This window comes from Paracoccus sp. Ld10, assembly GCF_045064235.1.
Taxonomy (GTDB): domain Bacteria; phylum Pseudomonadota; class Alphaproteobacteria; order Rhodobacterales; family Rhodobacteraceae; genus Paracoccus.
Map to the genome: position 1 here is coordinate 115,343 of NZ_JBISHD010000004.1, position 57,671 is coordinate 173,013.

General features: G+C 63.9%; 47 protein-coding genes, 2 pseudogenes and 1 riboswitch (1 of these 50 cut by a window edge). Of the genes and pseudogenes, 11 read left to right on the top strand and 38 right to left on the bottom strand.

All coding sequences use genetic code 11. The annotated features are described in order from the left end of the window. Nucleotides 1-4 precede the first annotated feature (4 nt). Nucleotides 5-1,198 (top strand): glycine C-acetyltransferase, encoded by a 1,194-nt coding sequence (locus tag ACJJVR_RS01840; RefSeq protein WP_405401770.1) that lies wholly within the window; start codon nucleotides 5-7, stop codon nucleotides 1,196-1,198. Next, nucleotides 1,195-2,226 carry an L-threonine 3-dehydrogenase gene (gene tdh / locus ACJJVR_RS01845; protein WP_405401772.1) on the top strand — a complete coding sequence of 344 codons (1,032 nt, stop codon included), beginning with the start codon at nucleotides 1,195-1,197 and terminating at the stop codon, nucleotides 2,224-2,226. Before ACJJVR_RS01840 ends, tdh begins: the two co-directional genes overlap by 4 nt. Here the strand turns inward: tdh and ACJJVR_RS01850 are convergent. From ACJJVR_RS01850 to ACJJVR_RS01875, 6 genes are all read right to left on the bottom strand, one after another. Then, nucleotides 2,223-3,422 carry a DUF2254 domain-containing protein gene (locus tag ACJJVR_RS01850; protein WP_405401773.1) on the bottom strand — a complete coding sequence of 400 codons (1,200 nt, stop codon included), beginning with the start codon at nucleotides 3,420-3,422 and terminating at the stop codon, nucleotides 2,223-2,225. The genes tdh and ACJJVR_RS01850 overlap by 4 nt on opposite strands. 142 nt (nucleotides 3,423-3,564) lie before the next feature. After that, nucleotides 3,565-4,311, bottom strand: coding sequence for an ABC transporter ATP-binding protein (locus tag ACJJVR_RS01855; RefSeq protein WP_405401775.1), 747 nt, complete (start codon nucleotides 4,309-4,311; stop codon nucleotides 3,565-3,567). Further along, nucleotides 4,308-5,285 carry a FecCD family ABC transporter permease gene (locus tag ACJJVR_RS01860; protein WP_405401776.1) on the bottom strand — a complete coding sequence of 326 codons (978 nt, stop codon included), beginning with the start codon at nucleotides 5,283-5,285 and terminating at the stop codon, nucleotides 4,308-4,310. Before ACJJVR_RS01860 ends, ACJJVR_RS01855 begins: the two co-directional genes overlap by 4 nt. Then, nucleotides 5,282-6,085: an ABC transporter substrate-binding protein gene (locus ACJJVR_RS01865; RefSeq protein WP_405401777.1), complete on the bottom strand. Its 804-nt coding sequence runs from the start codon at nucleotides 6,083-6,085 to the stop codon at nucleotides 5,282-5,284. Before ACJJVR_RS01865 ends, ACJJVR_RS01860 begins: the two co-directional genes overlap by 4 nt. Next, nucleotides 6,082-7,959 carry a TonB-dependent receptor plug domain-containing protein gene (locus ACJJVR_RS01870; RefSeq protein WP_405401779.1) on the bottom strand — a complete coding sequence of 626 codons (1,878 nt, stop codon included), beginning with the start codon at nucleotides 7,957-7,959 and terminating at the stop codon, nucleotides 6,082-6,084. The genes ACJJVR_RS01865 and ACJJVR_RS01870 overlap by 4 nt, the downstream gene beginning before the upstream one ends. Before the next feature lie 132 nt (nucleotides 7,960-8,091). Next, nucleotides 8,092-8,292, bottom strand: a riboswitch (cobalamin riboswitch). Between the two features lie 299 nt (nucleotides 8,293-8,591). Next, on the bottom strand, nucleotides 8,592-9,020 hold the full coding sequence (locus tag ACJJVR_RS01875; RefSeq protein WP_405401780.1) for a heme-binding protein: 429 nt from the start codon (nucleotides 9,018-9,020) through the stop codon (nucleotides 8,592-8,594). A 218-nt stretch (nucleotides 9,021-9,238) separates the two neighbouring features. On the opposite strand from ACJJVR_RS01875, the gene ACJJVR_RS01880 reads away from it, so the two are divergent. Then, nucleotides 9,239-10,159 (top strand): LysR family transcriptional regulator, encoded by a 921-nt coding sequence (locus ACJJVR_RS01880; protein ID WP_405401781.1) that lies wholly within the window; start codon nucleotides 9,239-9,241, stop codon nucleotides 10,157-10,159. Between the two features lie 165 nt (nucleotides 10,160-10,324). Here the strand turns inward: ACJJVR_RS01880 and ACJJVR_RS01885 are convergent, their stop codons facing one another. The 6 genes from ACJJVR_RS01885 to ACJJVR_RS01910 all read right to left on the bottom strand — a co-directional run bounded on the left by ACJJVR_RS01885 (nucleotide 10,325) and on the right by ACJJVR_RS01910 (nucleotide 16,537). Next, nucleotides 10,325-11,311, bottom strand: coding sequence for a branched-chain amino acid ABC transporter permease (locus ACJJVR_RS01885; protein ID WP_405401783.1), 987 nt, complete (start codon nucleotides 11,309-11,311; stop codon nucleotides 10,325-10,327). A gap of 1 nt (nucleotide 11,312) precedes the next feature. Further along, nucleotides 11,313-12,200 (bottom strand): branched-chain amino acid ABC transporter permease, encoded by an 888-nt coding sequence (locus tag ACJJVR_RS01890; RefSeq protein WP_405401784.1) that lies wholly within the window; start codon nucleotides 12,198-12,200, stop codon nucleotides 11,313-11,315. A 1-nt stretch (nucleotide 12,201) separates the two neighbouring features. Continuing rightward, nucleotides 12,202-12,903, bottom strand: coding sequence for an ABC transporter ATP-binding protein (locus ACJJVR_RS01895; RefSeq protein ID WP_405401786.1), 702 nt, complete (start codon nucleotides 12,901-12,903; stop codon nucleotides 12,202-12,204). Further along, a complete protein-coding gene (locus tag ACJJVR_RS01900; protein WP_405401788.1) occupies nucleotides 12,900-13,676 on the bottom strand; it encodes an ABC transporter ATP-binding protein in 777 nt (258 codons plus the stop codon). Before ACJJVR_RS01900 ends, ACJJVR_RS01895 begins: the two co-directional genes overlap by 4 nt. Nucleotides 13,677-13,691: 15 nt before the next feature. After that, nucleotides 13,692-14,897 carry an ABC transporter substrate-binding protein gene (locus ACJJVR_RS01905; RefSeq protein WP_405401789.1) on the bottom strand — a complete coding sequence of 402 codons (1,206 nt, stop codon included), beginning with the start codon at nucleotides 14,895-14,897 and terminating at the stop codon, nucleotides 13,692-13,694. Between the two features lie 275 nt (nucleotides 14,898-15,172). Then, nucleotides 15,173-16,537 carry an amidase gene (locus tag ACJJVR_RS01910; RefSeq protein WP_405401790.1) on the bottom strand — a complete coding sequence of 455 codons (1,365 nt, stop codon included), beginning with the start codon at nucleotides 16,535-16,537 and terminating at the stop codon, nucleotides 15,173-15,175. Nucleotides 16,538-16,705: 168 nt separating this feature from the next. Between ACJJVR_RS01910 and ACJJVR_RS01915 the strand changes: the two genes are divergently transcribed. Further along, nucleotides 16,706-17,392 carry a superoxide dismutase gene (locus ACJJVR_RS01915; protein WP_405401792.1) on the top strand — a complete coding sequence of 229 codons (687 nt, stop codon included), beginning with the start codon at nucleotides 16,706-16,708 and terminating at the stop codon, nucleotides 17,390-17,392. A 219-nt stretch (nucleotides 17,393-17,611) separates the two neighbouring features. On the opposite strand, the gene ACJJVR_RS01920 is transcribed toward ACJJVR_RS01915, so the two are convergent. Continuing rightward, entirely contained in the window at nucleotides 17,612-18,994 is a 1,383-nt protein-coding gene (locus ACJJVR_RS01920) for an alpha/beta hydrolase family esterase (protein WP_405401794.1), read from the bottom strand. On the opposite strand from ACJJVR_RS01920, the gene ACJJVR_RS01925 reads away from it, so the two are divergent. Beyond that, nucleotides 18,927-20,615 (top strand): alpha/beta hydrolase, encoded by a 1,689-nt coding sequence (locus tag ACJJVR_RS01925; RefSeq protein ID WP_405401796.1) that lies wholly within the window; start codon nucleotides 18,927-18,929, stop codon nucleotides 20,613-20,615. The two genes, ACJJVR_RS01920 and ACJJVR_RS01925, sit on opposite strands and share 68 nt — an antisense overlap. A gap of 249 nt (nucleotides 20,616-20,864) precedes the next feature. Here the strand turns inward: ACJJVR_RS01925 and ACJJVR_RS01930 are convergent, their stop codons facing one another. From ACJJVR_RS01930 to ACJJVR_RS01955, 6 genes are all read right to left on the bottom strand, one after another. After that, the gene (locus ACJJVR_RS01930) at nucleotides 20,865-22,502 is read right to left on the bottom strand and encodes a hypothetical protein (protein ID WP_405401797.1); all 1,638 of its coding nucleotides are present in this window, start codon (nucleotides 22,500-22,502) and stop codon (nucleotides 20,865-20,867) included. An 850-nt stretch (nucleotides 22,503-23,352) separates the two neighbouring features. Continuing rightward, complete coding sequence (locus tag ACJJVR_RS01935) at nucleotides 23,353-24,060, bottom strand: fumarylacetoacetate hydrolase family protein (RefSeq protein ID WP_405401798.1); 708 nt, start codon at nucleotides 24,058-24,060, stop codon at nucleotides 23,353-23,355. Continuing rightward, nucleotides 24,060-24,812, bottom strand: coding sequence for an ABC transporter permease (locus ACJJVR_RS01940; protein ID WP_405401800.1), 753 nt, complete (start codon nucleotides 24,810-24,812; stop codon nucleotides 24,060-24,062). Before ACJJVR_RS01940 ends, ACJJVR_RS01935 begins: the two co-directional genes overlap by 1 nt. Before the next feature lie 4 nt (nucleotides 24,813-24,816). After that, a complete protein-coding gene (locus tag ACJJVR_RS01945; protein WP_405401801.1) occupies nucleotides 24,817-25,632 on the bottom strand; it encodes an ABC transporter ATP-binding protein in 816 nt (271 codons plus the stop codon). Next, a complete protein-coding gene (locus ACJJVR_RS01950) occupies nucleotides 25,629-26,441 on the bottom strand; it encodes an ABC transporter permease (protein WP_405401803.1) in 813 nt (270 codons plus the stop codon). The genes ACJJVR_RS01945 and ACJJVR_RS01950 overlap by 4 nt, the downstream gene beginning before the upstream one ends. Nucleotides 26,442-26,541: 100 nt before the next feature. Continuing rightward, nucleotides 26,542-27,528 carry an ABC transporter substrate-binding protein gene (locus ACJJVR_RS01955; RefSeq protein ID WP_405401805.1) on the bottom strand — a complete coding sequence of 329 codons (987 nt, stop codon included), beginning with the start codon at nucleotides 27,526-27,528 and terminating at the stop codon, nucleotides 26,542-26,544. Nucleotides 27,529-27,731: 203 nt separating this feature from the next. Here ACJJVR_RS01955 and ACJJVR_RS01960 point away from each other — a divergent pair, with 203 nt between their 5' ends. Together ACJJVR_RS01960 and ACJJVR_RS01965 are read left to right on the top strand one after the other, a co-directional pair. After that, nucleotides 27,732-28,469 (top strand): FadR/GntR family transcriptional regulator, encoded by a 738-nt coding sequence (locus ACJJVR_RS01960; protein ID WP_405401807.1) that lies wholly within the window; start codon nucleotides 27,732-27,734, stop codon nucleotides 28,467-28,469. A gap of 72 nt (nucleotides 28,470-28,541) precedes the next feature. Next, a complete protein-coding gene (locus ACJJVR_RS01965; RefSeq protein WP_405401809.1) occupies nucleotides 28,542-30,764 on the top strand; it encodes an NADP-dependent isocitrate dehydrogenase in 2,223 nt (740 codons plus the stop codon). On the opposite strand, the gene ACJJVR_RS01970 is transcribed toward ACJJVR_RS01965, so the two are convergent. Then, the gene (locus ACJJVR_RS01970) at nucleotides 30,761-30,925 is read right to left on the bottom strand and encodes a hypothetical protein (RefSeq protein ID WP_405401811.1); all 165 of its coding nucleotides are present in this window, start codon (nucleotides 30,923-30,925) and stop codon (nucleotides 30,761-30,763) included. The two genes, ACJJVR_RS01965 and ACJJVR_RS01970, sit on opposite strands and share 4 nt — an antisense overlap. 922 nt (nucleotides 30,926-31,847) lie before the next feature. After that, on the bottom strand, nucleotides 31,848-32,030 hold the full coding sequence (locus ACJJVR_RS01975; RefSeq protein WP_405401812.1) for a hypothetical protein: 183 nt from the start codon (nucleotides 32,028-32,030) through the stop codon (nucleotides 31,848-31,850). A 166-nt stretch (nucleotides 32,031-32,196) separates the two neighbouring features. On the opposite strand from ACJJVR_RS01975, the pseudogene ACJJVR_RS01980 reads away from it, so the two are divergent. After that, a pseudogene (locus tag ACJJVR_RS01980) lies at nucleotides 32,197-33,065 on the top strand (IS5/IS1182 family transposase). A 602-nt stretch (nucleotides 33,066-33,667) separates the two neighbouring features. Here the strand turns inward: ACJJVR_RS01980 and ACJJVR_RS01985 are convergent. From ACJJVR_RS01985 to ACJJVR_RS02035, 11 genes are all read right to left on the bottom strand, one after another. Further along, nucleotides 33,668-34,618, bottom strand: coding sequence for a 2-hydroxyacid dehydrogenase (locus ACJJVR_RS01985; protein WP_405401814.1), 951 nt, complete (start codon nucleotides 34,616-34,618; stop codon nucleotides 33,668-33,670). 1,185 nt (nucleotides 34,619-35,803) lie between these two features. Further along, complete coding sequence (gene manD, locus ACJJVR_RS01990; RefSeq protein WP_405401816.1) at nucleotides 35,804-37,030, bottom strand: D-mannonate dehydratase ManD; 1,227 nt, start codon at nucleotides 37,028-37,030, stop codon at nucleotides 35,804-35,806. 52 nt (nucleotides 37,031-37,082) lie between these two features. Beyond that, nucleotides 37,083-38,210 carry a Gfo/Idh/MocA family protein gene (locus ACJJVR_RS01995; protein WP_405401818.1) on the bottom strand — a complete coding sequence of 376 codons (1,128 nt, stop codon included), beginning with the start codon at nucleotides 38,208-38,210 and terminating at the stop codon, nucleotides 37,083-37,085. 159 nt (nucleotides 38,211-38,369) lie between these two features. Continuing rightward, the gene (locus ACJJVR_RS02000) at nucleotides 38,370-39,113 is read right to left on the bottom strand and encodes an SDR family NAD(P)-dependent oxidoreductase (RefSeq protein ID WP_405401820.1); all 744 of its coding nucleotides are present in this window, start codon (nucleotides 39,111-39,113) and stop codon (nucleotides 38,370-38,372) included. A gap of 67 nt (nucleotides 39,114-39,180) precedes the next feature. Then, a complete protein-coding gene (locus tag ACJJVR_RS02005) occupies nucleotides 39,181-40,062 on the bottom strand; it encodes an NAD(P)-dependent oxidoreductase (protein ID WP_405401822.1) in 882 nt (293 codons plus the stop codon). 39 nt (nucleotides 40,063-40,101) lie between these two features. After that, nucleotides 40,102-40,434, bottom strand: a complete 333-nt coding sequence (locus ACJJVR_RS02010) for a cupin domain-containing protein (RefSeq protein WP_405401824.1) — start codon at nucleotides 40,432-40,434, stop codon at nucleotides 40,102-40,104. Nucleotides 40,435-40,471: 37 nt separating this feature from the next. Then, nucleotides 40,472-42,772: a DUF4962 domain-containing protein gene (locus ACJJVR_RS02015; protein WP_405401826.1), complete on the bottom strand. Its 2,301-nt coding sequence runs from the start codon at nucleotides 42,770-42,772 to the stop codon at nucleotides 40,472-40,474. Nucleotides 42,773-42,866: 94 nt separating this feature from the next. Then, nucleotides 42,867-44,432, bottom strand: coding sequence for an extracellular solute-binding protein (locus ACJJVR_RS02020; RefSeq protein WP_405401827.1), 1,566 nt, complete (start codon nucleotides 44,430-44,432; stop codon nucleotides 42,867-42,869). Nucleotides 44,433-44,458: 26 nt separating this feature from the next. Beyond that, a complete protein-coding gene (locus tag ACJJVR_RS02025; RefSeq protein WP_405401829.1) occupies nucleotides 44,459-45,340 on the bottom strand; it encodes a carbohydrate ABC transporter permease in 882 nt (293 codons plus the stop codon). 13 nt (nucleotides 45,341-45,353) lie between these two features. Beyond that, the gene (locus ACJJVR_RS02030) at nucleotides 45,354-46,349 is read right to left on the bottom strand and encodes an ABC transporter permease (RefSeq protein WP_405401831.1); all 996 of its coding nucleotides are present in this window, start codon (nucleotides 46,347-46,349) and stop codon (nucleotides 45,354-45,356) included. After that, on the bottom strand, nucleotides 46,346-47,449 hold the full coding sequence (locus ACJJVR_RS02035) for an ABC transporter ATP-binding protein (RefSeq protein WP_405401833.1): 1,104 nt from the start codon (nucleotides 47,447-47,449) through the stop codon (nucleotides 46,346-46,348). The genes ACJJVR_RS02030 and ACJJVR_RS02035 overlap by 4 nt, the downstream gene beginning before the upstream one ends. A 264-nt stretch (nucleotides 47,450-47,713) precedes the next feature. Between ACJJVR_RS02035 and ACJJVR_RS02040 the strand changes: the two genes are divergently transcribed. The 3 genes and pseudogenes from ACJJVR_RS02040 to ACJJVR_RS02050 all read left to right on the top strand — a co-directional run. Next, nucleotides 47,714-48,406 (top strand): GntR family transcriptional regulator, encoded by a 693-nt coding sequence (locus tag ACJJVR_RS02040; protein ID WP_405401834.1) that lies wholly within the window; start codon nucleotides 47,714-47,716, stop codon nucleotides 48,404-48,406. A gap of 74 nt (nucleotides 48,407-48,480) precedes the next feature. Beyond that, nucleotides 48,481-49,860 carry an MATE family efflux transporter gene (locus ACJJVR_RS02045; protein WP_405401836.1) on the top strand — a complete coding sequence of 460 codons (1,380 nt, stop codon included), beginning with the start codon at nucleotides 48,481-48,483 and terminating at the stop codon, nucleotides 49,858-49,860. Between the two features lie 213 nt (nucleotides 49,861-50,073). Next, nucleotides 50,074-50,700, top strand: a pseudogene (locus tag ACJJVR_RS02050) (integrase core domain-containing protein); the annotation flags it as partial. Nucleotides 50,701-50,955: 255 nt separating this feature from the next. Here the strand turns inward: ACJJVR_RS02050 and ACJJVR_RS02055 are convergent. The 6 genes from ACJJVR_RS02055 to ACJJVR_RS02080 form a co-directional block, all read right to left on the bottom strand. Further along, a complete protein-coding gene (locus ACJJVR_RS02055; protein ID WP_405401838.1) occupies nucleotides 50,956-52,020 on the bottom strand; it encodes a heme-dependent oxidative N-demethylase family protein in 1,065 nt (354 codons plus the stop codon). A 10-nt stretch (nucleotides 52,021-52,030) separates the two neighbouring features. Then, nucleotides 52,031-52,978, bottom strand: coding sequence for a PDR/VanB family oxidoreductase (locus ACJJVR_RS02060; protein WP_405401840.1), 948 nt, complete (start codon nucleotides 52,976-52,978; stop codon nucleotides 52,031-52,033). Continuing rightward, complete coding sequence (locus tag ACJJVR_RS02065) at nucleotides 52,966-53,574, bottom strand: dimethylamine monooxygenase subunit DmmA family protein (protein WP_405401841.1); 609 nt, start codon at nucleotides 53,572-53,574, stop codon at nucleotides 52,966-52,968. The genes ACJJVR_RS02060 and ACJJVR_RS02065 overlap by 13 nt, the downstream gene beginning before the upstream one ends. 66 nt (nucleotides 53,575-53,640) lie before the next feature. Next, nucleotides 53,641-54,774: an aminomethyltransferase family protein gene (locus tag ACJJVR_RS02070; protein ID WP_405401843.1), complete on the bottom strand. Its 1,134-nt coding sequence runs from the start codon at nucleotides 54,772-54,774 to the stop codon at nucleotides 53,641-53,643. Between the two features lie 157 nt (nucleotides 54,775-54,931). Then, a complete protein-coding gene (locus ACJJVR_RS02075) occupies nucleotides 54,932-57,280 on the bottom strand; it encodes a DUF1989 domain-containing protein (protein ID WP_405401845.1) in 2,349 nt (782 codons plus the stop codon). An 8-nt stretch (nucleotides 57,281-57,288) separates the two neighbouring features. Beyond that, nucleotides 57,289-57,671 carry the end of an NAD(P)-binding domain-containing protein gene (locus tag ACJJVR_RS02080; RefSeq protein WP_405401846.1) on the bottom strand. 961 nt of this gene lie beyond the right edge of the window, so the window shows 383 of its 1,344 coding nt (coding positions 962-1,344); its start codon lies off the right edge, out of view; the stop codon is at nucleotides 57,289-57,291.

Below are 57,671 nucleotides of genomic sequence, written 5' to 3' on the forward strand. Positions count from 1 at the left end.
CCACATGACGGATGCACGCGCGTTTCTGGACAATGTCAGCCAGCAGCTGGAACAGATCGACCATGAGGGCCTGACCAAGCGGGAACGCCTGATCACCGGACCGCAGGGCAGCCGCATCGCGGTGGCAGGGGCCCCCACGATCAATCTGTGCGCCAACAACTATCTGGGGCTGGCCAACCACCCGGCCCTGCGCGCGGCGGCGGTTGCGGCGATGGACAGCCACGGCTTTGGCATGGCGTCCGTGCGGTTCATCTGCGGCACGCAGGACCTGCACCGACAGCTGGAACAGCGGCTGGCGGAATGGCTGGGCCATGACGACGCGATCCTGTTCGCGTCCTGCTTCGATGCGAACGGCGCGCTGTTTGAACCGCTGCTGGGCCCTGAGGACGCGGTGATCTCGGATGCGCTGAACCATGCCTCGATCATCGACGGCATCCGGCTGTGCAAGGCGCGCCGCTATCGCTATGCCAATGCCGACATGGACGAGCTGGAATCCCGCCTGCGCGAGGCACGCGACGGCGGGGCCCGGTTCATCATGATCGCCACCGACGGCGTGTTTTCCATGGACGGGCATCTGGCGCCCCTGCCCGCGATCCGCGATCTGGCCGACCGCTATGGCGCACTGGTGATGGTCGACGACTGTCACGCGGTGGGCATCATGGGGCCCCGGGGCGCGGGCACGCCGCAGCATCTGGGCGCGCGGGTCGACCTGTTGACCGGGACGCTTGGCAAGGCGCTTGGTGGTGCGCTTGGTGGCTATATCGCGGGGCCGCAGGCGGTGATCGACCTGCTGCGCCAGCGGGCGCGGCCCTATCTGTTCTCTAACGCGCTGCCTCCGTCGATCGTCGCCGCGGGCCTTGCCGCGATCGATCTGGTCGAGGGCGCGAACGACCTGCGCGCCGATCTGACGCGCAAGACCGCGCATTGGCGCAAGGGCCTGACCGATGCGGGATTCGACCTGCTGCCCGGTCAGCACCCCATCGTGCCCGTCATGCTGTCAGAGGCACCGCTGGCGCAGGCCATGGCCAGCGCGCTGGAACGGCGCGGCGTCTATGTGGCAGGGTTCTTTTTCCCCGTCGTGCCGCGCGGTCAGGCGCGCATCCGCACCCAGATGAACGCGGCCATCGACATGGCCGATCTGGACACCGCCCTGCAGGCGTTCGTGGATGCGGGCCATGAAACCGGCGCGATCCGATGAAGGCCCTGGTCAAGACCGGCCCCGGAGAGGGGTTGGAGTTGCAGGACCGGCCCGTCCCCGACATCGGCCCGACGGACGTTCTGATCCGGGTGCGCAAGACCGGCATCTGCGGGACCGACGTGCATATCTGGAACTGGGACGAATGGGCCGCGCGCACTGTCCCCGCGCCCATGATCATCGGCCATGAATTCGCCGGAGAGATCGTCGAACTGGGTCGCGACGTCACCGGCCTGACCCTGGGCCAGCGCTGTTCCGGCGAAGGCCACCTGATCGGCCATACCAGCCGCCAAAGCCGGTCGGGCCAGTTCCACCTGGACCCGGAAACCCGCGGCATCGGCGTCAACGTCCCCGGCGCGTTCGCCGAATACCTGTCGCTGCCCGCCTTCAACGTGGTGCCACTGCCCGACGGGGTGCCCGACCGGATCGGTGCGATCCTGGACCCGCTCGGCAATGCCGTGCACACCGCGCTCAGCTTTCCGTTGATCGGAGAGGACGTGCTGGTCACCGGCGCAGGGCCCATCGGCATCATGGCCGCCGCCGTTGCCCGCCATGTCGGCGCGCGCCACGTGGTCATCACCGACGTGAACCAGACACGGCTGGATCTGGCGTCGCGGGTGGCCGACGTGGTCCCGGTCAATGTCGCGTCCGAGAACCTGCATTCCGTCTGCGCCCGCCTTGGGATGCGCCAGGGCTTCGACGTGGGGTTGGAGATGTCGGGCAACGCCGCGGCGTTCGACCAGATGGTCGGCGCGATGGTGATGGGCGGGCGCATCGCGATGCTGGGCATTCCGGCCGCGCCCACGCTGGTCGACTGGAACCGTATCGTGTTCAGGTCGCTGGTCATCAAGGGCATCTATGGCCGCGAGATCTTCGAGACCTGGTACAAGATGCTGGCCATGCTGGAGAACGGTCTGGACGTCAGCGGGGTCATTACCCACGACCTGCCGATGGCCGATTTCGCCACAGGCTTCCGGACCATGAAGGCCGGCCACAGCGGCAAGATCGTGCTGGACTGGAACCGGGTCTAGCCCGTCGCGGCGATGGCCTGCACGATCTGGTCCAGGCGGTCGCGTTCGGACGACAGCATCTGGTCCCGGCATCGGGCCATCGCCTCGGCCGACTGGTGTCGGGCCGCTGCGGCAAAACGGTCGGGCGCGATCTGCGCCAGCGCCAGCAGCGATTTCTGCAGGCGCATCTGCACCGCAAAGATCGCCGCACCGTCGCGCGCGATGGGCGGGAACACGTCGTCCAGCAGATCGTCGACCGACAAGGCGGGCACCCAGATGCGTGCGTATTCCAGTTCCGCATCGCGCGGGTCCGCACAAGTGGCCAGCAGGCGGACCGACCGACCCAGGATGTCGATCGCCGTCCCCGGATCGTTGACGGCGGGGGACAGGGCGCGCTCGGCGATCTCGGTCAGGACGGTCAGGCCAAAGCGCGGGTCCTGGTCATAAGTGCGATTTTCGGTGATCGTCATCGCGTTGCACAGCGCCTCGTCCTCGGGGGCGGTGTCCGATGTGCCCTGATGCGTGATCCACATGGCAGGCAGGCCGGGATGCAAGAAGCTGCCGGGCAGGACTGCCAGATGGATGTCGACCCCGGCATCGTCGGCCAGCGCCTGCAGCGCGGGCATGTCGAGATGGACCAGATAGCCGATCTGGGCGTGATGGACGGCACGCGCGCCGGGCGGCGGCCCCGCCCCTTCGTGACCGCCCAGGAACGGGGTGTCCATGCGATGGTCCAGGGCGTCGCGGGCGGCATCCTCGACCTTGCGGATAGTATCGTCCATCAGGCCGAAGACGGTCAGGTGCGCGATCCAGCGCAGGATCGCGATGACGATGAGGATGACGACCAGAATGGTGGCCACGAACAGCACCAGCCGGTCGTTTTCGGAATAGAGGCCGGCATTCAGCGCGATGATGCCGATTAGACTGAATAGGAACGACCCCAGAAAGGCCGACAGCACCCGCTGTGTGGTCCGGTCTGATTTCAGCAGTTCCGTCGCCCGCGGCGTCACCGTTCCCGATGCCGCCGCAAAGGCCTGCACCATGATCCCGAGCGAAAAGGTGACGACCGTCAGCATCGAGCTGGCCAGCACCGACAGCACCGCCTCGACCGCGTCCGATCCCAGCTTGCCGCCAAGGCCCGGCGGGAGCATTGGCCCGATCAGCGGCGCGACGGCGGCGGTGCCGATGCCCAGCACCGTATAGAGCGCCGCGACCACCCAAATTTTCTGGGAAATCCTGGTGATGAACCACCTTACTCTGGACGACATTCGCACCCCTCCCCGCTGACCCCGTACCCTCAGTGCCGACCATGGCCCGGAACGGGGTGCCGGGTCCATATGCGCCCGGCTCCTTTCGCGCCTAACCGCGGGGGCTGACCCGCAGCGGCTGAAAGATCGGTCCGTCGGGACCGTCGGCCAGATGCGCGGTGATGCCAAAGACCCGCGCCATGAGGTCGGGGGTCAGGACCGATGCCGGGGGGCCGTCGGCGGCGACGCGGCCCCGGTCCAGAACCACCAGCCGGGTGCAATGCCGCGCGGCCAACCCCAGGTCGTGCAGGGACGCGATCACCCCCCGGCCCTGGCCTGCCAGATCCGCGAACAGGTCCATGACGCCGATGGCGGCTGCGGGGTCCAGACCGGCGATCGGCTCGTCCGCGATCAGCAGGGGCGTGTCCTGGGCCAGTGCGCGGGCGATCAGGACGCGGGCCTGTTCGCCGCCCGACAGAGTGGTCGCGTCGCGGTGACGCAGGGCCATCAGGCCCAGGGCCTGCAACGCGCCCCGGACCGCCGGGTGATCATCCGAGGCGGGATGGGCGATGCGCCCCAGGGCCACGACCGCGTCCACGGGCATCGGCCAGGCAATCTCGCGGCCCTGAGGCAGATAGGCCGCCTGTCGCGCCCGCGCATCGGGCACCAGTTCCGCCAACGACGACCGCCCCGTCGCCGGCAACAGCCCCAACGCCGCGCGCAGCAGCGTGGTCTTGCCCGCGCCGTTCGGGCCCAGCAGGCCCACGAATTCGCCGCCGTTCACGGTCAGGTCGATCCGGTCCAGAACCGGGACGGACCCGCGCGACAGGGACAGGGCGGACAGGTGCAACAGGGTCATGCGCGCGCCCTCAGCCGCAGGATCAGCTGTAGAAAGAACGGCGCGCCGATCAGGGCGGTCAGCACGCCCAGCTTGAGGTCGCGCCCCGGCAGGATCACCCGCACCGCGATGTCGGCCGCCAGCACCATCGCCGCCCCGCCAAGCGCCGATGCCCCCAACAGCCGCCCCGGATCGCCACCCACCGCGCGGCGCAGCAGATGCGGCACCACCAACCCGACGAACCCCACGGTTCCCGCGACCGCCGTGGCCCCGCCCACCAGCGCCGCCGTCCCCAGCACCAGCCGCAGCCGCAGTGCGCGCAGGCTGACACCCATGCTGGCGGCGGTGTCCTCTCCCAGGCTCAGGGCGCGCAGGGGGCGGGCCGCGGGCAACAGGATCACCGCCCCGGCGATCATCACCGGCACCGCGATGCGGACATGCAGCATGGATCGGTCGACCAGCGACCCCATCATCCAGAACACGATCTCATTGGCGGCAAAGGGGTTCGGCGACAGGTTCAGGACCAGCGATGTCGCAGCCCCCGCCAGGGCCGATATCGCGATGCCCGCCAAGATCAGCGCCAGCGCGCCGCCGCGCGGCCCCGCCAGACCCATGACAAGACCGACCGACAGCGCCGCCCCTGCCAGTGCGGCCAGCGGCAGGCCCAGGGGAAAGGCCGCGGCCAGCCCCGTCTGGATCGCCAGCACCGCCCCAAGCGCCGCGGTGCCCGACGTGCCGATCAGCCCCGGTTCGGCCAGCGGATTGCGCAGGAACCCCTGCATCGCCGCCCCCGCCAGACCAAGCGATGCCCCCACCGCCGCGCCCAAGATGGCGCGCGGCAGGCGCAGTTCCTGCATGATCAGCACCAACAGCGGATCGCCCCGCCCGAACAGCGCCGCCAGCGATGGGAGGGGCGGCTGCCAGCTGGACCCGATCAGCAGCGATGTCACGAACAGCGCCCCCACCAGCGCGCCAAGCGCCACCGTCAGCCTCATGGCGCGACCTGCCGCAGCTGCGCCACCGCGCGCAGGACATGGGGCGTGCCGCAGGCCCAGTCCCGGTCGGATGCCGTGACGACCTGTCGCCCCGGCGTGATGGCGCGCAGGACGGGATGGTCCATCACCTCCTCTGCCCGCGATGCGCGGGGCTGGCGGCGGCTGGTCACGATCAGGTCGGGGTCGGCCATCACCAGATCCTCCAGCGGGACGAAACCACCTTGCGGCAGGCCCAGATCAGCCGCCACGTTCGACAGGCCCGCCGCCGCCAAAATCGCCGCCGCAAGGCTGTCCTGGCCCGAACTATAGCCGTTCGCCCCGTACAGCGCCGCGCGGCGTTCAGGGCGCAGGTCCGCCTGCAGCGCCGCCAGATCGCGGTCGAACTGTGCCATGATCCGGTCGGCGCGGTCCCGTTGGCCCAGCACATCGCCCATCCGCTGCAGATTGGTGCGGATGCTGTCCAGATCCGTGCCCATGTCAAAGGTCGCAACCCGCAGGCCCAGCCTGTCCAGCATCGCAACCGTCGCAGGCGAGGAATAGGGTCCGGCCAGCACCAGATCGGGGCGCAGGGTCAATAGATCCTCGGCCTGGCCCCGGTTGGTGGGATAGGTCGCGGCCTCCTCGGCCATGGCCGAGGAATACGGGTCGCGTGCCAGATAGCTGACCGAAGCCAGTTGCCCCGGCGCGGCCACCAGCATCGCCAGCTGATCGGTGCACAGGTTGATCGACACCACCCGCGCGGGCGCGTCGGCCCATGCAGGCGACGCGATCAGCGCCAGCCCGATCAGCCAGCGGATCACCACCGCGCCTGCAGGCCGATGGTGCCGGTCCGCCCCAGGTTCGCATAGCCCCAGACATCGGAGTATTCGCGGTCGAACAGGTTCACCACCCGCGCCGTGGCCCGCACGTTCGGCGTCAGGTCATAGCCCGCGGCAAGGTTGACCACGGTATAGGACGGCAGTTCGCGCGTCTGGAAACTGCCCCAGAACTGGGTGTCGACCGTGCCGGCGACATGGCGCAGATCGCCGGTGACCGATCCGCGGCCGTCCAGCACAGCCATCGTTGCCGTCAGGGCGGCCTCGTGCCGGGGGCGGCGGGTCTTGACGCTGCCATCGGGGTTTTCGGCGTCGAGATAGGTATAGCTGGCGCCCAATGTCAGGTCATCGGTCGCAATGATGCGGGCCGCGACCTCGACCCCGTGGCGGGGGCTATTGCCGGACTGGTTGCGGAAGGAATAGAACGCAACGCCATCTTCGATGCCCACCAGATAATCGGTGATCTCGTCCTCCAGTGTCTCGTTGAAATAGGTCACATCCACGGACCCGCGACCGCCCGGCAGCGTCGCCTCGACCCCCAGATCGAAACCGCTGTTCTTTTCGGGGCGCAGATCGGGGTTGCCCTGATAGACCGTGCCAAAGAAATCCGCGTCTGCATACAGCTCGAAATAGGACGGGTTCACCAACCCGGTCCCCGCGGACGCGTGCAGGCGGAACGGGCGATCCGGCATCTGCCAGGACAGGCCTAGGTTCCAGCTGGTGAAATCGGCGAACACCTCGTTTGCGTCGTGGCGCAGCCCGGCCTGCACGTCCAGCCCGTTGGCCAGCATCGCGCGGTATTCCAGTGCCACGGACGACATCCGGCGTTCCTGTCCGGGCGCGGTCGAATTGCTGTCGCGCTGATGTTCCGCCAGCAGGTTCAGCAGCTGCGTGCCATCCGCCGCCGACCCGTCCAGACCCACGCTGGCACGGTATTTCAGCTTTTCGGTCTGACCCCGCGACACGGGGCTGTTGTCCTGGTTCTGTCGGGTGATGCTGTGCTGATAGTCCAGACGCTGGACCAGCCTACCGCCAAGCGCGGTGTATTCGGCCCAGACCGCGCCCTGAAATTCGTCGCGTTGACCGACCAGATCGGCGTCGACCAGATAGCTGTCGGCATCGGTCGCGCTGTAATTCTCGGCGTCGAAACCATAGTCCTCCTCGGACTGGCGCAGGACCAGCCCAAGACGCAGGTCGTCGGTGGCCAGGATGTCGCCGGACAGGACGGCCGTCTTGCGGTTGATCCCGTCCTTGCCGCCGCCATCGCCCGACTGGTCATAGCCCAGATCGTCGCGCGCCGACAGCGACAGGCGCAGCCCGCCCCGGTCGCCCCTGCGGCTGACATGGACGGACGCCGCGCCACCGTTCCCCGCCTCGACCGAACCGCCATAGGACAGGCCCTGCGGCGCGCCCCGGGTGATGATGTTGATCACCCCCGCGGATGCGTTCGATCCGTAAAGCACCGATTGCGGGCCGCGCAGCACCTCGATCCGCTCGATGTCGGCGGTCTCCAGGCCGGTCAGGATGTACTCGTCAGCCCCGCCCGCCGCCTCTATCCCGTCGATCAGGATCAGGGTGTGGTTCGCCTCCGCGCCGCGGATGCGGACCTGCGCGGCGCTGGCACCGCTGCCGCTGACCGACACGCCGGGCAGCGCGCGCAGGGCGTCCTGCACGGTCGCGATGCCGCGATCCTCGATCTCGGTCGCGGTCAGCACGGTGTGGGCGCGGGCATAGCCATCCTGGGCCACGGGGGTGATCCCCGCGGTCAGCACGATCCCGTCCAGCAGGATGGGGTCCTGGGCGGCCGCAGCCACGGGAAGGGTGGCGGCAAGCGCCAGAAGACGGAACGGACGGCGCATCGGCACGAACCTTTCAAGGCAGGCACGGCCTGCGGCAAACAGAAATGTCCGGCACGCGGGCCCCATGGGTCGCGGCAGGACGGTGACTGTCACCACTGCGGATCGGCCGCTTTCCTGACACGCCCCGCGCCGGAAATGGGTGAGTGCTGCGGCAGGTCTCCTGGCTTGCGGGTCAATGCCTTGGTCGGCCTTCCCGGACTGCTCCAGTGGCGTGATCGACCATCGCTCTCCGCTTACAGTTGCGGGGGCAGCCGCGGAATGGCCCTGACGGGCGGCACCGGCGTTCCCTTTTGATCCGGCGCGCATGCCGGAACCGTAGCGGCGCCCTTGTGGCGCAGCAGGCCGCGACGTGTCAACGGGTTTCAGGCGCCTGCGGCCAGCCCGGACCAAAAGGCGTGTCGCGGACGGTCTATGCCGGATCGGACACCACGCGTTTCCGGGTGATCATCCCCAAACGGTGCCTGATTTGGTGTCGGTGCCACCGGATCGCGGCTGTATTCCCGCGTATCGGCAACCCGGTGCCCGGCGACGCGATTGTCGTGGCCGTTTGGGCCAGTGCTGGCGATCCTTTGCGTCACTGCCAGCACTGGCCTGTGCCCGCGCCCCCCGATCTGGGCGCGCGGGGCGCGTGATCACGTTGCCTGGCGTGCCATCCAGTCGTCAATTCCGGCCTGGGCCACGGCCTGGTCCTGCACCGGGGTCCCCGACGAGACGCCGATACCGCCAATGACATCACCGTTCCACAGGACCGGCAGGCCGCCGCCCACCACCATCAGCCGCCCGCCGATGGCAGAGTTGATGCCATAGGCAGCCGCGCCCGGCTGGCTGGTCACGTTGTATTCGTGGGTGGCCTTTTTGGCCGCTGCAGCCGTGAACGCCTTGTCGATGGCGATGGTGGTCGAGGTGACCTTGCCGCCCTCCATCCGCTGAAAGGCGATCAGCTGGCCGGCTTCGTCAGTGATGGCGATGCACATCGGGACACCGATCGTTCTGGCGTGGGCCTCGGCACCGGCCATCAGGATGCGGGCATCGTCAAGGTCAAGGCGGGTCAGGGTCTGCATCGGAATTCCTTGGCTGTTGTCATGGCGCCCGGCCGGATGGATGCGACCGACGGTCGTCGGCGCGGACACGTCATGCTTAACAGGCGCATCGCGAACGGCCACCCCCAATGCGCGCATCCACGCCACCCGCCCGGTCGCCTTAGTGCATCGGTTTCGGTTGCAAAATCGCCCGCGACATAGAAGACGTTTCGGTGTTTCAACAAAGGCTGGCCAACGCGATGTCCTATCTTGAAAGCTTGCGGGTGTTCGTGCGCGTGGTCGAGCTGGGTTCGATCACCGCGGGGGGGCGCGACCTGCGCCTGTCGCCAGCCGTCGCGTCGAACCGGATCAAGGATCTGGAGAACCGCTTTGGCCTGCGCCTGCTGAACCGCACCACCCGCAAGCTGACCACGACAGAGATCGGCCGCGCCTTTTACGACCACGCCCGCCGCGTGATCGAGACCCTGGACGAGGCCGAGGCCCTGATCGGCAGCTTTTCGGGCAAGCCGCAGGGCGTGATCCGGCTGACCGCCCCCCTGGGACTGGGACGACGGCTGATCGCGCCGCTGATCCCACCGTTCTGCGCCGAAAACCCCGGGATCGAGATCCGCCTGCGCCTGTCGGACCGCAACGTCAACATTGTCGAAGATGCCATCGATCTGGCCTTTTTCCTTGGCGATCCGGCCGATTCTACACTGAAATGGCGCAAGATCGCGGAATGCCCGCGGGTTCTGGTCGCGTCGCAGGGCTATCTGGACGCCGCGGGGACGCCGCTGCGGCCCGACGATTTGGCGGGGCACAACTGCCTGTTGCTGCGCTATCCGCGCAGCCCGGAATATTACTGGACGTTGCAGACGTCGGACGGGCCGCGCAAGATGATGGTCCAGGGACGGTTCGACACCGATGACGGCGACGTGCTGCGCGATTGGGCGCTGGCCGGGCACGGCATCGCCAACCGCCCCCTGTACGAGGTGGTGCAGGACCTGGCCTGTGGCCGTCTGGTCGAGGTGCTGGCCGCGAACCGGCCCCTGCCCGCGCAATTCGGCTGTCTGGCCCCACACCGTCGGTTGCAGGACCCAAAGGTGCGCATGTTCGCCGATCACGCGGTTCGCGCGCTGCGCCCGTTGTTTCAACGGGGGATCGCAGGCCAAGAGGTCTGACGGTTTTCAGGGGAGGGGCGGACCGCCCTTGTTCAGTGACACCCCATAGTTTCCGAATCATCGGAATGATTTTCCATTGTGCGATAGGCGGCATCGCCACGCGCTGCATGGTCAGGCCCGCAGAACCTGTGCCCGCCCCGTGGACGGGGCGGGCACAGGTATGGTTCAGGTGTCGGACTTGAACCCCAGCCTGCGGCCGATCCGCGAGGCATAGAACTCGCCCACCAGACCACGCCGGAACAACAGCACGCAGACCATGAACACCACCCCCGTGATGACCGTCACCGGCAGCGGCGAGGTCGCCAGATAGTTCTGCAGCGTGACCACCAGCCCCGCCCCGATGACCGGCCCGATCAGCGTACCGATGCCGCCCAGCAGGGTCATCAGAATCACCTCTCCGGACATCTGCCAGCCGACATCGGTCAGGGTCGCGAACTGGAACACCAGGCTCTTCACGCTGCCCGCTAGACCCGCGATCGCCGCCGACATCACGAACGCCGCCAGCTTGTATCGCGCGACCGTATAGCCGAGCGATGTGGCCCGCGCCTCGTTTTCGCGGATGCTTTTCAGGATCATGCCAAAGGGCGAATTGATGATCCGCCAGACCGCCAGCATCCCGGCCAGGAACACGCCCAGCACGAAATAGTACATGGTGATCTGGTCCGACAGGTCCACCACGCCCAGGAACATGCCGCGCGGGACGGACTGGATGCCGTCCTCTCCGTTCGTGAACCCGGCCTGCAGGCAGAAGAAAAAGAACATCTGCGACAGGGCCAGTGTGATCATGGCGAAATAGATGCCCTGACGGCGGATGGCGATCAGGCCCATGACCAGACCCAGACAAGCGGCGCCCGCGACCCCGACCAGAATGCCCAGTTCCGGCGACAGGCCCCACACCTTGACCGCATGGGCGGTGAAATAGGCCCCGCCGCCGAAAAACGCCGCATGCCCGAAGGACAAGAGCCCGGTATAGCCCAAGAGCAGGTTGAACCCCGCGGCGAACAGCGCAAAGCACAGGATCTTCATCAGGAAGATCGGGTACAGGAACATCGGCACCAGCAGCAGGAACCCCAGCATGGCCAGCAGGATGACGGCCTTGATGCGGCCGGCGCCCTGCATGGTCGCGGGGGCGGTTGCGTCGGAATGGCTCATCTCACACGTCCTTTCCGAACAGGCCCGCGGGTCGCAGGATCAGCACGATCGCCATGATGACAAAGATCACGGTGTTCGACGCCTCGGGGTAGAAGACCTTGGTCAGCCCCTCGGCGATGCCCAGCAGATAGCCGGTGACGATGGCACCCAGGATGGACCCCATGCCGCCGACCACGACCACCGCGAACACCACGATGATGATGTTCGTCCCCATCAGCGGCGACACCTGATAGATGGGCGCGGCCAGCACGCCCGCGAACGCCGCCAGTGACGCGCCCAACGCATAGGTCAGCGTCAGCAGCAGCGGCACGTTGACCCCAAAGCTCTGCACCAGTTCGGGGTTTTCGGTGGCCGCGCGCAGATACGACCCCAGCTTGGTCTTTTCGATCAGCAGCCATACGGCGATGCAGACCGCCAACGACGCCACGATCACCCAGCCCCGATAGATCGGCAGGAACATGAACCCCAGGTTCACGCCCCCCGCCAGTACAGGCGGCGTCGGATAGGGCTGACCGCTGGACCCGAAGAAATAGCGGAACGTCCCCTCGATCGTCAGGGCCAGGCCGAAAGTGAACAGCAGCCCGTACAGATGGTCCAGCTTGTACAGCCGCGACAGCATGGTGCGCTCGACCGCGGCGCCGAACGTCCCCACGATCAGCGGTGCCAGGATCAGCGCGATCCAATAGTTCACGCCTGTCCAGGTCAGCAGCAGCAGTGCCACAAACGCACCCAGCATGTATTGCGCGCCATGGGCAAAGTTGATCACCCGCAGCAGGCCAAAGATGACCGCAAGGCCCAGTGACAGCAGCGCATAGAACGATCCGTTGATCAGGCCGATCAGCAATTGCCCCATCAGGGCGGCCATCGGCACGCCGAATATCATCGTCATGTCAGACCCCCAGATCGCGATTGAGCATATCCATGTTGGCGGGCAGGTCGCCCACCGGAAACTCGGCCACCATCTGTCCGTGATCCATCAGATAGAACCGGTCGGCGACCTTGCTGGCGAACCGAAAGTTCTGTTCGACCAGCACCACGGTCATGCCGCGTTTCTTCAATTCGCCCAGCACGGTGCCGATGTTCTGGATGATGACGGGGGCCAGCCCCTCGGTCGGCTCGTCCAGCAGCAGACAGCGCGCGCCGGTGCGCAGGATGCGCGCCATGGCCAGCATCTGCTGTTCGCCGCCCGACAGTTTCGTGCCGGGGCTGTTCCTGCGTTCGTACAGGTTCGGGAACAGGGCATAGATCTCGTCGACCGACATGCCGCCCTTGGCCACGACCGGGGGCAGCATCAGGTTTTCCTGGACCGACAGGCTGGCGAATATGCCGCGTTCCTCGGGGACGAAACCCAGACCGGCGCGTGCCGATTTGTGCAGCGCCATGGACATCATGTCGGTGCCGGCGAATGTGATGGTGCCGGTGCGTTTGCGCAGGATGCCCATGATGGATCGCAGGGTGGTGGTCTTGCCCATGCCGTTGCGGCCCAGGATGCAGATCATCTCGCCTTCGTTCACGTGCAGGTCGACACCGTGCAGGATGTGGCTTTCGCCGTACCACGCGTTCAGCCCGGCGACATTCAGAAGCGCGCTCATGCGTCGGTTCCCATATAGGCGGTGCGCACGCGGGGATCGGTGGACACGGTGTCGTAATCACCGCTGGCCAGGATCTCTCCGCGCTGCAGCACGGTGACGCGGTCGCAGATGTCGGCCACGACCGACAGGTTGTGTTCGACCATCAGCACGGCCCGGTCGCGGGCCACGTCGCGGATGATGCCGGCGACCGTCTGCACGTCCTCCAGGCCCATCCCGGCCATCGGCTCGTCCAGCAGCAGCACCTTTGGGTCCAGCGCCAGCGTGGTCGCGATTTCCAGCACGCGCTTGCGGCCATAGGACAGGTCGGTGGCGCGGGTGTCGCGGTATTCGCTCAGCCCCAGTTGCGCGATCAATTCGTCCGCGCGTGGGTTCAGCCGGTCCAGCGACGACAGCGGACGCCAGAACTGCGTGGCCAGCCCGTTGGGCCGCTGCAACGCGACGCGCAGGTTCTCCAGCACCGTCAGATGCGGGAACACGGCCGAGATCTGGAACGACCGTACCAGACCAAGCCGCGCCACCTCTGCGGGCTTTTTGGCGGTGATGTCGCGCCCCAGCAGGGTGATCGACCCGCGGGTGGGCGTCAGAAACTTGGTCAGCAGGTTGAAGACGGTGGTCTTGCCCGCCCCGTTCGGGCCGATCAGCGCATGGATGCGGCCATGTTCGACATCCAGATCGACATCGTTGACGGCGGTAAAGCCGGCGAAATCCTTGCCAAGGCCGCGGGCGGATAACACCACCCGCGGCTGGTCCTGTTGCACAGGCATTGCTGTCATGGGTCCGTCCGCGCCCTAGTTCGCCGCGACCAGCGCGCAGCCGCTTTCGGCCGGGTCGATGAACGCCTCGGATCCGGGGATGGTGGCCAGCACGTTGAAATAGTCCCAGTCCGTGGTGATGTCGGCAGGCGCCTTGACCTCCAGCAGATAGACGTCGGTGATCAGGCGTCCGTTCGCGCCCACCGTGCCGCCCTGGGAAAAGACGTCGTCGACCGGTAGCGTGTGCAGCTGTTCGGACACGGCGGCGGTTTCGTCGGTGCCGGCGGCCTGAACCGATTTCAGGTACTGGGTGACGGCCGAATAGGTGCCGGCATGGACCATGTTCGGCATTGCCTGCGTGCGCTCGAAGAACCGCTGCGCGAATTCGCGCGTCTCGTCGGTGCGGTTCCAATAGAACGATTCCGTCAGCGTCAGGCCCTGCGCCGCCTCGGCGCCCAGACCGTGGACCTCGGCCAGGGTGAACAGCAGTGCCGCCAGACGCTGACCGCCCTGCACGATGCCGAATTCGGACGCGGACTTGATGGCGTTCTGGGTGTCCAGGCCAGCATTGGCCAGACCGATCACCTTGGCCCCCGACGCCTGCGCCTGCAGCAGGAAGGACGAAAAATCGTTGCTGGACAGCGGATGACGGACCGACCCCACCACCTCGCCGCCGTTTTCGGTGACATACGCGCCGGTCTGCTCCTCCAGCGAATAGCCGAATGCGTAATCGGCGGTCAGAAAGAACCAGCTGTCGCCGCCCTGTTCGACCAGCGCGCCGCCGGTGCCCACCGCCAGCGCGTGTGTGTCATAGGCCCAGTGGAAGCCGTTTTCCGTGCATTGCGCGCCGGTCAGTTCGGTGGTGGCGGCTCCCGTGGTCATGGTGATCTTGTCGGCCTGGGCGGACAGGGCCTGCACGGCCAGGGCCACCGACGACGTCGTCAGTTCCATGATCGCGTCGACCTGCTGGGTGTCGTACCATTGGCGGGCGATGTTGGATGCGACGTCGGGCTTGTTCTGGTGGTCGGCGGTCACGACCTCGATGGGCATGTCCAGCACGGTGCCGCCGAAATCCTCGACCGCCATCAGGGCCGCCTGATAGGAATAGGTGCCGCCGAAATCGGCATAGACGCCCGACTGGTCGTTCAGGATGCCGATCTTGACGACGTCATCGGATACCTGCGCCATTGCGGCGGTGGCCGTGGCGCCAAAGATCGCCACCGATGTCAAAAGTCTGGCCATATTGTTCTCTCTCCCTCATGTCGGATCGCACACGGGTGGGCAGGCCACCCGCCGGGTCGGCGGTCCGGATCATCTCTTGTGTGAATGACAGGCAGCCCTCTCCCAAAGGCCGCTTGCGTCAAGGGTTGCAGAATAGATTTGCCTTGGCAAGGACGCTTGGCCCGCACTGCGGCAACTTGCACAGGCTGCACGTGGCAGGGCGTTGGCCAGTCGCCTGCGATCACCGCGACGCGTCACGCGACCGCCCGCCCCGGCGGGCGATGCGAACCGGGGCGTCAGGCGGTAGGTCGGCGGTCGATCCAGGATGTCGCGGCCTCATACGCGCGGCCAAGGTTCAGTACAGTGGCATCGCGCCCGCGATGGCCGATCAGCTGCAACCCCATCGGCGTGCCCGACGGCCCGAACCCCGCAGGGACGCACAGTGCCGGCAGGCCGGTCAGGGACGCGGGCACCACCACCTCCATCCAGCGGTGATAGCTGTCCATCTGCCGCCCCGCGATCGCCTGCGGCCAATGCCAGTCCGCGTCGAACGCGAACAGCTGGGCCGACGGCAGCGCCAGAATGTCGACATCCATCCCCGCCGTGTGCCGGAACCAGTCCGACCGGATCACGCTGGCCCGGCGCAGGTCGGATGCGGACAGGGCCAGCCCGCGTTCGATCTCCCACCGCAATTCGGGTTTGACCTGATCGGGGGCACTGTGCAGCAGCGGGCCAAGGCTGCCCGCGATGGTCCAACTGCGCAGCGTGGTCCAGGCCTCCCACAGGGCATCGGCCGGAAGGGGCGGCGCCATGGGCACGACATCGTGGCCCAGATCGGCCAGCACCTGCACGGCATCCCCGCACAAATCCAGCACGCCCGGTTCGGTCGCATATGCGCCACCCCAATCGCCCAGCCACCCGATGCGCAGCGTGCCGCCCGGCGGCGCGGGGCGATAGGGGCCGATGGAATGCGGATGCATCGGGTCGTGGGCGGACTGCACCGCCAGCAACAGTTCCAGGTCGCGGATCGAGCGTGCCATCGGCCCCTCGGTCGACAGTTGCGACAGGAACAGATCGCCGGGGTTCGACGGCGCGACCAGGCCATAGCTGGGCCGGAACCCAAACACGTTGTTCCACCCCGCCGGATTGCGCAGCGACCCCATCATGTCCGACCCGTCGGCCAGTGCCACCATGCGCGCGGCCAGCGCCGCCCCCGCGCCGCCGCTGGACCCGCCCGCCGACCGCGACAGATCGTAGGGATTGCGCGTGACGCCATAAATGGGGTTATAGCTGTGCGATCCCAGACCGAATTCGGGGGTGTTGGTCTTGCCGATGATCACCGCCCCCGCCCGGCGCAGCCGCGCCACCATCGGGCTGTCGGCCACCGGCACATGGTCGCGGAACGCAGGCGATCCATAGGTGGTCGTGATCCCCGCCGTGTCGGCCAGATCCTTGACCGCCATCGGCAGCCCCTGCAGCGGCCCTGCGGGGGCCCGCGCGGCCTCGGCCAGCAGGGTGTCGCGGTCGCGCAGGGCAACGATTGCGTTGACGACCTGGTTCGCGGCCGCAATCCGGTCCAGCGTCAGCGCCATCAGGTGCGGCGCGTCGATGGTGCCCGCGCGCAGGGCCGCCAGCTGGCTTGTCGCATCGCCGGTGATCATTCGGTGACCCTTTCACGGTTTCGGCGTCACCGTGGGGTGAAACGCCGTTTCTCACAACCCCCCGCATTCTGCACGGATCACGGAACCGTGTGCATTCATGACATCGGCGTTGGCATGGAACATCGGACGCATGCTGCGGTTGTGCAACAACAGCCACAGGAGCACCCGATGAAACACGCCCTTGCCATTCTTGCCGTATGCGTCACACCAGCCGCCGCCCTTGCGCAGACCGAGGGGGAATTCACGCTGCCCGACCTGCCCTATGCCGCGGACGCGCTGGATCCGGTCATCAGCGCCGAAACGATGGAATTGCACCACGGCAAGCATCACCAAAGCTATGTCACCAATCTAAATGCCGCCATCGCCGAAGGTGACGCCCCCGCCGGTCTGGCGATCGAGGACCTGGTGGCCAATGCCGGGACCTATCCCGACAAGGTCCGCAACAATGCCGGTGGTCACTGGAACCACACGTTCTTTTGGGAATCGATGGCCCCCGCTGATCAGGCCGGAGAGATGTCGCCGGAACTGACCGAGGCGATCGAGACGGCTTTTGGTTCGGACGAAGAATTCCGCACCGCCTTTCAAGAGGCAGGCGCGGGCCAGTTCGGGTCGGGTTGGGTCTGGCTGATCGTGAACGATCAGGATCAGCTGGAGATCACCGCAACGCCCAATCAGGACAACCCCCTGATGGACGTGGCCGAGACACCGGGCACGCCTTTGTTGGGCAATGACGTGTGGGAACATGCCTATTACCTGACCTACAACAACCGCCGGGCCGACTATCTTGAAAGCTGGTGGGACGTGGTGAACTGGGGTGCGGTGTCAGAACGTTATGACGCGGCCTTGGCCGAATAAGGATCCGATCATTTTGGACCGTGCGACCGGCTGATCACCAGCCAGTCGGTCGCACGACATAATACAATCGGTGCGTTGTTTCAGTTGCTGTCACTCGGCGGCCGAATATCCGGGTAAGGGCGTCTGACGCCGCAGTTGACAGGCAAAGCTGCCCGTTTGGATTGCGGAACCGACCAAACGGGTTGCCCCGCAGAAATACCGGTTTTCGGTTTGCCGGCGTCATGTGCCGGTCGGTCGGCCCTGTTGCTCTGGTGACAGCGTCCGCATCAGGCGCGTCGTCCTGTGGCGCAGGAAAAACCGCAGCATCTGCGCCGATGCGTCCGGCCCGCCCGGATCGACGAACCGGCCCGAACGCGACCCACCCGACCATGCGTGACCCGCGCCTTTGACCAGCCAATGTTCGATCAAAGGCCGACCCTGACCCGCGCGATGCGTGGTTCGGACATAGGTGCGTCCGCCCGGAACGGTACGCGTCGTTTCGACCGTGCGCAGGCTGGCGAATGTTTCGATGGCACGGATCGCCACGAACCGCCCGTTGCGGGGTGCCACGACGCGGTCATCACCGCCATGAAAGATGATCGTGGGAACGGGCGTGATCAGGCGTCGGCCCGGACTGCCCTGTTTCATTGCGATGATGGCCGACGTCTTGTCACCCGCAGCCGCCGGTGGCAGGCCGGAATGACATCCGACGGCGGCGAACAGGTCGGGATAGGCATGCGCCAGCAGCATTGCGGTCGACGCCCCCGCCGACAGGCCCGCGACATAGACCCGGGCCGGGTCCACACCATGGCGCACCAGCAGTTCGCGCGTCAGGCTGGCCAACAGCGCGGGTTCACCACCATCGCGGTCCTGATCCCCGGGGCGGAACCAGTTCCAGCAGCGGTTGGGGTGCGCCTCGCGCGGCTGCGCAGGATAGACGACAATGACACCCGCCTGTTCGGCAAGCGCATTCATGCCGGTGCCTTTTGCGAAGTCCTCGGGCGTCTGCCCGCACCCATGCAACATCATCAGCATCGGCATCGGCAGCGGACGCCCCGCCGCTATCGCCGATGGCAGATAGATGCGATAGCTGCGCGTCCCAAAGACGCAGGCATGGGTTCCGGCATCAAACCGTGCGGCTTGCGGGATGACGGGGGAACGGGGTCTGTTGACAGGCTTGGATCGGACGACTTTGGGTTTGGACGCGGGTCGGGGTGGCTTTGCGGCGGCGGTGGCTGCCTGTGTCATCGCCCTGGTCGCCGATTTCATGAACGCGCCCATCATGCCCGCCATGACGCTGGCGCCGGATTTGCGCCGGGGGGTTCCGATCCGGGTTCTTGGGCGCTTGGTCACGATAATGTGGGCCGTTTTCGGTTGCAGGTCGCCATCTGCGTCGCATGCGCCGCGACATCGGGCAAGCGGAACAATGGCCGGGCGCGACATGGCAGCCATGACACGCCGATGGGTGCGCGTACGCTTGCCCATTGGTGCAGTGTTTGACATTTTGGCGTCAAACGCCCCACAACCCGGCGCACCGCAACAAAAGGTCCCGCCGATGACGGCCACGATGCTGACGATCCTTGATTGGCTGGACCGGCGCACCTCGGGTGTGGGCCTGGTCATCGGATCGCTGTTCGTGGCCGGGTCGCTGACGCCCAGCCTGATCCCGCGCAGTCCCCAGATCCAGGGCATTCTGGCGGGGTTCTGCTTTGCCGCGGGTTACGGCGTGGCGGTGCTGGCGGGAACGCTGTGGCGCTATCTGCAGCTGCCGCGTCTGACAGACCGACAGGCCCGCCTGCTGGTACCCGCAATGGGCGCGGTCGCGCTGGTGATCGTGACGGTGTTCCTGATCCGGTCGGCCGAATGGCAGAACGACATCCGCGCCGCCATGGCCCTGGCCCCGGCCGAGGGCGTGGCCCCGTTCGTGGTGGCCGGTCTGGGCACGGCGGTCGCATCGGTGCTGTTGATCGTGGGAAAACTGCTGGTGGCGCTTGGCCGCTATGTCAGCGCGCGGATCGCGCAGATCCTGCCGCGCAGGCAGGCACGGGTGGTGGGCATGCTGCTGACGATCCTGCTGACCTATCAGGTGTTCAGCGGCGTGCTGGTGCGCAATGTCGTCTCCAGTATCGACGGATCGGCGCAGGCGCTGGACGACCTGATCCCCGCTGAACAGATTGCGCCCGACCAGCCCTGGCAGACCGGCAGCGCCGCGTCCCTGATCGCCTGGCAGGATCTGGGCCGCGAGGGACGTAATTTCGTGGCCACCACCCCCGACCCGCAGGCCATCGCCAGCGTTACGGGACAGCCCGCACGCCAGCCGCTGCGCGTCTATGTCGGCCTGAATGCGGCGGACACGCTGGCCGAACGTGCCGATCTGGCGGTGCGCGAACTGGACCGCGCGGGCGGGTTCGACCGCAGCACGCTGGTCGTGGCCATGCCCACCGGCACCGGCTGGATGGATCCCGCCGCGATCGAACCGCTGGAGCATCTGAACCACGGCGACGTAGCCACCGTGGCGTTGCAGTATTCCTATCTGCAAAGCTGGATTTCCCTGCTGGTGCAGCCAGAACAGGCCGCGGACGCCGGACGCGCCCTGTTCGGAGCGGTCCACCGTCACTGGCAGCAACTGCCAGAAGAGACGCGGCCCCGGCTGTATCTGTACGGCCTCAGTCTGGGCGCGCACAGCTCGCAGCAGTCGTTGCGCCTGCACGAGATGCTGGACCAGCCCATCGACGGGGCGCTGTGGGTCGGGCCGCCCTTTGTCAGCCAGCTGTGGCAGACCCTGACCGCCGAACGCGACCCCGGTTCGACGGCCTGGCTGCCCCATCTGACCACCGGAGAGGTGGTGCGTTTCACCGATGGCCGCCGGTCGGTGCACCAGGACGGCCCATGGGGAGACGTGCGGATCGTGTTCCTGCAATACGGCAGCGACCCGATCGTGTTCTTTCGGTCGGACAGCGCGATCCGCCCGCCGGAATGGCTGGCCACCCCTCGCGCCCCCGAAGTGTCGCCCGACCTGCGTTGGTATCCCATCATCACGCTGCTGCAGCTGGCCTTTGACATGGCCATCGCGCTGGAGGTGCCGATCGGGCATGGCCACGTCTATGCCCATGTCGACCACATCGATCCCTGGCTGGCCATCACCGACCCGCCCGGCTGGACCCCCGAACGGCTGCAGGCCCTGCGCCAGCATTTCCTGACACGCCAGCAGGCAATGACGACCCAGCCCGGCAGCTCCAGCTGACCGAACGGGTCAATCGACCTGCGCGACGCCCGCCCGCACCCCGGTGCGAGAGCCATTTGGACGCGATTGGCATAAATGCCAGCCTTGGCTCTGTACCGCATGGTGGTGGCGGCACCGGAATGGCACGTCACCCAAGGTGATGCATCATGGCCCAAGCATTTGGAAAGGCATTGACGGCGATGCAGTGCGCATGACCATGCGCCGCATCGGTTGGACGCCTGCGTTCGACAGCGACGGATCGTTGTCGCGTCAGGCGCGGCGGTCCGCGATGGCGCGCCAGCGCGGGTTGTCATCCCCGACGTGACGCCGCGCACCCCAGAACCCCGCCGGACCGGGGCCCGACACTTCGACGAACGCGTTGAAGAACGCGCCGCCCGCCTGAGCGAACCCATCGATGGCGCGCTGGTACAGGCCCGCCATCTGGTCCGAATAGTGAAACCGCTCGATGAAATCGAACAGGTCGGGGTCTTCATCGATGGCGGCGCGGTCGGGGACGATGTGGCTGCCACCTTCGTACATGACCAGCGACAGGCCGGCCTCTTGCGCGATGGCGTTCTGGGCGGCCCAGACCTCCTCCAGCGTGGCGATGGTGGTGCCGCCCTCTTCGCCCGCGATGTGGCGTCCTTCGGCAACCTGTTCGGCCATCAGGTCGAACGCGGCGGCATCGCCCATGTCGCGCCAGGACCGTACCTGCGCGACATTCGCGGGGCGTCCGATGCCGCCGTCGAAATATCCGGTCACCGCATAGGCGTCGAAATAGGTCTTGGGTGCGCGGCGGTCCTGACCGCCCTCGACCCACAGGGGCGCGTCCAGCATGGCATGGTTCAGGTCGATCCAGGCGGTATGGGCGGTGATGACCTTGCGCAGCCGGTCGGGCGCATCGGCATAGACCTCGTCCAGCAGCATCGCCATCTGCGCCGCCCGGCCACCGTAAACCTGCATCCAGCCGTCGCCTTGGCCCGGCCATTGCGCCTCGGCCTGCTGCAGCGCCCATTGGGTCTGGCCGAACTGGAAATTCCAGACCTCGTTCGAAAATTCGTACCAGGCGGTCAGGCCCGGATCCAGGCTGTCGCGGACCAGCGTGGCAAACTGGGTCATGTGGTCGTCGGTGGCAAGATGCGGAAAGCAGAACCACGGATCGATGCCCAGCTGGTTGGCCAGCGTCACCATCACCTCGACCGGAACACCCAGGGTCCAGGTGGCCGAGGTCAGGCGGGGCCGGTCGTCCCATTCGGCCAGCGTGCTGTCGTTCGTGGCCATCCAGTCCATGAACCGGATCACCCGGAATCCGCCGATCAGCGCCAGCCATTCGGGCCGAAAGATCTGGCCTGCGTCATAATCGGCCTGCAAGACCTGATGAATACAGCGGAAATTGCGCGCGGGGTCGGTGGCGTCCTGATCGACGATATCGATTGCCACGATCCCCGTGTCCGAAGCGACATAGTCGAATTCCGCCCATCCCGGTCCGGTGGTCACGTTCGTGCCGGTCCCGTTGATGCGGACATCGGCGGTACCGTCCCAGGTCATGCGGTAATGGCCGTTCAGGCTGGTATCGTCGGCGGCCAGATCGCACAGGATGATCGTGCCCACGGCCGTGGCCCCGGCGGGGATGCTGACCGGCCAGCCGTCGGCGTCCAGATGCCCGCCATCGCGCAGTTCGGCATTGGTGTGGGACACGAACTCGGCCTCGGACCGGCCCATCCATTCACGGCTGTGGCGCATGACATCGATGAATGGCTGCGAGGCACCCCAGTCAGAGATACCCGAAAGCCCCACGGCAATACCGCCGACGTCAGTACCCGTCGCCGCCCGCGCCAGACGCGGCAGCCCGATGGCCACCTGCAGCCCAAAGGCGGCACCAAGCATCAGTACGGAACGTCTTTTCATCACGGGCCCTTTCACGCGTTCCCGGCATGCGGAACACAAAATTTCTAACAGCGTGGCCAGCCTTGAGACAAGGTTTTTCAATGGGTGCAGGGTGGCCTGCACATCGCGGCGCCATGGTGCCGGGAGAACCCCGTCAGATAGGGCGCCCGTCCATCATCTTTCCCGGCTATAAATTTGATAACGCAATATTTTTAGGATTGGCTGTGCGCTATCAGATGGCCGCGCTTCGATGGCGCGACGGTGTTCCAACAGCGCGCATGGCCGCCGTGCCGTGGCGATCAACGGGTCGATCACGATCGCGCGGGATGCGTCTGGCCGTGCCCCGATTTCAGCGGGCATATCGCGTCAGGATGTCCCCTCTAACCGCTTTACAACCGGGCCGGTCGCAACCGTTTTCGTGCAGATGTCAGCGTTGCCCCACAACTGTGGCGCAGCCCGTACGGATTGAACGTGGGATTAGACGGTTCAGCCGCCAGATATCGGTGCTGTCCGGCCTTGCCATCCATCGTGGGTCGTGGGCGCATGTCGGGCCTGTCACCCTCATGGCATTCGACAGCGGCCATGGACTTTGTCATCCCGATGATTGCCCAACGGCGGACATCATCGCGTTGTCATGCCGGAACTGTCCATCCCGGACCCACGTCGGGCCATGTGTCGTCGCCCATGGCGGTGGGCCGACAAATCCGGAACCGGGTCCGGGGGCACATTGCGCGTTTCAGCCCCGGTCCCGCGGCAGACGGCGTCACGAACGCACCGTGCGCGCCTGGTTCTTGCCACGTATCGCCCTGTCGGCGGGGTCTCGGCGACCATGGGAAAAACGTGCCGCCCCTGATGCGGGGCGGCACGGCGATCAGACGACCTTGACGTTGATGGATCCGACGCCTTCGATATGAGCGTCCATCACATCGCCCCGGGAAATCGCGCCGACGCCGGCGGGGGTGCCGGTCATGATCACGTCGCCGGGCTGCAGGTCGAAATAGCGCGACAGTTCGGCAATCATTTCGGGGATCTTCCAGATCATCTGGTTCAAATCGCCGGTCTGGCGGCGTTCGCCGTTGACGTCCAGCGTGACCGCCCCGGCATCGGGGTGGCCGATCCGGGATGCCGGCACCAGCGGCCCACAGGGACCCGATTTCTCAAAGCTCTTGCCGACCTCCCACGGGCGGCCCATCTTTTTCGCCTCGCCCTGCAGGTCGCGACGGGTCATGTCCAGACCCACGCCATAGCCCCAGACATGGTCCAGCGCCTGATCGGCGGGGATGTCGATGCCGCCCTGGGACAACGCCACGACCAGCTCGATCTCGTGGTGCACATCCGATGTCAGGGTCGGATAGGGAAAGGTCCCATCCGATGTCAGGTTCGACGGGCTCTTGAAGAAAAAGAACGGCGGCTCGCGGTCGGGGTCATGACCCATCTCGACCGCGTGGGCGGCATAGTTGCGGCCGATGCAGAACACCCGGTTGACGGGAAAGCGCTGGTCGCTGCCGTCGACCGGCAGGGTCGCGGGGGGTGCGGGGGCGATCACGTAATCGGTCGGTTGGTAAAGATCGTTTGGCATCAGTTTCTGACTCCTGCGTAGTATTGAACACGTTTTTCAAGGCGCGCGACCCCTTCGGCAAGGGTCAGCGCGCAGGTAAAGAGAATGACGACCAGCGCCCAGAAATGGGCCATCAGGAAATTCTGCTGGTAGAGCGAGAACAGCGCCCCCACCCCGATGATGGACACCAGCAGCTGGCCGATGACGACGCCCTTGACGCCGCGCACCATGCCAAGCCGGACCCCGGCCAGGATCTCTGGCAGGGCCGACAGGACCATCATGCGCATGCGTTCGGTCCGGGTGGCCTGAAAGCTGTCGGCCATCTCAATCAGCGAGGGCGTGATGTGCTGGACGCCCGCGCGGGTGTCCAGGACGATGATCCAGACCGCGAACATGAACACGGTGACAATGACCGTGGGCGTGCCCAGACCGAACAGGATCATGAACACCGGGACCAGCGCCGACAGCGGTGCGGACAGGAAGGTGTTGACCCACATGTTCAGCATCCGGTCGGCGGCAGGGACCAGCCCCATCAGGAAACCCAGGGGAACCCCCACCACCAGCGCCAGCCCGATGCCCGAGAAATAGGACAACAGCGTGATGCGCATCGCCTCGCCAAAGCTGCGCGATGTCACGACCTCTGTCATGGCGGCCAGCACCTCGGAAAAGGGAGGGAACAGCAGGACCAGATCGAACCGGCCGATGATCTCCCACAGGATCACCCAGATCAGCAGCGATGCCATCTTGGGGATGTGGTATCCGTAAATGGTCATCGCGCTACTCCACGTATTGCTTGATGCTGGTCCAGATGCGCTCGACCGTGTCCAGATAGGCCTCGTCGCGGCGCAGCTCGTCGGGGGTGATCCCGGCGCGGATCTGCGGGTCGATGATCTCGGAGATGCGGCCGGGGCGCGGCGACAGCATCACGATGCGGTCCGAGACATAGACCGCCTCCTCGATGGAATGGGTCACGAACAGGAAGGTCTTGTTCTCGACCTCGCGCAGGCGCATCAGGTCCTCCTGGAACTTGCGCCGGGTCTGTTCGTCCACGGCCGAAAACGGCTCGTCCATCAGCAGGATGTCGGCATCGACCGCCAGGGCGCGGGCCAGGCCCACCCGCTGGCGCATACCGCCCGACAGTTCGTGCGGGTATTTTGACTCGAACCCCGACAGGCCGACCTCGGCGATGTAATGGCGGGCGCGCTGTTCGCGCTCACGCTTGGCCACGCCCTGCATCTTCAGGCCGAATGCCGCGTTGTCCAGAACGCTGGCCCACGGCATCAGGGCAAAATCCTGAAACACAAAGGCGCGTTCCCGGCCCGGCCCCGTCACCGGCTTGCCGTTGACCAGGATCTGCCCCGATGTCGGCTCCAGCAGGCCCGCCACGATCTTGAGCAGCGTGGTCTTGCCGCAACCCGACGGGCCCAGCAGGCTGGTCAGGTGGCCGCGTTCGAACGACAGATCGATGTTCTGCAGCGCGGTGACCGAGCTGCCGTATTTCTTGGAGATCCCGCGGATCTCGACGATCGGATCGCGCACGGACCCTTGGGTGACGCGGGTGGCGTTCGTCGGCATGGCGTATTGCTGCATCATGACCCCCTTCTTTCGGGACGGAACAGTTTGGCCTCGACCCACTGGAGCGAGCTGACGGCAAGGATGGCGAACAGCACGATCGACACGATCGTGGCATACATGTGGGCAAAGTTGGCGACCGACCGGTGGAACGTGATCAGATCGCCGATGCCCGTGGGCGTGATCAGCAACTCGGCCAGGACCGCGCCCGAAAACCCTTCGGCCACGCCAAGGCGCAGGCCCGCGAACATCATCGGGCTGGCGGCGGGCAGGATGATCTGGGTGACCTGCTGTGTCCGGCTGCCGGTGAACGACGCGCACATCGCCACCATCGACGGCGGCACGTTGCGCACGGCCTTGTAGCTGTTCATGGCGATGACCGGCATCGACAGCATCACCACCGCCAGCACCTTGGACGTCAGCCCGATGCCATAGACAAAGGTGACCAGCGGGATCAGCGCCGCCATGGGGGCGGCCTGCATGACGATGACCACGGGCAGCGTGATCCATTCGACACTCTGGCGCAGGCCCATGCCCACGCCGGCGCTGATCCCCACGGTCAGGGAAATGGTCAGACCGATCAGCAACGGCTCCATCGTGCGCAGATAGGCCGCGCCCATCGTTCCGTCCGCGATCATCGACCACAGGGCGACCATCGTCGCGGTGAAGGTGGGAAAGGCAAAGTTGAAGCCCGATCTGGCGGTGATCTCCCAGATCAGGGCAAAGACGGCGACCGACAGGATCTTCCATTGCAGGCCGGATTGCCACAGGCGCAGGCCCAGGCCGGCCTGAGCCGGTGGCAGCGACGCGGTGATGTTGGCTGATGTCATGAATACATGGCCCCCCAAGGCGGGATACGACCCCTGCCCGCCGGATTGCGGATCAGGGGGTGGCGGCATCCGCACAGGGATGCCGCCCGCAGGTCGCCCATCAGTTGCGGGCCGCGCTCAGCAGGTCGAAATCCCAGTACTGGCCGGGGTCGAGGTCGGCATCCGGCGCCTGAACCTGGCCCGCGGCGGCCAGAAAGGTCAGATCGTCCGTGACATCACCGGGGGCGCCGCCGGTCGTCGGCAGCATGCCGTCGTTCACCGCGCCCTCGAAATAGGGGGTGATCTCAGCCACGGCCTGTTCGGGCAGGTCCGGCAGCAGGTCGTACTGGGCGCGCAGGTCGGCCACGACGGTGGGCGTCTCGTTGATCTCGGCCCAGGTGCGCAGCAGTTCCTCGACAAAGATGGCCATGTCGGCCTCGCGTTCGTTCAGGAACGCTTCGTTGCCGTACAGCGCCTCGTCGGTTGCGTTCACGCCGTCCAGCGGCAGGCGTTCGAATTTGCCGTCGCCCTGCTCGGTCAGCAGGCGAAAGCCCGAGGAATCCACGATCGTCGCCTTGACCGCACCTTGCAGCATGGCGCCTGCGCGGACCTCGGATCCGGGGACATAGCTGACGGCGGAATATTCGATGCCGTGCTGGCTCTCCATCAGGCGCATCAGTGCCTCGGTGCCCGATCCGCGCGAATGGACCGTGACCTCCTGTCCGTCCAGGTCGGACCAGTCGGAATAGAACTCGGTGTTGACGACCGGAAAGAACTGCAGCGTGCTCATGCGATAGAACATGCGGATCGGCGCCTTGGAGTTCTGGATGAACGCATAGGGCGCCCCCACGCCGATATCGGCCTGTCCGCCGACGACAGCCTGCGTGGCCACGTCCTCGGAGTTGAAAAAGGTGATGTCCATGGGCACGCCGCGTTCCTTGGTGCGCTCCATCGCGATCAGCAGGCCCAGGGTCTCGACCGAGGCGATGTCGCCCATTGCGACCCGCATCGGCGTCTGTGCCGCAGCCCCGGTGGCCAACGCGACCGCCATCGTGCCGCCCGCAACCCAGGCCGTAATCGGCCCTGTCAGTGTCCTCATTCCCCTCATGTCGACGCTCCTCCCAAAGCGGTAATCTGCGCTCGAATCCTGAATGCGCCTCGATTGGTTTGATCATGACACCCGATTGGTTAATTGGTCAACAGCGATGAATAGTTATTTTTTACAGCATTTGCTGGTGCCGATAAGCAATTGACCACGAACCAATTCTGGCATAATTTGACCGAACAAAGAATTGGTTACGGATCATAATCGTGCGTGGCAGCCCCGACCCCCTTGCCGGATATCCGGTACCCGACGATGACGGCGGCTCGCGGCAGGCGACGCTGGTGCAGTTGCGCGCCTGGCTGATGCGCCACGATTTCGCGCCCGGCACCCGCCTGCCCCCCGAGCGTGACCTGTCGGAAATTCTGGGCGTGTCGCGCGGAGAGTTGCGCAAGGCCCTGGCCACGCTGGAGGCCGAGGGCCAGGTCTGGCGGCATGTCGGCAAGGGCACCTTTATCGGGTCGCGCCGTGTCGAGGTCATGAGCCTGTCCGAGATCGACCGCGTGACCAATCCCGCCGAGGTGATGCGCGCACGTCTGCTGATCGAGCCCATGCTGGCCCGCGAGGCCGCGCTGAACGCCACCCATGACCACATCGAGGCCATGAACGCGTGCATCCTGCGCACCCGCAGCGCCCAGACATGGCGTCAGTACGAAACCGCGGACAACGAATTCCACCGCCTGATCGCGCAGGCGACCGGGAACCGATTGCTGCTGGCGATGTTCGACGCGCTGAACGCGGTGCGTCGCGCGGTCGTGTGGGGGGCGCTGCGGTCGGGGCGGCAGCGGCCGCCAGACGACCACCATTCCTTTGCGGAACACGACCGGATCGCCGCCGCGATCGCCCAACGTGACCTGACGGACGCTGCCGAGGCGATGCATCAGCATCTGCGCACCGTCCAGAAAAAGCTGATCGATCCGCGCGGCCCCGCGATCCACCCGGAATAGCGGGTCAGATGGTGGACATTTCCCCCCGACACGACGCACAATCCCGCGCATAAGAACGAGGATCAACTGACCATGTCCGAACACGACACACCCCAGATCATTTACACCAAGGTCGACGAGGCGCCTGACCTGGCCTCGGCATCGTTGCTGCCGATCATCCGCCGTTTTGCGGATGCGGCCGGAATCACCGTGGCGACGCGCGACATCTCACTGGCAGGCCGCATCATCGCGGCATTTCCCGAACGTCTGACCCCGGAACAGGCGCAGTCGGACGATCTGGCGGGCCTTGGCGCATGGGTCAAGACGCCTGCCGCCAACGTCATCAAGCTGCCCAACATCTCGGCCTCGGTGCCGCAGCTGGTGGGCGCGATCAAGGAATTGCAGGCGCAGGGCTTTGATCTGCCCGACTATCCGGTCGATCCCGCAAACGACGCCGAGGCCGATATCCGCGCCCGTTACGACGCCCTGAAAGGGTCGGCCGTGAACCCCGTCCTGCGTGAGGGCAATTCGGATCGCCGCGCTGCGCGTGCGGTCAAGAACTATGCCATGGCGCACCCCCATTCGATGGGCAAGTGGTCCCCCGACAGCAAGACCCGCGTGTCGTCGATGCCCGCAGGTGATTTCCGCCGCAACGAGACATCGGTGACGCTGACGGCCGAACAAGCGGGCCCCGTGCGCATCCAGCTGACCGGCACGGACGGCCAGGTGACCGTGCTGAAGGACGGCCCGGACCTGCCCGCGGGTGCCGTGGTCGATGCCAGCTTTCTGTCGGTTGCCCAGCTGACACGTTTCCTGGAGGCAGAGATCGAGGCGACGCAGGCCGAAGGGACGCTGTTCTCGGTCCACCTCAAGGCCACGATGATGAAGATCTCTGATCCGATCATCTTTGGCCATGTCGTGCGCACCTGGCTGGCGCCGGTGTTCGAACGCCATGGTGCGGCGCTGGCCGCGGCAGGTGCCGACCCCAATGGCGGTCTGGGCACCGTGCTGGCTCGCGTGGCGCAGATGCCTGACGGCGATGCGATCCGCGCCGAAATCGACGAGGTGATGGCGCAGCGGCCGCCGCTGTACATGGTGAATTCCGACAAGGGCATCACCAACCTGCACGTGCCGTCCGACGTGATCATCGACGCGTCGATCCCGGCGCTGCTGCGGGCGGGGGGCAAGGGCTGGGGTCCCGACGGGGCCGAGGCCGACACGAACTGCGTCATCCCCGACACGTCCTATGCGGATGTCTATGACGAGAGTGTAAAGTATTTCAAGGAAACCGGAGCGCTGGACCCGCGCACCGCAGGTACCGTCCAGAACGTCGGACTGATGGCCCAGAAGGCCGAGGAATACGGATCGCACCCGACCACGTTCGAAATTGCGCATGCCGGTACCGTCACCGTCACCGCCGCCAATGGCGACGAACTGCACAGCCATGCGGTGGACAAGGGCGACATCTGGCGCCTGTGTTCGACCCGTCAGGCCGCGATCGAGGATTGGGTGCGCCTGGCCATTGACCGCCAGCGCCTGGAAGGCTGCAAGGCGGTGTTCTGGCTGGACCGTGATCGCGCCCATGACCGCGAGCTGCTGGCCTATGTCCAGCCGATGCTGGATGCGGCGGGCGTCGCCGACCGGTTCGAGATTCTGGCCCCGCGCGAAGCCACGCGCCTGTCCTTCGAGACGATCCGCGCAGGTCGCGACACCATCGCGGTCACGGGCAACGTGCTGCGCGACTATCTGACCGACCTGTTCCCGATTTTGGAGCTGGGCACCTCGGCCAAGATGCTGTCGATCGTCAAGCTGATGCAGGGCGGCGGCATGTTCGAGACGGGTGCCGGCGGTTCGGCCCCCAAGCACGTGCAGCAGCTGGCCGAGGAGAACCACCTGCGGTGGGACAGCCTGGGAGAGTTCTGCGCCCTTGGCGAGAGCCTGAACTTTCTGGCCGAGGCCACGGGCAACGAAAAGGCCCGCACCCTGGCCGCCGCGGTCGAGGCCGCGACCCAGGGCGTTCTGGACCACGAACGCTCTCCCGGTCGCAAGGCGGGTGACCCGGACAACCGCGACAGCCACTATTACTTTGCGATGTACTGGGCGCAGGCGCTGGCCCAGCAGAATTCCGATGCCGAACTGGCCGAAGAATTCCGCCCCATCGCCCGCGATCTGACCGAACTGGAGGAGCAGATCGTGGCCGAACTGCGCGCGGGTCGCGGTCGTCCCGTCGATCTGGGCGGGTATTACCACGCGGATCCCGAAAAGGTCGCTGCGGTCATGCGTCCTTCGGCCACGCTGAACCGTATCCTGGGCTAAGGCCCCTGATGGCGCGCGGTTCTGATCCGCGCGCCATCCCACCCCTCGCATCGATCATCGTGCAGTCCCTTGGTCAGCACGATGCGCCCCCAAAACGCCGTGATCGAGTCGTGGCGTCCGCGCTTCTCCACGATCCACATTGCCACGATCCGTTGGCTCATCACCCGATTGCGACCCTGATCGCGGCCATCGTCATTCTGCACGCCATGGTGCGCCGGCGCGGCGCGCGTTCCGATCGTGCCATGCATCGGCTAATACAATGCAACGTTCCACCTGCAGGTAGATATGACCGGTATTGCTGCAGGAGGCGGTGATCCACGGGGCGCGTGTTCGACCTCGGCGTCGCCGAATACGTCGGAGCGGTCCATGAGTGCGAAGGGGCTGAGCGCTGTGGCTTGACCCGTGCTTTCCGTCGGCACGTCCAAAGCGTCTGGTTGCACGGAGGATGTCGTGGCGGGCACGAGCGGCCGCGTCTTTGCGTTCAAAGACGCCCGGTTCTGCGCATGGGTGTGATCACCGTCCTACCGCCGTTCAGAAGTGCGGCATGGCGCCGCTTGGTGTCGAAGGCGCCTTCCCCCCTCGCGGCATCGGGCTGGCGCGGGGTCCTTGGAGCCGCGGCCCCTCTTACCCCCCTCCGGAACTTGATCCCGGTGCTGTCGATCGGCAGGTTCAGCGAACCCGGACCGCGTTGGCGGAGGATCTGCGCAGCCAATTTCCCCTGCCTACGGCACGCGACTTGGAAAAGTCCGGCACCGGCTGGTAAAGCACTGTCACCTGCAAAATGCAGGACAGTAGGCCGTGGCCATGCGAACCGGTGGCGTTTTCATGGCCGGTTCCATTCGGTCGGCTGGCTGAACAGCACCGTCGTCATCAGGCGGATGTGAAGCCGGCGGCGGAGAACGCCAGCGCGCGGCAGAGACGCCCGGCGCCGTATCAGGACGTCATCGCACCCCCCCCTAGTTCGTCCTGCGGTGGCGCGCGGTATCGGAGTTCGTCATTCCCAAAACGATAGTCTACCAGACCAACCACGCAAAAACTGCCGAAGGCAGAGTTCCGCACCAACGCCGATATGACCTAACCCGATCACCGCCAGCGCGATAATCGCCATACCGATGGCGTTGGTCGCAAGGACCGGGCGGCCAGCGCCTCCGGACGAAACACAATGTCCAATGTGGCAAGCACCATGACCGTAATTGCGGTGATCTGTCCGCATTCATTGATATGGCTTACGACACCAATCCACAGCGCAAAGTCCGGTTGTTTCATGACCACGTGCCGGCATCTTGAGACTTGGCAGCATGGCTGCTTGCTGCGCTGCCGATCCGTCGTCCGTCCACTGAAATGGCAGGCGTCGGCTGGACAAGGGCCAGGCCCCATCCCCATTGATTTCGTGCGTTTCGGTTGGTTCAGGCCCCGCGGGGAGACCTGATCGGTGGGCACTCTGTTATGGCCGACAAGGGCGCAGACGGATCGCCTGCGTCCGATCTTTCCCAACAGTCATGGTGGTTCGTGTGTCGATGAATTGCGGGTGTTGAGCGGTATGATCGGTACTGATCGCAACGGTTTGCGATGGTGCGACGGCGAGGGCATGACCGACATTGGTTCGAGTGAATGCCCGGACGGGGAATACGGGCCGGCGAAGGCCCTCTGCTATCGCTGGAGTGATGGCGGTGCCTTTGCGCGGGTCATGGTCGGCCTTGCTGCCGTGAATGCCGATCCAAAGACGATCATGATCGATGCCACGTCTCTGACGGCGCATCGCATGGCTCGCAGTTTGTGTGTGAAAGAGGGGCGGTCGCCGGATCGGTCGAACACGTGGGTTGGGGGGCAGCAGACACCGCCTGGCGGATGGTGTCGCCCAAGAACGACACTTAAAGCTGCACGCCGTCGCCACTGCGGAACGCCAGCCTATTACCGTTTTCGTATCGTCAGAGCAGGTCAGCGATCATACCCGCGCGGCGGCGCTGTTGGGCAACCGGCCACCGGCCGATTGGTTTCTGGCGGACCGGGGGCGTGGTGCTAGCTGGCGGCTAAAAGCATTGTAGTACAGAGGGATACACGCCTTCATCCCGGGCAGCAGGTTCCATATGCCCCCTAAGACGACAACGCTGCTTCTGACGGCGCAATCGTATCGAGGTCATGTTTGACGACCTGAAGGACTGCAAACGCGTCGCCACGCGTTACGACAGGTGCCCAGAGACATACCTTTCCGCAATCGTATTGGCCGGGACCGTCCTGTTCTGGCCGTGTCACCGGGCCTGTGCCGCGACCTGCCCTTCAGCATTGCCATACTGTGGGTGATCTGGCGCCAGTCCTGTCGCGGATCCATCGGGGCGGCTGTGGGATAGAGCTGTTTGTCGGACTGGGCGTCTCGCCGGAGAGACCTGCGATCCGCAAGCACGGGAGGATCTTAAGAAAGGCGCGGGCGGCCCGTGAGCCAGAGGTGCTGACGCGCTGGACCGGGGAACTGGCCGGCACCATCGCGGCCATCGGCCCTGAAGCCGGCTTCTGTCGCAATGGTTGCGCCCTGGACTGAGCGGGGCGCGCGCCCCGCCCCCGTCCTGATGGAGACCCGGCAGGCGCCGAGCACCCGAAGCGCCATTGCAGTTCCTAGACGGACCGGAGGGCTGACGATGGCATGGCGCGCCTGCTTGACCGTGGCTGGTTCCGGCCCGTGCACCGCGCATCCTTCAGGGTGCGCTTTGCGTGGTGCCCGCAAGGCCGCGCTGCGGCGCTTTATCGCTTGGGGCTGCTGCGGACCTTCGGGCCGACTGTCGGTGCGATCCCCGTTGATGCGTGGCGCCACCGCAAGCGATCGGCGCCGCGGTCAGCCGGAACAAACCGCCGATCGATCAGGGCCGGGCCTGACTGACGCGCAGGCCCTCAAATCCAGTGGCCCGGCGCTATGACCGTGTCAGGTCCACCGCACTTATCAGCGGCTGTCCGGTGAAGTGCGCCTGAAGGTTATCGACAACCAGCGATGCCATCGCGTCGCGCGTCTGGACCGTGCCGGACCCCTGATGGGGCGACAGGATGACATTGTGCAACGCGATCAACCGCGGATCGGGGTTGGGTTCGGACCAGAACACGTCCAGCGCGGCACCGCCAAGGCCGCCATCCTGCAGCGCGGCGATCAACGCGGGTTCGTCCATGACAGATCCGCGAGCGACGTTGACGAACAACCCCTCGGGTCCAAGCGCCCGCAGAACGCGGTCGGAAATGAGGCCCTGCGTGTCCGGACCTCCGGCGACGATGGCGATCAGGATATCGCTGTCGCGCGCCAGCTGTTCCAGGTCGGGCTGAAAGGGATAGCCCGTGTCTTTCTCACGGCGGTTCCAGTATGTCACCTGCAATCCCTGTGCAGTGGCCAGGTCGGCAATCTGGTGCCCGATGGTGCCCATGCCGACAACGCCCAGCCTGCGCCCCCGGAAACTACGCTGCAGGGGAAACGCGCCCTTGCGCGCCCAGTCTCCACTGCGCACCCATGCATCCGCGGCGACCACATTGCGCCATCCCACCTGCGCCAGCAGCAGGGCCATGTCCGCCACCTCCTGCGCCAGCGCCGGAGAGGCATTGGTCAGCGCGATCCCCCGCCGGGCGATGGCATCGACATCGAATGCGTCGTACCCCGCCGATCCACAGCTGATGATCTCCAGCGCGGGCAACTGGTCCAACAGACCGGCATCGACCGTGATGTGACCCGTCGCGACCATGCCCCGACAGGTGGCACCGTGGCGCGCCAGAAAGGCGGGCTTGTCCTGTGCCAGATCCATGCGGTGCAGGGTAAACAACTCCTCCAGGCGGCTTTGTGCGGCAGGTCGCGTGGGGGACAACATCAGGACGTCGGGCTTCATCGGGATCACTTTCTGGCGTTTCGAACGGCGTTGTGACCCACCATGCACCACCCCGCAGTCAACCGCCACCTGTCCGACGCGCCCGCACATGCGCGCGGATCAACGGCCCCTGATATCCGTATCTGCCGGGTGCCTGATGCGCCCTGCCCCATGGTGGTGTCCGCAAGGCGCATCGATGCTGCCCACCATCATCGTCCGGTTCAGGCCGCCAGGCAACGACAGCCCCGGTTTGGTCACGGCGTCCACGATCGTGGCGAACAGCAACGCGCCCAACCCTACCCTGCGCAGGCCATGCAGCATCGCACAGCGCCTGCAATCGCATCGCGCTGAACAGCATGCGACAGCCCCCGACAACCGCCCATCGCTGGCGACAGTCCTTGATCAGGCTCGACCCATATGGGCCAATGACCCGGTCACTCCTTTCCTGTCGCGTTCCACGAGATCGCCAACGGGGTTCGGCGATGCAGCCTGCGCATATGGACAGCCGGGTTGGTCACAGCCACTTTGGGAATACTGCTGCGATCTGGTGCGATTATCTTGAGCCGCGCGCCGGTGGCCGCATGTTCTTATGTCAGGTGCCGCTGCCAACATGGAGCGACACGCCAAGCATGTCGGACATCGGCTTTCCCATGAAATGATCAGGGTCATCCCCTCTGCTGCTCAGGCAGGGCGGCCTGACGGGCCTGGTGTTCCCCAAGCCGGCCAATCGGATGGATCTGTGGAGAGTGGGCTGTGTCGTGCCCATCGTCTCTTTGCAATGGTTGCTGGCACCATAAGAGCAGACGCCCCGCCGCGCTGAGTATACTGTCCAGCCGATCATGCGCAGGGGTGAATGTCGTTCTCTCGCCGCTTGGCATTCTTCCATGCAAGATGCGGGTCGGGCACGCGCGTCTTGCACAGCCGCCGAAGGCAACATGTCAAAGCAATCGCTGCCCAAGCGAGGGACATGCCGCGGTCCAGATCACCGCGCATCATCCCGGCGGCGCAGTAGGCCCGTTGCCATCGAAAAGCCGAAATACCCGAATTGTCGTGTCAAAGATCAAGGTAGACGACGGTCATAGCAAATCCGCGCAGGCTGGTTTCAGGGCCTGATGGGCCAGTAGACGCACAGCGAAACGACGATCCGGATTCTGGACCATCGAAAGTTCGGCAATGCTCTTTTCAATGTCGATTCACAAGCGCGCCTCAGTAATTCCACATCGTCCCGTCTTCCAACCGTGCAACCGGATGACTGCCCGGCTGAAAGCTGTACCGCTCGGCCTGGGACTCGTCGAAATCAACGCCCAATCCCGGCGCCTCGCTGACATGGAACCGACCCCGCTCCATCCGATGATCTGACGGAAACAATGCGTCGCATTCGTCGGTACCAAGAACCAGATACTCCTGAATGCCGAAATTCGGAGCCCATACATTCAGGTGCGCCTGCGCCGCCATGCAGATCGGCGAATGGCTGGGTGCGCCATGAAACCCGGTGCGGACATGGTGCAATGCCGCCAGTTCGACAATCCGCTTGGCATGGGTGATACCACCGACATACGTGACCGCCACGCGAATAAAGTCGATCAGCTCTTCCTCGATCAGCTTTTGACAGTCCCAGATCGAATTGAACACCTCTCCGATGGCCACCGGCACGGTCGAATGCTGGCGCAGCAGGCGCAGGGCACCCTGATCTTCGGCAGGCGTAGGATCCTCCAGCCAGAACAGCCGGGCAGGCTCGACCGCCTTGGCAAACGCCGCAGCTTCGCGAGGCGTAAGACGGTGATGCACATCGTGCAGAATCTTCAGGTCTGGCCCAAATCGCTCGCGGATCGCCATCAGCGCATCAGGCATGAACCGCATGTAACGCTCGCTATCCCAGATTTCCACCTTGGGCCGAACGCCGGAAAAATCGGTTATGTAATCGCGCTTTGCACCCTTTTCCTCGGGCACGGCATAGCCCGAACCGGGCATTCCGGGAATGCCGCATTGAACGCGAACGGCCTCGTATCCCTGATCGACATAACGCGTGATGGACGCCATCAGGTCTTCCAGATCGGTGCCCGTCGCATGGGCATAGACCATTGCACTATCGCGGCTTTTGCCACCAAACAGTTGATACAACGGCATGTTGGCAAGCTTGCCCTTGATATCCCACAGGGCCATGTCGATCGCGCCGAATGCGGCCATGGCGATCGGACCGCGCCGAAAATAGGCTCCGCGATAAAAGAACTGCCAGATATCCTCGCTGTTGCGCGGATCCATCCCGATCAGATTGGGCACCAGATAGTCGCGCAGATAGGCGGCAGGCAGCGTCTCGCGATTGTTCAGCGTGGCGTCGCCCAGGCCATAGCCACCCTGATCGGTCATGATCTTCAGCGTGACATAGTTCTTTCCCGGTCCGCCGACGAAAACCTTTGCATCGGTGATCTTCATGTTCTGTGCTTTCGGTTCAAGGGGTTTTCGCAGGCAGAGGCACCCGACACGACTAGTCGAGCGGTGTCACAGCCGTCGCGTGGTCGTTGCGACGGATCACGTCGATCAGGTTCTGATACAGGGCACCCTCGCGGAAGGTCGGATAGGGTTCGACCGCTTCGCCGCGTATATCCTTGACGAACTCTCGGGCAAGATAGTGCCAGCATTGCTCGGTATCGCCGGCCACGTCGGGCACAGCAGCTGCGATTTCGGCCGGCAAGGTCTGTTCCTGCCAGCCTGCGGTCTTATCCCAGAGAAACAGCGGCCCGCTACCGTAATGGCCCTTCAGAAAGATCGCGCCATCGCGCCCGTAAAAGACGATATGATCATCGTGAAAGCGCGGGACCAGTCCACCATGCTTGAAAAGCACCGAAACCGGCTGTTTGGCAAGCTGACTGCGGATGCGGGCCAGGACGGTATAGGACCATTCGACATCGCTCTCTCCCCAACGAAGGTCGGGGTCGCTCAGGTCTTTTGGAATGAAATTCCGGCGGGACGCGAAATTGTGCACGCCTTCGACGATGGGCGCGCGACCAAGGTCGTCACGCACCTCTCCGCTGATCGACAGGATCTCGTCTCCGACGACCGAGGACACGATGGAAAGGGTATGGGTAAAGTTGTTGTTCAACCGCCCGCCACCATCGTCCGCGCGATGCGACCAGCCAAACGGAATGTCTCGCTCCAAGTTGAAGTGCGACATGCACTCCACCTCGACCGGTTCGCCGATCACACCCTCGGCCACCAGCTTGCGGGCATGCAGAACGCTTGGCGTATAGCGAAAGCTGGCGGCATAGGCCGTTCGGACAGCTTTCGCCTGCGCCATGCGGTACAGTTCTGTCGCCGTGTCGCCACTTGTGGTCATGGGCTTGTCGCAAAAGACATGGCAGCCAGCAGCGATGGACTGCCGGATCTGTTCAAAGTGGGCCCCGCCCGGCGTCGCAATGGACACGATGTCAGGCTGACAATCCTGCAATGCCTGCTGCCAGTCGGTGCCAGCATAGGGGATGGCCATCTTGGCAGCGACGTCCTGAACGACCTTCGGCGTGCGGCCGACAATCCCGACGACATCGCAGCCTGCAGCACGAAAGGCCTCGGCATGTCCCTCTCCGGCAAAGCCAGTACCCGCGATCAAGACCTTCATTCCGTGTTCCTCAATTGCCTGATGGGGGCCATCCTGACGCCCGAAATCGTTCGGGCATCGGGACTGTTGGCTGCGCCGATCTGGATGCAGAGCGGTGTTCGCATCGGATCGCATCGCCGATCATGGACATGCGATGCGACCCCTTGTTGTGCGGGACGCTTAGCTGAACAGCATTCCGCCGTTGATGTCGACGTTCACCCCGGTGATGAACGACGAGTCGTCACAGGCCAGGAACAGAACCAGGTTCGCGATATCTTCGGGCGTCCCCTGCCGACGCGCTGGCGCGGTTTTCTCAAGGTTGCGACGGGCCTCGTCCTTGGTGAACACATTGTGGAAATCGGTATCGATCATGCCCGCGCACAGGGCGTTGGCGCGGATGTTCGGCCCCAGTTCCTTGGCCAGCCCGCGCGTCATGGTCATCACGGCACCCTTGGAGGCCGCATAGGCCACCGCGCCCGGTCCGCCGCCGTCACGGCCGGCCTGGCTGGCCATGTTCACGATGGCACCTGACGTCATGTGCGGCAGGCACGCCTTGATCATCATGAAGGTGCTGGTCAGGTTCAGGTCCATCACCGACCGCCAGTGATCCAGCGACATTTCGGCAATGGTTTTGCGCGCAATCAGGCCGCCGGAATTGTTCACAAGGACATCGACCCCGCCAAACTGGTCGACGGTCTTCTGTACCAGCGCATCGACGTCTTCCTGCTTGTTCAGATCGCCCTGCAACGCAAACGCCTGGCCGCCGGCGTTCTGGATTGCAGCGACCACTTCATCTGCGCCGGCGCTGCTGGAGAAATAGTTGATCGCAACGTTTGCGCCCTCCTGTGCCATCCGCATGGCACAGGCGCGACCGATGTCACGTCCGCCGCCGGTGATGATCGCGGTTTTTCCTTGAAGCTTCATTTGCCGTTCTGTCCTGCTGCTGTCTGGTTGTCGCGCGCGCCTTGGGAAAGGCGCGCGAACACGGTGTCTAGCGCTTCAATCCAAGGAAATAGTCAAATATTTCCGGTACGTTGCCGTTCCCAAGCCCTGCATCGACGGCGGCCTGAAGGTTGCTGGAAGTACCTTCCGCAATCATCGCGCGGGTGCCCAGGCTTTCGGTCATCTTGAGGAAATAGCCCAGATCCTTGTTGGCGTTGTTGATCGAGAACCCCAGATCACTAACACCATCCACGGCATATTTCTTGCAGAACGCCATGAACGGCGAATTCGACGGGCCGCTGGACATGATGTCGAACAGCTGTGCGCGATCAACGCCAGCTCGGTCCGCAACCGCAAAGGCCTGGCTCATGGCGCACACGGTGGTCATGCCCATGAAGTTGTTGATCAGCTTGGTCGTGTGACCTGCGCCAAGGGCGCCCAGATAATAGACATTTTCGCCCTGTTCTTCCAGAACCGGCCGGACTTTCGCGAACGTCGCTTCGTCGCCGGCCGCCATGATGTTCAGCAATCCGTCCTTGGCGTGGGCCGGGGTGCGGCCAAGCGGGGCGTCGATCATTCCGGCACCCTTCTGGGCGATCGCGGCACCGATCTTGCGGGTGGAATCCGGGATCGAGGTTCCGAAATCGATCAGCGTCGCGCCTTCACGGATGCCGGCCAGGATGCCGTCATCGCCATACACGACCTTCTCGACAACTTCGGAGGTCGTCAGGCACAGCATCACGATATCGCTCGCGGCGGCCAATTCCTTGGGTGACGAAGCCTCCTTGGCGTTTCCACGGGCAAGAACCGCGCTCACGGCATCCTTGTTGAGATCCATGACGATCAGATCAAAGCCCTTCTTTTGAAGGTTTTCGACCATGTTGCTTCCCATGAGGCCAAGGCCGATGAAGCCGATAACAGGTTTAGTCATGCCAGAGTTTCCTCCATTTGGTGGTTTTGAACTGCGGTTTCAGAGGAAATCCGCACGATGAGGCGTAAAGATATCCAACAGCGTCCCTGCCTCCAGGCAGGTCGCGCCATGTTCGATATTCGGTTGCTTGTAGAGCGAGTCCCCGGCCGAGACCGTGTAGGTTTCGGTCCCCACGGTGAATGCGAATTTGCCGGAAATGACATAGGTGATCTGTTCGTGCGGATGACTGTGCAATGCGGCCACGGTCCCGGTTTCGAAATGCACCTCGACGCACATCACGTTGTCATTATGGGCCGCGACCTTGCGCGTCAGCCCGCCCCCCACGTCGACAAGCGTGTTTCCGGTGGCGGGAAAATAGTTCTTAACAGTCATCTTGCTTCTCCAGGAAATATCGCCCGACGCATCACGGTCACGTCTTTGCCAGCTTTTTCATCACGACCCTGAAGCTGTTCTCATCGGGGTCGGTGAAATACAGATCGGCGTCATAGCCCTGATCGTCCAGAAAGTGGAAGATCCGCTTTGGTTCTTTCAGACTATAGGGAACCAGCAGCGTGGCGATGCGGTGACGTGTGGCCAGCGGGTATTGCGCATGCAGGCAGGTGCTGACGGGCAGGCCCTCGATTTCGGCCATGTCGACATCAGGAAAGCCGGTTTCCTGCGTCAAGGTGGGCTTTCCGGCCTCGGACCAGATCACCTGGCCATAGAACCCCGCACGTTCGCCGCTGTATCGGAACGAATTGCTGCCAAGGTCGTAACGCCCGTTCGCATGCAACAACCAGTCCACGCTGACCGGCGTTTCGGCATCGACGCTGTCGACGATCACGAAATAGCTGTTGCGCACGAAATAGACCTCGCGCTCTGCCAGCGTCACTTCGGGCGACAGCGAACGATAGGCTGCCGTCGCATCGCCCTTGATATAGACGTGATCGCCCCTGTCTTCGGCCGTGACGATGCGACCGGACGCCGCCATCGCCTTGGCCTTGTCCTTGTCCGCGTACTGGCCCTTGCCGTTGATCAGGATCGCGTTCTTGGATCGCGTCTGACGCCGCCAGTTCTGGTGCATCGTCGAATTGAACGCCACATAATAGCCCGACTGGATCGCCAGATCCTCGCCAAAGCCCGCCATGCAAAAGGCATTCTGATCGCCATGGCTGTGGCTGACCGATCCAAAGCGGCTGGATTTCATCACGAACTGGATATGATTGTCCGGATCATCCATCGCGTGCTGGATGCCGACCCAGCCAATTCCCTTGAACCAACGCATTCCCCCTTGGGGAGCAGAAGCGTCCACAAACGGAAAATCGGTGCGGAACGTCAGCTCGTCGAAATTGGTGTCCCACCAACCCCAGTTATAGAACGCCCCCTCGGTGCCCGGATTCAGGCGCAGGTTTTCGTCGCAATACCACTGATAGGCGCCGTTCCCGGTCACGCCAGCGAACTGGCGCATGTTCAGGCCGGTCTTGATGCAGGGCAGATCGCCTTGGGTGCTGTCATCGCCAAAGGTAGCGCGGCGGGTATTGGGCGCCTTGCAGAACAACGGAAAGTCCCCGGTGTTCTGAAAGAAGGGCCGCTTGTACAGGTCCAGGCCCGCGAACGATTTCAACCGGTTGGCCGCCTCGATCAGATAGGCCATGCCCATCATCCAATAGTTCGTGCCCTCGGCCCAACCGCCATCACTGTCGCCCCATGGGGAATAGACGGTGAACAGGAATTCGATGCAGTAATCCAGCCACGCACGGGCTTCGTCATCCTCGTCATCGCCCAGCAGGGCGATACAGGCCGGCACCAGCGTCAGGGAAACGGATCGGACCGCGTGGCTGTCATAGGGGAACAGGTGGATCTTGGCGTTGACCATCGCATGGTCGGCGATGTCGCGGGTCCGCTCCAGCAGCGCCGCGCGGACGGTCTTGCGCTCTTGATCGTCCAGCAAGTCGTGCAACCAGTCATAGCCCCACGCCAGGGCGTTGGTCACACGGTATGCCCATTCGTCCGTATAGGCCCGCGAGGTGACCCCCATCGGGTCCCAGCTGGCGATCTCCAGCAGCCAGGCCTTGGCACGGGCCAGCATCTCGGCGTCGTCGGTCACCTTGCCGCCGATTGCCAGGTGGCGAACCGCATAGATCGCCTCCTGCAGCTCAATATAGGTCTTGCGCCACACCGGCGCGGTGCGTTTGTTGTCCGGATAGCCCGCAGGCTCGGACATGACATTGCGGTCCATCCACGGCAGGACCGATTTGCTGTAGAAACTGGACCAGGTACAATGATCGGGATCAGCGGCCACAGCCTGCTTGAACTCGGCCAGCCGGTCGGCGTTCAGCCACAGGCGCGGATGGCCTATCGGGGCATCGGCAAAGCGGTCGGCACGTCCGGCAAGCGGCGTCTCGGGCAGGTCATCACCAACCACAAAGCTGCGCGCACGGCTCCAGGTCGTGACCGGCTTGCCGGTCTGCGGCTCGCAGACGGCATATGACCAATGATATGCACCCGGCGTCAGCGCCTTGTCGGGGGTAAAAAAGTTCACCGGAATGTCCGCGAACAGCATCGTGCCGTCGGCGGGAAATTCCGGATCCCGAGAGATGCGCAGCACATAGGAAGCCTCATCCTCAAGGACAGGCAGCCACGTGAACCGCGGAGGGTTTTCAACGGTATCGGCGCCCTGTTCGGGTCCGTACTGAATGGTCAGGCGTCCCGCCTTGGGCTCATCGAGCATGGGAAGTGACTTGCCGGGCATCAGACAACTTTCTTCTTGAACGTTTTGGAATTTGCGCGGCCACGGAACCGGCCGCGCAAAACAGGTTTAGGGCTCAGTTATATTGGCGGTCATAGGCCGTGTTCATGACCTCCATGACGTCCTGATAACCCATCTTTTCCAGGGTACTCATATAGCTGTCCCACTCGGCCTCGACATCGCCGGTGCCCAGGATCCAGGCCTGGCTGCGCTCCAGCATGTAGGTGCGGATCGACGGCCAGTACCGGTCATAAACCGCCTGTTCCTCGGGGTTGAAAGCAACGCCCAAGAACTGGTCGATCAGCAGGTCATTCTGCGCATACAGATCGATCCCGTCGCGCGCCTCCTGCGACGTCCATTGCAACTCATAGCGATAGTCCATCCAGTAGCCGCGATAGATCTGCGCGCCTTCCAGATACATCTGGTTGTTGACCGGCATGTCGCTGTTGAGAACCTCGGGCTTGAAGGTCGGCTCGCCGTCGACCATGTCCCAGGTCTTACCCTCGACGCCAAAGTTCGACAGATTGCGGCCTTCTTCGGTGAACCAGAAATCGAAATACTTTACCGTTTCGACAGGGTTCTCGTTCATATAGCTGATCGCCCAGCCATCAGGCTTGACCGGTGTGCGACGATGTTCCTCGATCCGCTTTCCGGATACCGACGCGGGCGGCAGGAAGGGCACAAAGTTGAACCCTTCGATCCGCTCCCGCAGCGGGACGTTATAGCCCGAGGTCGATGCGAACCAGTCATGCGTCATGCCGCCCAGATTCTCGGACAGCAGATAGTCGCGCGACGACGACCCGCGGGTAAAGATCTCGGGGTCGATCAGGCCCTCTGAATACCACTGCGCGATATTCTTGATGCCGGTGCGATACGCCTCCTGGGCATAGGGGTGCACGACCTGGCCATCGTCGGTGACGTAAAAATCGTGGTGGGTATCAGATCCGGACGACCGACCGTCCCACAGCGTCAACAGACGACCGATCTCTTCCCATTCACGGGCAAAGAAGGGAATTTCGTCCTTGCGGCCGTTTCCGTTGGGGTCGTCGTTGCGGAATGCGGTCAGAACGTCATGCAGTTCGTCGACATTCTGCGGCTGCTCCAGGCCAAGCGTGTCCAGCCAGTCCTGACGGATGTACCAGGCACGGCCGAATTCGCCATCGGGCAGATACGGGATATAATAATAGTTGCCGTCCGCAGCCTTGATCGATTCCAGCAGTTCGGGATGTTCGTCCCAGAATGCCTGAATGTTGGGGGCGTGCTCTGCCACCAGTTCGTTGAGCGGCAAAAAGGCGCCTTCGGGACCGTACTGGTTGACCGGCTGCTTGATCAGGTTGCCGCCCACGATGTCGGGCAGATCACCCTGCGCGATCATCAGGTTCATGGCCTCGGCCGCATCGGTGGTGTTTCGGCCCGATGTGGCATCCTTCAGGTGGATGCCGGTCATTTCGCGGGCGGCCTCTTCGACCGGATAGACCTTGCTGGGCGAGCCACCGACGCCATAGCCCTGCGCACGGGGCCAGTGCATATGGATCGTCAGTTCCAGCGGATCTTCGACGATGCGCAGATGCTCATCCGCAAAGACCGGCGTCGTGATGGCCGTGGTCGTAAGCAGGACCAGCGTGGCTTTGAATGTTCTCATGGTTTCCTCCCGTTTGAACGTATGGGTCATTCCTTCACGCCTCCCAGAAGGATGCCCTTGTTGAAGTATTTCTGCATGAAGGGATAGATCAGCAGAACCGGAATGATCGAGCAGACGATGATCGCCGCGCTGATCGTCTCAAAGGAATAGGCTGACGTCAGCAAGGTCGACGCGAACTCCTCATCGTCCGACAATTCGGCGATCACCTGACGCAGATAGACCTGCAGCGGGATCTTTTCCTCGCTTTGCAGCAGGACCATTGCCCAGAAGAAACCGTTCCAGCGCGACACGATGCAGAACAGCGCGACCGTTGCGATGGCCGGTTTCGACAGCGGCATGTACACCTTCCACAGCACCTGGAACTCGTTTGCGCCGTCCATGCGGGCGGCCTCTTCGAAGGACTGGGGAATGCCCTCGAAAAAGTTGCGCAGCAGGATGATGTTGAAGCCGTTGACCGCGAACCCGATGATGATCCCGAAATAGCTGTCCAGCAGCCCCAGATCGCGCATGTTCAGAAAGAACGGGATCAGGCCTGCGTTGAACCACATGGTGAACGCCACCATCAGGTTCCAGAACCGCCGCCCGTAAAGCTGGGGCCGCGACAGGGCATAGGCGCCGGGGATGATGAACAGCAGGCTCATCAGCGTGCCGAAGATCGTGTAGATGAACGTGTTCTTGTAAGAGCTCCAGAACAGCGGCTCTGACAGGACACGCTTGTAGGCCTCGACCGTAAAGCCCACCGGCGTCAGGATGACGTTGCCTGCGCGCGCCTCGAAGCCGGTGCTGAACGACAGCGACGCCATGTAGATGAACGGATACAGCGTCGACAGCGCAAAGATGCCCAGCAGCACCATGTTGATGATGACAAACATCCGGTCGCCGCGGGAATAGAGGTTCATGTTCTTCATGATCTGCTCCTGCTTACCAAAGAGAGGTGCGCGAATAGCGCTTGGCAACGGTGTTGGCGGTCATCACCAGGACAAAGGCCACGACGGCATTGAACAGGCCGGCGGCGGCTGCCAGGTCGTACTGGCCCCCCTGCAGGCCCTGGCGATAGATGAAGGTGTTCACGACGTCCGCCGTCTCATACGTCGCGGGCTGATACAGCAGGATGATCATCTCAAAGCTGATTTCCAGCATGTTGCCGATGCGGATGATCAGCATGATGATGATCGTCGGCAGGATCGAGGGCAGCGTGATCTTCCACATCATCTGCCAGCGCGAGGCGCCGTCCACGACCGCACTTTCGTAAAGCGTGGGAGAGATACCGGCGATGGCGGCAAGATAGACGATCGATTGGAAACCCGCCTCCTGCCAGATGCCGGTGCCGACAAAGATGGGTCGGAACCATTCGGGTCTGGTCAGGAAATAGACCGGATCGACCCCGAACCATCCCATAACCGTGTTCACGATGCCCGCCGATGGCGAGAACGACGTGATCACGATGCCCGCAATGATCACCGACGATACAAAGTGGGGAAGATACACGACGGTCTGGGCTGTCTTCTTGAACGTCTGGTTCAGCACTTCGTTGAACATCAGCGCCAGCAGGATCGGAACGGGAAACCCGAACAGCAGGCTGTAAAAGCTGATGATGACCGTGTTCTTGAGAGCGCGCACGAACTGGTCGTTGCCAAACAGGGTGTAGAAATGTTCCAGCCCGATCCACGGACTGCCCCCGACGCCGCGGAAGATGCTATAGTCCTTGAACGCGATCTGCAGCCCGTACATCGGCTTGTAAAGAAACACCAACAACCATACGATCGTGGGCAGCAGCAACAGGTACAGCTGCCATTCGCGTTTGAGGTGGTCGCCGATCAGCTGGACCCGGTTTGGGCGGCGACGGCGTTGCGCTTCGCGGGCCTCGATCACCAATTCCTCGGTGCGGGCACCTCCGACTTCGGGATCGCTGCTCATTCTTCCAACCTCTGTCCGGGGAACGCCTCGCCGGTTTCGGCGTCAAAGACGCGGATCAGATGCGGCTGGATGGTAAAGCCCGAGAAATCCTTGAGAACCTGCATCTTTCCGACCGTTTCGGTCCGCACGACGAACGGCTGACCGGCCAGCGTGGTGTGGATCAACGCTTCGGATCCCAGGGTCTCTATCAGGTCGGCCTGCAGGTTGACCCGGTCGGCTTGCTGGCTGCTGGCGGCCTGCACGAACTCGGGACGGATGCCGATGATGATCTCGCGGCCCTCGGCATTCTGCAGCGCCGGCAGCGGTGACAGTGCAACACTCTGGCCGTCGAACTCGGCGCGCGGACCGTCGGGGCCTGCTGCGACACGGGCCTTGACCATGTTCATCGGGGGTGCGCCCAGAAAGCCGGCGACAAATGTATTGACCGGATTCAGGAAGAGCTCCATCGGCGAACCGACCTGCTCGATCCGGCCGTCATGCATCACGACGATCCGGTCGGCCAGCGTCATCGCCTCGACCTGATCGTGGGTGACATAGATGCTGGTCGCGCCAAGGCGCTTGTGCAGGCGCTTGATCTCGGCCCGCATCTGGGTGCGCAGCTTGGCGTCGAGGTTCGACAGTGGCTCGTCGAACAGAAAGACCTTGGGACGGCGCACGATCGCGCGACCCATGGCCACCCGCTGACGCTGACCGCCGGACAGGTCCGCCGGACGACGCTCCAGATAGGGCGTCAGACCCAGGATCTTGCCGACCTCCTCGACCGATGCGGCGATATTCTCTTTGCTTTCCTTGCGGATGCGCAGGCCAAAGGCAATGTTGTCGGCGACGTTCAGGTGCGGATAGAGGGCATAGTTCTGGAACACCATGGCCACGTCCCGATCCTTGGGCGCGACGCGGTTCACGTTCCGGCCGTCGATGGTCAGATCGCCCTCGGTAATCTCCTCAAGGCCCGCGATCATGCGCAGCGTCGTGGATTTGCCGCAGCCCGATGGACCGACCAGAACGACGAACTCCTGCTCACGGACCTCTAGGTCGATCCCATGGACAACGGGAACGGCACCGTACGCTTTGACGATGCCTTTTAGGCTCACTCCGGACATTGTGTCTCCCCTGATACGCCGCCCCCCGCAGCGCACTGACGTCTTTGGGCTGATTCGCCCTCTCACCAAACTGGTATACTAGTAATTCATCTGGTATACCAGATCTTCTCAGGCTACGGTTGCACAGTCTGCGCACAGTTCCGCCCATGTCGGGATTCGTTGGGCGTGGCTGTTTCTGGATAAGCCGACTAATGAGACGCCACACAGGAATTATACGCTTCGCACCCCGTGCTGTGGGGATGGCAGGATGATGGAGGTCATGGCATGGCTCAGCTGAACAACGATGGAGAGCGTCGCCCGCGCGTCGACGACATCTTCAACGTCTTGCACGACGAGATTCTGGCCCTGAACCTCAAGCCGGGCGACAAGATATCAGAGGCGGACATCGCCGCCCGGTTCAACGTGTCGCGCCAACCTGTTCGCGATGCCTTCAGCCGCCTTGCGAACCTCGATCTGATTCTGATCCGCCCGCAGCGGGCGACAGAGGTCAGACGGTTTTCCATGAGAGAGATCGAGAAGTCGCGCTTTGTGCGTCTGTCCGTGGAAACCGAGGTGTTGCGCCGTGCCGCCATGTATTGCGATGCCGACGGCGTTGCCCGCCTGAATGCCGCGCTTGATGAACAGCAGAACTCTGTTGCGAACCGCGACGTCGAGAAATTCGGCCAGCTTGACTATGATTTTCACCGAACGCTCTGCGACATCGCCAAGGTCGATTTCGCATTCGACGTGATCATGGCCGAAAAGTCGAAAGTCGATCGTCTTTGCATGCTGGGCCTGTTCAAAGAGGATCGCATGCCGGAACTGGTGGCCGATCATCGTGGAATCGCCGATGCCGTCATTGCCCATGACGCGGATCGCGCGGTCGATATCGGCAAACGCCACCTGTCGCGCCTTGATGAAACGATCCAGCGGATCACGGCGTCGAACGCCAATTATTTCGAGATACCCGAGGCCTGAGGGGCCTGACGGCAGACCGATCCGGCAGGCGCACCCACCTTGGGCCAGGCGCACGATTTGAATGATGATGACACATGTCCACTAAGCCGACCAAGTTGCCTGCCCGCACCGTCGATGCCCCGACCGCTCGCCACGTCTTTACCTTGGCGTGGCCCATGACCATCAAGGCCATCTTTCTGCATGGCACGGTGGTCATCGACGCGTATCTGGTCGCCGCGCTTGGGGAAACGGCGTTGGCCGCAATTGGTCTTGCGGCAGCCATTGCGGGGTTCGTCCTTGGCGCGATCCAGGCGTTTTCCAATGCGATGCAGATCCGGACGGCACAGGCATTCGGCACGGGAAACGCGGTCTATCTGAAATCGGCGGTCGCCGCGGGAATGGCGATCAGCATTGCCGTCGGTATCATCGGCATGGTTGCCATCCTGCTGTTGGGTGCGCCTGTCATCTCTGCCCTGGCCCCTTCGGCAGAGGTGGCGATGCTTGCCCGCAACTATCTGGCCATTTTCTGTCTTGTGATCCTGGGCGAGGCCGTCGGCCAATGCATTTCCAGCTATCTCAATGCCTGCGGCGAAACCAAGGTGCCCCTTTACAGCCTTTGCCTGTCGGTCCCGGTCAATGTCGTCGTCAGCATCGTACTGATCCACGGCTATTGGGGTCTGCCCGCGCTTGGCGTCGCCGGCGCTGCCGTCGGCAGTGTCATTGCCGTGGCGGTCCAGGTCGCATTCCTTGTCTTTCGGTTGGTCAAGGTCGCGGGGCATTTGCGCCAGATACGCGGGTGGCGCGAACTCAGCTTCGTTCGAACGCTGCTGCGGCATTTGACGTTCTCGCTGCCGATCGCGGCGACATTCCTCAGCGCTGCGGTGTCCACCCAGGTTTGCGCGTTGATCTATGCCAAGATGAGCCTGAACGAATTCGCGGCCATGACCCTGATTGCGCCCTGGATCAACATGACCGGCACGGTCGGCATGCAATGGGCCATCGCGACCGGCATCATCGTGGCGCAACTGTTGGGCCAGCAAAAAGACAGTGCCGTGCTGGATCGCTTTTTGTCCAGTGCATGGCGCGGGGCCATCATCGCATCAGCCGGGGTGGCGGTGCTGCTGCTGATGGTATGCCTGTCGGCCAACACGCTTTATTCCGACCTCAGCATCGAGACTCGCGGCTTTGTCCTGGCCTTTCTGCCCATCCTGCTGATTTTGCCCTTTCCAAAAGGGTCGAACGCGATCTGTGGCAACACTCTGCGGGCCAGCGGCGATACGATCTATGTTATGAACCTTTTCGTGATGGCGCAATGGATGTTCCGCGTTCCCGCGACGGCGCTTGCGGTTCTGTATTTTGATCTGGGTGTCGTGCTTGTTCTGTCGATCCAGCTTTGGGAAGAGTTTCTCAAGTTTCCCGCATTCCATCGTCGGCTTCTGTTGGGCAAATGGAAACGCGCGCAAATATCGGATTGAACCAACACGACGCTGGCACCTGATAAGAACGAACGACTGTGTGCTTCATCTTCAGCATGCGCCGACGTGCCTCGTCAGCGTGACGAACAGCATGGGCAGATCATCGGGATTGCGACTGATGCCCCCCACCACGGCTCTGTTTCACAAATCGGCTTTGGGTCGAGGCTCCCTTCTCCCCGGACAGTCTCATAGCCCTGCATCAGTGACGGCGATGGCTACCGCATGATCACCGGCACGCTGAACAACAGCGGCTGGCATGTGAACCATAACAGGGTCGAACAGGTCTGGAGGCGGAAAGCGCTGCACGTCCCGCAGAGGAGGCCGGAAAAGTGCGGCTTTGGTTGAACGATGGCTCCTGCGTCCGGCTGATGCCTGAACGACTCGATCACGTCCGGTCCTATGGTTTTGTTCAGGATCGGATGCAGGATGGGAGGATTGTCCGCACCCTCATTGATGAGTTTACGACGGAGGCCCTGATGATACGGGTCAAACGCAAACTCAACTCGACCAACGTCGTCGACGCCCTGACCGATCTGTTTATCCTGCGCGCCCCGCCGGAGTTCAGAAGGTCGGATAATAGTGCTGAATTCACCGCCAAAAAGGTGCGGGCCTGGATCGGGGCGGTCGGTGCCAGAACGACTTTATCAGGCCAGGATCGCCATGGGAGAACGGCTATTCCCAGAGCTTCATTCCCGGTTTCGGGACGAGCTTCTGAACGGCGACGTCTTCTCCCCCTGCGTCAGGCCCGGAGCCTGATCGAACGATGGCCGCCATTACAACACCGTAAGGCCGCACAGCTGCCTCGCATACCGCTCGCCCGTGCCCGAGAGCGTCCTGCCAACAGGCCCACCATGCACCAACAATCAAATCCGACCAGTCGGGGCGCGCATGCCACATTGGTCGATATCACCGCGGATCCATCGCAGGCGCCTTGGGCACTCCGAACGGCTCGCCAGCGCCCCAGGCACCGGCGTTCGCTCAGCAAAGGTTGGTACTGCCCGTCTGCCGGATGCCGCCACGCGCTCCCTCAGCCTTTGTCACAGCCGACGGCATCCGACAACCAGCTCGCCCCTGATGCAGCAACCGATCACCCCATCACATCACGGGATGCACCACATCGTCATCGGCACCGACGCCCAAAGACGTGGGCGCACCATCGTCCACGCGCGATAGATAGTCCACGATGACCGGGCGGTTCACGGAAAATCCCTTATACTCGGCCAGGTCGTCAGGAAGATCACGCAGGACCCGGTGCAGGCGGCGACCCCATTTCGGCACCGTCACCAGATCCTGCATCGAAATCAGATAGCAGCGGATCGGAAACACCAGCGCGTTCGAACGCGGCAGGCGCCAGAAGCTTTGCAGCTCGACCCGCAGGAACTGTTTCTCGCCAACATTTTCAGGCGTGATCGTCCGCTTTTCCGGGCCCCATTTGTGGTAATTCTCGGGGCTGGTATCCAGCCGCGGATTGACCGTCAACGTCCAGTTCAGGCGCCGCGAGGGCTTGCCCTGCTGGACCGCCAGCAGGAATTTCAGTGCCCGCTTGAAGATGCCCATCTCATTCGCCCGGGGCACCGGCGCGTGCCATTCAAAGAAATTCATGCCGATGTCGAAATCCAGCGACCAATCGGCCTGACTGGTCACCATGCCCGCATCCATCCACAGATTGCCATCGCGCTGATCCAGAACCGCAAAATCGCCTTGTGCCTGCCGGGTGATGTACTCCATCGGGCCGCAGGGCAGCGTCGTGGGATCAAGAAAGGTGAAAACCTGATCGATCCCCATCGGCCGATTGATCCAGTGCCAGCGATCACCGTCGCGGTGCAGGCTGAACAGGTCGGGATAATCCTCGGCCTTGCACTGCATGATCAGTTCCAACAAGTCCCAGCCCGCCAGTTCCATATGCGGCAGGGACTGGCAACGCAGCGGATCATCGGTCAGCGTGATGGCCCGGTCGCGCATTTCGGCGACGTAATGTTCGTCCACGTCGAATCGTTTTTCAAAGACGCTGCCAACGCGGCCAGTGCCATGCGGCTCCATGTTGACCGAATACATATAGTCGTCCCTATCGAACGGGAACGGAAACCGCCGGATCGCCGCTGGCGAATTGCGAAACGTGTAATCGTCGCGAAAGGTCTCGTCATTGAAGCGGATGGTCATCAGGTCCGTCCTATCGGTTGAGGATCAGTTGCTCGCCGCAGAATCTGGACACGCAGGGCATGATCTTGGTCTGCGCGGCACGCTCGTCCCCGGACAGCCAGTGGTCGTTGTGTTCGATCCGGCCGTCGCAGGCCGTCACCTCGGTTTCGCAGCGCCCGCAGGCACCGCCCCGACAGCTCCAATCGATGGGAACGCTGGCGGCCTCCAGCGCCTCCAGCAGGCTTTGATGCGGGCCAACCTGCACCTTGCGGTCGCTGCTGGCCAGGGTCACGGTGAACGCGCTGCCCGGCGGCGGGGCCTGAAACACCTCGGAATGCAGCGCACTGGGGGGCCAGCCAAGATCCTCTCCTGCAAGCGCCACAGACGTGATCAGGCGTTCAGGCCCGCAAGTATAGACATGGGTTCCGACCGGCTGGCGGGCCAGAATGGCGGTCAGGTCGATCCGGTCGCCCTCGTCCGAAATGTGGGTGTGGACCTGCGGCAGGTCCGGAAGCAGGCGCAGGCCCGCAGCCTCGCTGCGCGAGCGGGCGGCGTAATGCAGTTCAAACCGCGCCTGCAGGTGCAGCAACTGTCGCATCTGGGCCAGGATCGGCGTGATGCCGATACCGCCCGCGATCAGCACATGCTTGCGCGCACGCAGATCCAGCCCGAACAGGTTCAGCGGCATCGAGACGCGCAGCGTGTCCCCCTCGGCCAGATTGCGGTGCATGAAGACCGATCCGCCCCGGCCCCAGTCATCGCGTCGCACGGCAATCTCATACCCCGATGGATCCTGCGGGTCAGACATCAGCGAATACGCGTTGCGGCGCAGCACGTCACCGTCCGGCATCTCGACCACGACATGGGCACCGCCGGAAAACAGCGGCAGGGGGTTTCCCCCGGCGTCCTCAAGGCGGAATTTCGTGACCAGCGGCGACAGCGGCTCGATCCGGGTGATCTTCAGCATCAGCCCTGCCATGGCGCGATCTCCTGCGTGGGGGGAATGTCGCCGGGGGCCTCGGCATCGACACAGACACCCTGGAACGCCCCGAGGCGTCGTGAGAAATGGTCGCGTACGAACAGGGTCAGGCCGCAATGCGAGCAGACAACGGGGTCGGTCGTCACCTCTTCGGTCATGCCCTTGCAATGCACGCATTGCATGCGGCGCGCGGCGGAACCGCGATGCTCCGACTGGATCGCGTCGGGGTGAAGACCGACCGCCAGGGCTTCTGCGACGACCTTCCCGATCAGCGCCTCGGTGCCGGCCAGATACAGCTGCGTGGTCATCGTCGCCTCGGCCAGCAGTTTGCGCAGCCGGGACAGAACGGCATCATAGCTGGCGGCCTGCGTAAAGCCCGCAGGCTGCAGCGCCTGCAAATCCATGCCGGCATCATGCCCGCGCGGCAAATAGATCACGTGGGCATGGCGCATCACCATGGGATCGCCCTTGGCCAACGCCAACAGCGCCGCGGCCCCCGCACCATCAGCCACCATCAGCGAAGGCCGCCCCCCGCGAGAGACCAGCGTGCGATAGGTGGGCCGACTGGCCGGGTGTTCGATCGTTTCAGCAATCATCGAATACAGTCTCCCTGTGGATGGTGGGCACGAGGCGATCTGACGCCGCCTTCGCCTTTGCCTGCCTTACCCCTTGGCCGTGCGCCGCATCTTGTCGGGATCGTAAAAGGGCATCGGATGGGCGATGGCCGCGATATCACCGCCGGAATTGCGGATCGTCAGCGGCGTGCCCTCGACTGCGCAATCGACCGGCATGCGGGCGATGCCGATATTGTGCATGTTCAGCGGGCTGTAAAAGCCCATCGTGACAACGCCGACCTGCTGGCCGTCCTTGATGATCGGCGCGCCCTCTTGGGCGGGCTCGGTGCCGTCCAGCTTGACGCCATAGATCTTGAACCGCTCCTTGCCCTCAAGGCGCGCATGTTCCTCGGCCCCCCGGAATCCGGTCTTGCCTTTCGAGACGGTGAAATCCAGCCCCAGCTCCCACAGGGTGTCGCCGGAAGGCTCGTTCTCAAAGGGATATTTTTCAGAGTTGTCATAGGGAAAGAACAACAGGTAGCTTTCCGCCCGCAACAGGTCCAGCGTGGTGAAACGCGTCGGGATGATGCCCATCTCGGCGCCCTCGGCCACGATCCGGTCCCAGATCTCCGGCGCGTCCTGACGGCGGCAAAAGATCTCATAGCCCCGCTCGCCGGTATAGCCGGTGCGCGAGATGGTGACCGGTTTGCCGAACAGCGTCGTCTGGATATGGCTGAAATAGACGACATCACGGATGCCGGGCACATGCCGTTCCAGATAGTCGACCGACAGCGGCCCTTGCAGGGAGATGTCGTGCAGATCGTCGTCGAACAGCACCGACACGTTGCGCCCGGTGGCGGCCATGGTCAGCTGCTCGTGGCCCTGCCCGGTTCCATGCACCACCATAAAGCTGTGCGGACCCATGCGATAGATCACGCAGTCGTCGATGAATTTGCCCTGATCGTTCAGCATGCAGGCATAGCTGGACCGGCCCGGCTTTATCTTTTCGACGCTGCGCGTCGTGGCGCGGTCGATCACATGGCTAGCATGGGGGCCGATCACATGCACCTTTTTCAGCCCCGAAACATCCATGACGCCCGCCTTGGTGCGGATCGCCATGTACTCCTCCATCTGGTCCTTGTCATAGGTCCAGGCTGTGCCCATCCCGCTCCAATCCTCAAGGTTGGAGCCGAGGGCGCGATGCCGCTCGGCCAGAGCCGAAAACCTCCACGATGCTGTCATGCCGTAAATCCTCTTGTGCTTTGTCGTCTTTGCCGGAATGGCCTTGCCTGACCCGGATCAATACCCTTGGGGCATTCAAGCGTAACAATACCGCGCAGGCAATAATTTTTCCTGCTAGGAATTAACGCCTGGCGAGGGCTGCCCGTTCCCTGGGCGGTCAAGACCGGGGCCGGGTCTTTTTCGGATCGTAATGAGGAAACGGAACCACGCTGGCAGGCAGCCGCTTTTGATGGCCGTCCAGCTTGCCTATCTGCACCTCTGTCGCGATGGCCTCATGGGTCACGTCTACCCGCGCCAATGCGATCTGTCGGCCCAGCAAAGGCGAGATCATCGCCGATGTGACCTGACCCACCTGCGCGCGGCCGATCATGATCGAATCACCGTGATGGACGGGTACGCGGCTGGCGATGTCCAGGCCGACCAGCTTCATGCGGGGGCTCTCCTTGCGCCGGATCAGGGCGTCGCGGCCGATGAAATCGTCAGGCTTGGATTTCAACGGTACAGTAAAGCCGATGCCTGCCTCGAACGGATCGGTCTGATCCGAGAACTCGTAGTCGGCAAAGATCAGCCCGGCCTCGATCCGCAAAAGGTCCAGCGCCGCAAGCCCCGCCGGGCGCAGCCCATAAGGCGCCCCGGTCGCGGTCAGTGCGGCAAAGACGGCGTGCCCGTCCTTGGGATGGCAAAAGATCTCATAGCCCAGCTCGCCGGAGTAACCAGTGCGCGAGACGACGACCGGCACGCCTTCGGGACCGCCGATGCGCCCCGGCGTCCAGCGGAACCAGTCCAGCTCTGCAATCGCGGTCTGATGCGGTGCGGTCCAGACCAGATCGGCCATCAGATCACGGCTTTTGGGCCCCTGAACCGCCAGATTGTGAAGCTGATCCGTCGAACAGCGAACCATCGCCTGAAGGTCCAAAGCCTGCGCCTGATCGCGGATCCATTCCGCACCCAGATCGCTGCCGCCGATCCAGCGGAAACGGTCCGGTCCCATCCGGAACAGGGTTCCGTCGTCGATCATGCCGCCATGGGGATAGCACATGGCCGAATAGACGACCTGACCGACCCCCAGAGTCCGGACGTTGCGCGTCAGGACCCATTGCATCAGCGCCTCGGCATCGGGGCCGGTGACCTCGACCTTGCGCAGGGCTGACAGGTCCATGAAGACGACGCCGGAACGGCAGGCACGATATTCCTCTTCGGGGCTGGAGCCGGGAAAACTCTGGGGCAGCCAGAATCCCTTGTATTCGACGAAATCGCGCGTCAGTTGCGCAAAATCGTCATGAAACGCGGTCTGACGGGTCATGATCGGCGGGGCCTCGGGAAAGGGGCGCCAGGCGGTGGCGCGCTGAAAACGTTCGGTGGCGGCATAGCTGCGGACATGGATGTCGGTCAGCTCCCACCCATTCGCGGCAGTGGTGTCGTCCGGGCAGGCCGAGGACACACAGACCAGATCGGTCAGCGCCCGCAGCAGGACATAGTCGCCGGGCCGGGACCATGGCTCGTCCGTCATCAGCACCCCATGATCGTCAATCCAGGTATTGAAGAAGAAATTCGCCGCCATCCAGCCAAAGCGCGGCGACACCCCATGCGCAGCCAGTGCATCGTTGAAATTGTCCGAACAGTTCGCATGGCCCGGATACCCGATATCGTCGTAATATTTGGCCGAACAGGCCATCGCAAAAGCATCGTGGCGACCGCAGGTGTCCTGCACGACCTCGACCAGCGGCGTGCCGTCCTGATCAAAATACTTCGCGTGCAGCCCGGGCATCGGATAGGCATGACCCAGGATCGTGCGTGTCGTGGTCACGTCCAGGGGGTTCTGGATGCCCCGGTCCAGCTTTCGTGCGTCAAAGCATTGAAAGTCGGTGCATTGCCGCCCGTCGACGTCCAGGATCTGAATGAACTCGCCTGCGCTGACCCGAAAGGCCCGCGCCGTGGCAGAGCCGATGCGCAGATCCAGCAGCGGGTCCGCCAAGGGGTCCGGCAGATGAAATCGGGGCCGCTCCTTGGCCGCGGCTCGCTGAACCTGCAGCACGATCGGGCTGGCCGTATCCGACTGATCGGGCATCATCGGTGCGGCGGGCGCGGCCACGATCAGCCATCCCGATCCGGTGACGGTCACATGCGCCTGCGTCCCGGCCGGGCTGTCGCGCTCGAACACGATCAGCGCCCTTGCGGCGCCCAGATCGATGCCCCGCCGCGCGATGGCCTTTGCCAGATGCGCCAGGCTTGCATCGCCGGAGGCCAGCGCGCGGCGCAGGCCCTCGGGCGCCGACGCCGCGGGCGCGTCCAGAAGATGCGCGGCCTGACCGCCCTCCAGCGTGGTGATCAGTTCGGCCCGCTGGCCTCCTTCGCTGTTCGTCAGGGTCACCCTGTCGCCCGGCGCGATCGCCAGCATCAGCGCCCCGCCGCCCGCGACGGTATGGCGTTCCGGGACCGCCTTGCGGTTCCCCGCACTGGAGCGGGGCGGGCCGGGCCGGAACAATGCCGGATCAAGAAGGGCCATGAGAAACCTCAGTTCTGCAGATAGACTTCGAGGGAATCGTCCATCGCGTCTTTCCACAAAGTGTGATGCACGGGCGCCATGGTTCCGGTGATGACCGAACGATAGCAGGTGTTGCGAAAGGTCATGATGTCTGCGGCCTTGTGCTTTTTCCATTCAAAGAACGCATCACAGGCCCCGTCCACATCAAAGCTGGGATAGTCGGTGTCGGCGATCAGCTCCTTGATGTAGTCGCCCTGATAGAGGACCGCGTATCTGGTGCTGCTGTCGGCCACTTCGCGCTGTTCGCGTTCCTGCACGTCGTCCAGAAGAGCCTGCTTGTCCGTTGGTACATCGATGCGGCCCAGCATGATGTCGCGCACATACCAAGCCTGTGCGTCGAACATATTGAAGG

Coding starts and splice junctions, on each gene's coding strand:
- ACJJVR_RS01975 (WP_405401812.1), bottom strand. CDS start 32,030: ATGAAACAACCGGACTTTGCGCTGTGGATTGGTGTCGTAAGCCATATC.
- ACJJVR_RS02030 (WP_405401831.1), bottom strand. CDS start 46,349: ATGAGCAGCGATCCCGAAGTCGGAGGTGCCCGCACCGAGGAATTGGTG.
- ACJJVR_RS02060 (WP_405401840.1), bottom strand. CDS start 52,978: ATGGCAGGGCTGATGCTGAAGATCACCCGGATCGAGCCGCTGTCGCCG.
- manD (WP_405401816.1), bottom strand. CDS start 37,030: ATGAAGATCACCGATGCAAAGGTTTTCGTCGGCGGACCGGGAAAGAAC.
- tdh (WP_405401772.1), top strand. CDS start 1,195: ATGAAGGCCCTGGTCAAGACCGGCCCCGGAGAGGGGTTGGAGTTGCAG.
- ACJJVR_RS02070 (WP_405401843.1), bottom strand. CDS start 54,774: ATGACAGCATCGTGGAGGTTTTCGGCTCTGGCCGAGCGGCATCGCGCC.
- ACJJVR_RS01890 (WP_405401784.1), bottom strand. CDS start 12,200: ATGACGATGATATTCGGCGTGCCGATGGCCGCCCTGATGGGGCAATTG.
- ACJJVR_RS02075 (WP_405401845.1), bottom strand. CDS start 57,280: ATGGCCCTTCTTGATCCGGCATTGTTCCGGCCCGGCCCGCCCCGCTCC.
- ACJJVR_RS01900 (WP_405401788.1), bottom strand. CDS start 13,676: ATGACAGCAATGCCTGTGCAACAGGACCAGCCGCGGGTGGTGTTATCC.
- ACJJVR_RS01945 (WP_405401801.1), bottom strand. CDS start 25,632: ATGATGCAGCAATACGCCATGCCGACGAACGCCACCCGCGTCACCCAA.
- ACJJVR_RS01895 (WP_405401786.1), bottom strand. CDS start 12,903: ATGAGCGCGCTTCTGAATGTCGCCGGGCTGAACGCGTGGTACGGCGAA.
- ACJJVR_RS02000 (WP_405401820.1), bottom strand. CDS start 39,113: ATGAAGCTTCAAGGAAAAACCGCGATCATCACCGGCGGCGGACGTGAC.
- ACJJVR_RS01940 (WP_405401800.1), bottom strand. CDS start 24,812: ATGACCATTTACGGATACCACATCCCCAAGATGGCATCGCTGCTGATC.
- ACJJVR_RS01955 (WP_405401805.1), bottom strand. CDS start 27,528: ATGAGGGGAATGAGGACACTGACAGGGCCGATTACGGCCTGGGTTGCG.
- ACJJVR_RS02010 (WP_405401824.1), bottom strand. CDS start 40,434: ATGACTGTTAAGAACTATTTTCCCGCCACCGGAAACACGCTTGTCGAC.
- ACJJVR_RS01930 (WP_405401797.1), bottom strand. CDS start 22,502: ATGAAAAGACGTTCCGTACTGATGCTTGGTGCCGCCTTTGGGCTGCAG.
- ACJJVR_RS01920 (WP_405401794.1), bottom strand. CDS start 18,994: ATGACCAGGCCCACACCCGAGGTGCGCCGGTCCAGCCAATCAAGGATC.
- ACJJVR_RS02040 (WP_405401834.1), top strand. CDS start 47,714: ATGGCTCAGCTGAACAACGATGGAGAGCGTCGCCCGCGCGTCGACGAC.
- ACJJVR_RS01855 (WP_405401775.1), bottom strand. CDS start 4,311: ATGACCCTGTTGCACCTGTCCGCCCTGTCCCTGTCGCGCGGGTCCGTC.
- ACJJVR_RS01860 (WP_405401776.1), bottom strand. CDS start 5,285: ATGAGGCTGACGGTGGCGCTTGGCGCGCTGGTGGGGGCGCTGTTCGTG.
- ACJJVR_RS02035 (WP_405401833.1), bottom strand. CDS start 47,449: ATGTCCGGAGTGAGCCTAAAAGGCATCGTCAAAGCGTACGGTGCCGTT.
- ACJJVR_RS02055 (WP_405401838.1), bottom strand. CDS start 52,020: ATGACCATCCGCTTCAATGACGAGACCTTTCGCGACGATTACACGTTT.
- ACJJVR_RS02005 (WP_405401822.1), bottom strand. CDS start 40,062: ATGACTAAACCTGTTATCGGCTTCATCGGCCTTGGCCTCATGGGAAGC.
- ACJJVR_RS02065 (WP_405401841.1), bottom strand. CDS start 53,574: ATGATTGCTGAAACGATCGAACACCCGGCCAGTCGGCCCACCTATCGC.
- ACJJVR_RS01925 (WP_405401796.1), top strand. CDS start 18,927: ATGACGGCCACGATGCTGACGATCCTTGATTGGCTGGACCGGCGCACC.
- ACJJVR_RS01970 (WP_405401811.1), bottom strand. CDS start 30,925: ATGAGCCAACGGATCGTGGCAATGTGGATCGTGGAGAAGCGCGGACGC.
- ACJJVR_RS01840 (WP_405401770.1), top strand. CDS start 5: ATGACGGATGCACGCGCGTTTCTGGACAATGTCAGCCAGCAGCTGGAA.
- ACJJVR_RS01950 (WP_405401803.1), bottom strand. CDS start 26,441: ATGACATCAGCCAACATCACCGCGTCGCTGCCACCGGCTCAGGCCGGC.
- ACJJVR_RS01985 (WP_405401814.1), bottom strand. CDS start 34,618: ATGAAGCCCGACGTCCTGATGTTGTCCCCCACGCGACCTGCCGCACAA.
- ACJJVR_RS01965 (WP_405401809.1), top strand. CDS start 28,542: ATGTCCGAACACGACACACCCCAGATCATTTACACCAAGGTCGACGAG.
- ACJJVR_RS01905 (WP_405401789.1), bottom strand. CDS start 14,897: ATGGCCAGACTTTTGACATCGGTGGCGATCTTTGGCGCCACGGCCACC.
- ACJJVR_RS02025 (WP_405401829.1), bottom strand. CDS start 45,340: ATGAAGAACATGAACCTCTATTCCCGCGGCGACCGGATGTTTGTCATC.
- ACJJVR_RS01880 (WP_405401781.1), top strand. CDS start 9,239: ATGTCCTATCTTGAAAGCTTGCGGGTGTTCGTGCGCGTGGTCGAGCTG.
- ACJJVR_RS01885 (WP_405401783.1), bottom strand. CDS start 11,311: ATGAGCCATTCCGACGCAACCGCCCCCGCGACCATGCAGGGCGCCGGC.
- ACJJVR_RS01935 (WP_405401798.1), bottom strand. CDS start 24,060: ATGCCAAACGATCTTTACCAACCGACCGATTACGTGATCGCCCCCGCA.
- ACJJVR_RS02015 (WP_405401826.1), bottom strand. CDS start 42,772: ATGCTCGATGAGCCCAAGGCGGGACGCCTGACCATTCAGTACGGACCC.
- ACJJVR_RS01995 (WP_405401818.1), bottom strand. CDS start 38,210: ATGAAGGTCTTGATCGCGGGTACTGGCTTTGCCGGAGAGGGACATGCC.
- ACJJVR_RS01875 (WP_405401780.1), bottom strand. CDS start 9,020: ATGCAGACCCTGACCCGCCTTGACCTTGACGATGCCCGCATCCTGATG.
- ACJJVR_RS01915 (WP_405401792.1), top strand. CDS start 16,706: ATGAAACACGCCCTTGCCATTCTTGCCGTATGCGTCACACCAGCCGCC.
- ACJJVR_RS02020 (WP_405401827.1), bottom strand. CDS start 44,432: ATGAGAACATTCAAAGCCACGCTGGTCCTGCTTACGACCACGGCCATC.
- ACJJVR_RS01870 (WP_405401779.1), bottom strand. CDS start 7,959: ATGCGCCGTCCGTTCCGTCTTCTGGCGCTTGCCGCCACCCTTCCCGTG.
- ACJJVR_RS02045 (WP_405401836.1), top strand. CDS start 48,481: ATGTCCACTAAGCCGACCAAGTTGCCTGCCCGCACCGTCGATGCCCCG.
- ACJJVR_RS01910 (WP_405401790.1), bottom strand. CDS start 16,537: ATGATCACCGGCGATGCGACAAGCCAGCTGGCGGCCCTGCGCGCGGGC.